The following is a 53,939-nucleotide window of genomic DNA, read 5'->3' on the forward strand; positions in this document are numbered from 1 at the left end:
CCGGGGCGCGGCACGCGCGGACTGTCACTTCCGCCGCCGCCGAAAATGCATCCGGTGAGCAGGAGCGGCAGCAAAAGGGCGAGGACGTGGCGAGTCATCATCGTGCGGCGAGTTTGACGAACCATGGTTACCGGAGAGTTAAGCGCCGGCTGGCACCGTGATTTTTGCAAGTGATTCCAATCCGACTCTGCTCCGATCCCGCTGCGCCGCAGCAAGGACGGTTGACTTCGCTCCGCATGCCGCTAGGCCCGTCGACGGGCCACGCGGTCCCAACGCCGCGCGTGCTCTCTGCAAGGAGAGACTGACATGACCGATACGATTCGTTCCGACGCCACCCGTGCGTCCGCCGCACCCGCCACCAAGCCGGCGCGCCCCCATTTCTCTTCCGGTCCCTGCGCCAAGCCGCCCGGCTGGTCGCCCGACAAGCTCGCGACTGCGGTGCTCGGGCGCTCGCACCGCTCGAAGCTGGGCAAGGCGCGACTGCAGCATGCGATCGACCTGACGCGCGAGCTGCTCAAGGTTCCCGACACGCATCGTATCGGTATCGTTCCCGCGTCCGACACCGGGGCCGTGGAGATGGCGATGTGGTCGATGCTCGGCGCGCGGCCGGTGCAGTTGCTCGCCTGGGAGAGCTTCGGTGAGGGCTGGGTCACCGATGCCGTCAAGCAGCTCAGGATCGATCCCGAAGTGCTCAAGGCGCCGTATGGCGAGATCGTCGACCTGACGCAGGTGAAGCCGAGCCATGACGTGATCTTCACCTGGAACGGCACGACTTCGGGCGTGCGCGTGCCGAACGGCGACTGGATCGCCGAGGACCGCGAGGGGCTGACCTTCGCCGACGCCACCTCGGCCGTGTTCGCCATGGACATGCCGTGGGACAAGCTCGATGTCACCACCTTCAGCTGGCAGAAGGTGATGGGCGGCGAGGGCGGCCATGGCGTGCTGATCCTGGGTCCTCGCGCGGTCGAGCGCCTCGAAAGCTATACCCCCGCCTGGCCGCTGCCCAAGATCTTCCGCATGACCAAGGGCGGCAAGCTGATCGAAGGCATCTTCAAGGGCGAGACGATCAACACGCCGTCGATGCTGGCGGTGGAGGACTATATCTTCGCACTCGAATGGGCGCAGTCGATCGGCGGTCTCGATGCGCTGATCGCGCGCTCGACCGCCAATGCCAGTGCGTTGGGAAGGATCGTCGCCGAACGCGACTGGCTCGATCACTTGCCCGCCGATCCAGCGATCCGATCGAACACGAGCGTGTGCCTCAAGCTCGTCACCGACGCCGACGCCGAGGCGCAGGCCGCGATGGTGAAGAGGATGGCGGCGCTGCTCGAGGCGGAGGATGCGGCGTACGACATCGCCGGCTATCGCGACGCCCCGCCGGGGCTGCGCATCTGGTGCGGCGCGACAGTCGACACCGCCGATATCGAAGCGCTCGGCCCGTGGCTCGACTGGGCCTGGGAGCAGGTTGCGGCCGCGTAACTGCGTCGCCCCTGCGAAGGCAGGGGCCCATGTCTCTCGAATTCCGCGCGGGGCGGACACAGGCCAGAAGCAACGTGCCCGCCGGATTGCAGCACTCAACAGCGATAGGCCCCTGCCTGCGCAGGGGCGACGAAAGGGATAATGATGCCCAAGGTTCTGATTTCCGACAAAATGGATCCCAAGGCCTCCGAGATCTTCCGCGCACGCGGAGTCGAAGTGGACGAAATCACCGGCAAGACTCCCGACGAGCTGAAGGCGATCATCGGACAGTATGACGGGCTTGCGATCCGCAGCTCGACCAAGGTGACCAAAGACATCCTCCAAGCCGCGACCAACCTGAAGGTGATCGGCCGCGCCGGCATCGGCGTCGACAATGTCGATATCCCCGCGGCTTCGGCGCAGGGCGTGGTCGTGATGAACACGCCGTTCGGCAATTCGATCACTACCGCCGAACATGCGATCGCCCTCATGTTCGCGCTCGCCCGCCAGCTGCCCGAGGCCGATGCCTCGACCCAGGCGGGCAAGTGGGAGAAGAACCGGTTCATGGGCGTGGAAGTCACGTCCAAGACGCTGGGCCTGATCGGCGCGGGCAACATCGGCTCGATCGTCGCCGATCGCGCGCTGGGGCTACGGATGAAGGTGATCGCCTATGATCCGTTCCTTACTCCCGAGCGCGCAGTGGAGATGGGTGTCGAGAAGGTCGATCTCGATACGCTGCTCGGCCGTGCCGATTTCATCACGCTGCACACGCCGCTGACCGATCAGACGCGCAACATCCTTTCCGCCGAAAACCTCCGGAAGACGAAGAAGGGTGTGCGCATCGTCAACTGTGCGCGCGGCGGGCTGATCGACGAGGCGGCACTGAAGGAGCTGCTCGACAGCGGCCATATCGCCGGCGCCGCGCTCGACGTGTTCGTCACCGAGCCTGCCAAGGAGCATCCGCTGTTCGGTACGGCGAACTTCATCTCGACGCCGCACCTCGGCGCCTCCACCAGCGAGGCTCAGGTGAATGTGGCGATCCAGGTCGCCGAGCAGATGGCGGATTATCTGGTTTCGGGCGGCGTCACCAATGCGCTCAACATGCCGTCGCTCTCGGCCGAGGAAGCGCCGCGGCTGAAGCCCTATATGGCGCTGGCCGAAAAGCTCGGCTCGCTCGTCGGCCAGCTCGCCCACGGCGCGCTCGACGAGATCGCGATCGAGACCGAGGGCCATGCCGCCGAGTTGAACCAGAAGCCGATCACCGGCGCGGTGCTCGCCGGGCTGATGCGGGTGCATTCGGACACGGTGAACATGGTCAACGCGCCCTTCCTCGCGCGCGAACGCGGGTTGGACGTGCGCGAAGTGCGCCACGATCGCGAGGGCGACTATCACACGCTGGTGCGCGTGACGGTCGGCACCGACGAGGGCGACAAGTCAGTGGCAGGCACGTTGTTCGGCGATTCGGCGCCGCGGCTGGTCGAGCTGTTCGGGATCAAGGTCGAGGCCGATCTGGCGGGCGACATGCTCTACATCGTGAACGAGGACGCGCCGGGATTCATCGGCCGGCTCGGCACCACGCTCGGCGAAGCGGGGGTGAACATCGGCACCTTCCATCTCGGCCGCCGCGAGGCTGGCGGCGAGGCGGTGCTGCTGCTGTCGGTCGACACGACGGTGACGCCCGAGCTGGTATCGCGGCTCCGCGAGCTTCCCGGCGTGAAGACGGCGATGTCGCTGCGATTCTGAGATGCGTGAGGCGGGGTGGCTCTGCCGCTCCGCCTGCCGCTTGTCGCAGCACTATGCATCCTTTAGCGCAGCGGCATGACCGGACTGCTACCCGAAGGATTCCACGACCGCCTGCCGCCGCAGGCCGATGCGGCCGATGCGCTGGAGCACCATGTGCTGCGCACTGCGCGCGCTTACGGCTATGAGCGCGTCGATCCGCCGCTCGCCGAATTCGCCGAAGCGCTGGGATCGCGACTGAAGGCAGGCGGGATGGAGCAGGCGGTGCGCTTCGTCGATCCGGTCTCGCAACGCACGCTGGCGATCCGGCCCGACATCACCGCGCAGATCGGTCGTATCGCCGCGACGCGGATGGCGCACCACCCGCGCCCGGTGCGCCTGTCCTATGCCGGCCCCGTGCTCAAGCTGCGCGCCAGCGAGCTGCGTCCCGAGCGCGCGATGCGCCAGCTGGGCGCCGAGCTGATCGGGCTCGACAGCGTGGCGGCGGCGACCGAGATCGTGCGCGTCGCGGTGGAGGCGCTGCAGGCGGCGGGGATCGAGGGGATCGCGATCGATTTCACGCTCCCCGATCTGGTCGACACGCTGGCGGGCGATGCGCTCGCGCCCGAGGCGCTGGCGCGGCTGCGCGAGCGGCTGGACGGCAAGGACGCCGCGGGCGTGGCCGAGATCGACGCCCGCTACTTGCCGCTGATCGCGGCGGCCGGGCCGTTCAACGCCGCGCTGGAGCGGCTGCGCGGGATCGACGCGGGCAATGCGCTGGCGAGCCGGATCGACGGGCTGGCGGCGATCGCCGCGAGCGTCGAAGGCGATGTTGCGCTGACGCTCGACCCGACCGAGCGGCACGGCTTCGAATATCAGAGCTGGCTCGGCTTTTCGATCTTCGCGCGCGGCGTGCGCGGCGAGATCGGCCGCGGCGGCACGTACATGGTCATGCACGAGACCGGCGCGGAAGAGCCCGCGGTGGGCTTTTCGCTCTACGCCGACCCCGTGCTCGACGCGGGGCTGGGCACGCGCACGCGGCGGCGGCTGTTCCTGCCCTATGGTACCGACCCCGAGCGCGGTCGCGCGCTACGGGCGGAAGGGTGGGTGACGGTGGCGGCGCTGACGGCTGAGGACACGCCTGAGGCGCAGCTGTGCAGCCATCTGCTGGGAGATGAGGGGCCGGAGGCGGTTTGACGCCGAGATTGCTCCGTATCGGAGCCAAAACGGTGTTTGACTTGTAGGAAAATGTTGCTCAAATGTTCTCGCCCTCACGAGTCGGGGGTGATGCATGCAGATATCTTCGGAGCAGCGACGACAGGCATTTTCCGTGTGGCTGCGGACGGGATGGTTGCCGAGTCCGGGCGGGCGTGGCGGGCTCGAACTCAAGTTCAATCCCTGGCACGATCCTGAGAACGGCAGGTTCACCTTTGCCGGTCATGGGCGGTATTACGGGCGCGGCAGGGAGATAGATCCGAAGCGCGCTCCGCAAAATGCGCCAACCATCGTCATTCAGGAAAATCCGCATCTTCCGAAACTGACATCGGCAGAAGAGGTTGAGGCTTTAACCGCGAAGCTATTAGCAGAACACGGTGATAACTCTGCGAATCGCGCCCTGATCGAAGCCCAGCGCCAGCGTCTTCTTGCTGGCCTTTCATCAAGCGCTAACAGCGCCGTCGATCAACAGAGATCGCGGCCTGAAGTCATCAAATTTGCCGAGGGCTTAGGTGAAGCAGTGTATGACGTCGCGTCCGGCACGGTCACCGGCATCTATTCGCTGCTTACTACCAGTCCGTTGACCAGCATTCGCAACATTGAGTTTGGCATCGCTGGAACGATCGATAGCGCGCTTGAGGCTGAAGATACCCCTGCACATGTCCAGTTCAGTCGAGCTTTCGACGCGGTTACGCACGCCTCGGCACATGACATCGGCTACGCAGCTGGGACTTTGATAGGGGATGTGGGGCTGGGATTTGGGTCGCGAGCTCTGGTTTATAAGTTCTCAGCCCTTCGGGGCGTCGACAAAGGTTCAGCAGTAGAACCTGCCTCGCCGCAGGTGACCTGGTTGCAGGAAACGAACACTGCCACAGGATTCGCAAAAGATTATAATGATTCGGCATTGGGGGCATATTCTGATGCGGCTACTCGGAGGAGTAGAGTTCCAGCATTACCGAGGACGATGGAGGATGGATCGATAAGGTTCGTCAAATTCGATGGTTTGGATGCTAATACCCTCATTGATCGGAAGTGGACGGTGGTCACAGCACCAAACGGCAAGGCCCAAGCATTGCGGCAATCGATAGTGCTTAAGCAGCACGGCCTGATTGGCCGCTGGGAGGTTCCGTCGCTACGCGAACGTCGAAAAGCAATGAGGATGTTACATTCGCTTGGTATAACTAACATTGGCGTACTGGTGGTGAAGCATGATCCCTCTTGAAGTCATCAAGGCATTGGCGAACGTCGCCATTATCACGCAATTTTCATCCTGGGCTGAGCTTGACGAAGATGCGGCTGTCCAGATGCTTGAGCAGATGGCAGGCGATCTGCAAATGCTTGGCCCCGATGACCTTGCCAGTCTGTCGGAAGGCTTCCGCAAGGTGTCCGAAAGCTATCGGGAAGCTGAAGTCCGCCAGTTCGTGTGGGAGCTTCCCTCGGCGCTCGGGCTTGAGAATGACGAGGAAGACGCCGACCTCGACTGAAGAAGCCTCAATCCTCGCGCATCGCCTCCGCCGCCAGCGCCTCCGCCTCGATCAGCAGATCGTCGTCGGCACTGCCTTGGACGATGCGCTCGCGGCCGATCATCACCAGAACGGGCACCGCAAGCGGGCTGACTCGCTCCAGGTCGATGTGGAGCATCGTGTCGGCGGCGCGGTCGAGCAGGTCGGCGAGGCGGCCGACGTCGGTCATCCGCGCGCGCGCGTCCTCCCAGGCGGCTTTGAGCAGCAGATGGTCGGGCTCGTATTTGCGCAGCACGTCGTAGATGAGGTCGGTCGAGAAAGTGACCTGCCGCCCGGTCTTCTTCTTGCCCGGATGCTGGCGCTCGACGAGCCCGCCGATGATCGCCACTTCGCGGAACGCGCGCTTTAGCAGCGCCGAGCCCTGTACCCAGTCGACGAATTCGTGCTCGAGAATGTCGGAAGAGAAGAGGCTCGCCGGATCGGCGATCTTCTCGAGCCCATAGACCGCGAGCGCATAATCGTTCGCGACGAAGCCGATGGGCTTCAATCCCTGCGCCTCCATCCGCCGCGTCACCAGCATGCCGAGCGACTGGTGCGCGTTCCAGCCTTCGAAGCTGTAGGCGACGAGATGGTGCCGCCCCTCGTGCGGGAAGGTCTCGACGAGCAGCTGGCCGGGGCGGGGCAGCGCCGAGCGGCGCGCCTGCACCTCAAGCCATTCGCGGACGTCGTCGGGGAAGCGCGCCCATTCCGCCGGCTCGGCAAGGAAATGGCGCACGCGATTGGCGAGGTTCGTCGACATGGGCAGGCGCAGGCCCATATAGCTGGGCACGCGCGCCTGTTTCGCGGTGGCGCGCACGATCAGGTCGGTGTCCTTCACTCCGATCGTTTCGAGCGCGACACCCGCGAAGAAGAAGGTATCGCCCGGGGACAGGCTGGCGGCGAAGCCTTCCTCCACCTTGCCGAGGCTGCGACCATTCTTGAAGCGGACGGTGAGCATCGGCGCTTCGACGATGATCCCGGCGTTGAGGCGATGCTGCGCGATGAATTTCGGATGCGCGACGCGCCAGAGGCCGTCGGGGCCATGCGTGAGGCGCTTGAACTTGTCATAGGCCCGCAGCGCATAGCCGCCGTCGGCGATGAAGTTCAGCACGCGCTCGAACTCCTCGGGCGTCAGCGCCGAATAGGGCAGTGCCGACTGCACCTCGCCGAGCAGTTCGGCGGCGTCGAACGGGCGCGCGCAGGCGAGCGCCATGATGTGCTGCGCGAGCACGTCGAGCGCTCCCGGGCGGAATATGTCGGTGTCGAGCTCGCCCTGTTCGACCGCGTCGAGCGCAGCGCGCGCCTCAAGATATTCGAAGCGGTTGCCGGGGACGAGCACTGCCTCGCTGGGCTCGTCGAGCCGGTGGTTGGCGCGGCCGATGCGCTGGAGCAGCCGCGAGCTGCCCTTGGGCGCGCCCATCTGGATCACGCAGTCGACGTCGCCCCAATCGACGCCGAGGTCGAGGCTGGCGGTGGCGACCAGCGCGCGAAGCCGCCCGTCGGCCATCGCCGCCTCCGCGCGCCGCCTCGCCTCGATGCTGAGGCTGCCGTGGTGGACCGCGATGGGGAGCGACAGATCGTTCACTTTCCAGAGATCCTGGAAGATGAGTTCGGCGAGCCCGCGCGTGTTGCAGAAGACGATCGTCGTCTTGTGCGTCTCGATTTCCGCCATCACCTGTTTGGCGGCGTAGCGGCCGGAGTGGCCCGACCAGGGCACGCGGTCCTCGGGCAGCAGGATCGCGATGTCGGGATCGGCGCCCTTCTCGCCCTGCACCAGCGCGACCGCGTCTATGTCGCCATCCGGTGCGAGCCAGGCGCGATAGCCGTCCGGATCGGCGACGGTGGCGGACAGCGCGACGCGGCGCAGCCCGGGCGAAATCGCCTGCAACCGAGCGAGGCAGAGCGACAGCAGGTCGCCGCGCTTGCCGGTGGCGAAGGCGTGGACCTCGTCGATCACCACCGTCTTCAGATCGGAGAACAGCAGGAAACTGTCCTCGTAGCTCAGCAGCAGGCTGAGGCTTTCGGGCGTGGTGAGCAGAATCTGCGGCGGGCGGACGCGCTGGCGCACCTTGCGGTCGTGCGGCGTGTCGCCGCTGCGCGTCTCGACACGGATGTCGAGCCCCATCTCCGCGACCGGCGTGAGCAGGTTGCGCTGCACGTCGGTGGCGAGCGCCTTCAATGGCGAGATGTAGAGCGTGTGGAGCCGGTCGGTCGGCGCCTCGATCAGCTCGGCGAGGCTGGGGAGGAATCCCGCGAGCGTCTTTCCCGCGCCGGTGGGTGCGACGAGTAGCGCATGGCTGCCTGCTCGCGCGGCGGCGAGCATCTCCAGCTGGTGGCGGCGAGGCGCCCAGCCGCGCTCCCCGAACCAGCCGCGCAGCGGTTCGGGGAGGGATGGTTCGGGAGGGATCACCGGCCGCTGCTCCGGGCCGGCCCTGTTCTGGCTCTGTCGATCACGCAGCCGAAAGGTAGGGAAGGCGCCCCTCGTTCGGCAAGCTCAGCCCCACGCGAAGGGCGAAATCAGCTCCGCTCCTCGCGCAGCTGATCCTCGCGGTTCTGCTCGTCATACATGCGGTGCGTCGCGTCTTCGGTCCGTTCGCGCTGACGACGCGAGCTGCGATTGTGGAGGATGGCCCAGATGATGGCCGCGGCCAGCACGATCGGGCCGAGGATCGTGAGCAAGGCCCATTGGCTTCCAAGATCAATCATCGGTGCACCTCGAATTCAGTTTCAGCGGTTCGTTTCGTCAACGTGTGCGGTGCGCAATTCGATCCCATTGGACGCCGGGCACTGCGTCGCCATATCATCCTCCATGGGACTGGGACGCTGGATCGAGCCGCATCCGCACGGGCTCTATATTCCCGCCGCCGACGCCTGGGTCGATCCGTCGCGCCCGGTGGGGCGCGCGCTGGTGACGCACGGCCACGCCGATCACGCCCGCGGCGGCCATGGCGAGGTTTGGGCCACTGCCGAGACGCTCGCGATCATGGAGGCACGCTACGGGCCGCAGACGGGCCGGCCGGTCGCCTATGGCGAGTCGATGCGACTCGGCGCCGTCGAGATCGGCTTCGTGCCTGCCGGCCATGTGCTCGGCTCGGCGCAGATCGTGCTCGATCACGGCGGCGAGCGGATCGTCGTGTCGGGAGACTATAAGCGGCGCGAGGATCCCACCTGCGCACCGTTCGAGCCGGTGCCGTGCGACGTTTTCATCACCGAGGCGACCTTTGCGCTGCCGGTTTTCCGGCATCCCGAGACGCATGACGAGCTCGACAAGCTGCTGGCGCGGCTCCGCGCAGAGCCGGAACGCTGCGTGGTGATCGGCGCCTATGCGCTGGGCAAGGCGCAGCGGCTGATCGCCGAACTGCGCGTGATGGGCTTTGACGATCCGATCTATATTCATGGCGCCTTGCAGCGGCTGTGCGACTTGTACGTCGAGCACGGCATCGCGCTGGGCGAGCTGCGGCCGGCGACGGGCGTGCCGAAAGCGGAATTGCAGGGCCGGATCATCCTCTGCCCGCCCGGCGCGCTCAACGATCGCTGGTCGCGGCGGCTGCCCGATCCGATCACCGCAATGGCGAGCGGCTGGATGCGCGTGCGCCAGCGGGCGCGGCAGCGGAATGTGGAGCTGCCGATCATCCTGTCCGATCACGCCGATTGGGACGAGCTGACCCGGACGATCCGCGAAGTCGCTCCGCGCGAACTATGGGTGACGCACGGCCGCGAGGATGCGCTCCTCCATTGGTGCCGCCAGCGTCAGATCAAGGCGCGGGCGCTCGACCTCGTCGGTTACGAGGACGAGGACGATTAGCCGGGCGGCGCAGTGGCGGCGGGTGCCGGCGTGTCGAGGAAGCGGCGGGCGAGACCCGAATAGAGCCGCTCGCGCGACACTTGCGCACTGACGAAATCGGCGATCAGCGCGGTAGCGAACATCGGCAGGATCATTCCGCGGCTGGCGGTGATTTCGCTGATGATGATGACCGCCGTGAATGGTGCGCGGATCACCCCGACGAAATAGGCGGTCATGCCGAGCAGCACGACCGCGCCTGCGGGTTCGCCGGGGAAAAGCGTCTTGAGGAGATTGCCCAGCCCCGCGCCGATCGCCAGCGAAGGCGCGAAGATCCCTCCCGGCGCTCCGCTCAGTGTCGTGGCGAGCGTCGCGACGAGCTTGGCCGGGCCGAACCACAGCGACTGATCGCCGCCCTCGACGAGCGCGCGCGTGGCGGCATAGCCGGTTCCCCAGGTCGCACCCGATGTGACGATGCCCAGCACCGCCACGACGAGGCCGCAGCCGGCGGCGAACAGCGCCGGTCGAGCGCGGATCGGCCGCAGCAGCGCGCTCCCCGGCGCGGTGGCGCGCAGAACGATGCGGCTGAACGCGCCGCCCGCGAGCCCGCCGAGCACTCCGGCCAGCGGAGCCAGCAACAACACGGTCGCCAGCGGCAGCGTGGCGTGCATCGCGCCGAAATAGACGTAATCGCCGGCCACTCCCAGGCTGACGAGTCCGGCGATCATCACCGCGCCCATCACCAGCACCGCGACTCGCTGCTCATAGGCGGCGGCGAGTTCCTCGATCGCGAAGGCGACCCCCGCGAGCGGCGTGTTGAACGCGGCGGCGACACCGGCCGCGCCTCCGGCGATCAGTACGCCGGCGGTGATCGGCACGCGCAGCAGGCGATGCATCGCGACCATGATACCGGCGCTCACCTGCACCGTCGGGCCCTCGCGTCCCACCGATCCGCCGACGAGCAGCATCACCACCGTCAGCACCAGCTTCTTGGCGGCGGTGGCGAGCGAGACGAGGTGCAGCGCAACTGCGGAATTCTTGCTGCGTCCGGCGGCGATCACCTGGGGAATGCCCGATCCCGCGGCATCCGGCGCCCAGCGCCGGGTGACCCATACCACCAGGCCGAATACCGCCGGAGTGACGAACAGCGGCGCGAGCGGCCACCGGGCGACAAGGGCAACGAACAGTTCGTGCGCGCCATCGCTGATCGCGGCGAAGGCGAGCGCGACGAGGCCGAGCAGGACGGCGCCGACGACGGTGGCAATGCGCCGCCGCACCAGCGACAGCTGCGCAGTCGCGTGCCGCTGCGCACGGCGGCGCCAGAGAATCCGGAGGCGACGGCGAATTCGGTCGGCAGCGCGCATGGCGCTGCTTAGACTCGCCTCCTGCCGCGAGGAAACCGTTGCGGCGGGATTTTCGTGTGGAGGAGCCGAATTTCGACGGCAGGCGAAGCGCAGGCGCTCAGCCGGCGCGCTGGAGCCCTGCCGAATCGGCAAACAGCCACGCCTGGGCCGCGTCAGGGGTCGAGAAGCAAGCGACGTCGCTGCGGCCGTGCACGGCGCGCTCCAGCTGCATTCGCGCCAGCGTCGGCCCCGTCACGAAGGCGAGTCGCCGCGAGCGATAGGCAGGATCGGCGAGCATCGCGCGAAACGCATCGACCATCTCCTGCGACTGTATCTTCATTCCACGCAGGTCGTTCATCGTGAGATGCTGGTTGCGCCCGCACAGCAGCCGCGCATGCGCCACCCGTCGCGCCTCGAGGAAGCGGGTGAGATCCGCCGGCTCGAAAAACCCAGCCATGACGATGCGCACCAGGCTGCGGGGAACATCGACATCTATCTCGAAATGCGCGCTCATAGGCCAATGCCTATCGCCGCAGCTACTGACAATTCGCTAACGAATGCGGGTGCTTAGCGTCAGTCGGTCGCCTCGAGCGCCTTCTGCCGCCGACGCTGCACCGAGCTGCCGATGCCCAGCGACTCGCGGTATTTCGCGACCGTGCGGCGGGCGATATCGAACCCCTTCTCGCGCAGCAGGTCGACCAGCGTGTCGTCCGAGAGAATCTTCTTGGGATCTTCGGCGGCGATCAGCGCCTTGATCGCGCTCTTCACTGCTTCGGCGGAGACGGCGTCGCCGCCATCGGCCGACTGAATCGCGCTGGTGAAGAAATATTTGAGTTCGAACAGGCCGCGGGCGCAGCTCAGATATTTGTTCGACGTGACTCGGCTGACGGTCGATTCGTGCATTTCGATCGCTTCGGCCACCTGGCGCAGCGTCAATGGCTTCAGATGCGCGACACCCTTCAAAAAGAAGGCTTCCTGCTGCTTCACGATTTCGCTCGACACCTTGATGATCGTGCGCTGGCGCTGATCGAGCGCCTTCACCAGCCAATTCGCGCTGGCAAGGCAATCCGAAAGCCAGGTCTTCGAGGCCTTGTCCTGCTTGCCGCCTGAAAGCTCGACATAATAGGCGCGGTTGACGAGCAGCCGCGGCAGCGTGGCGGAATTGATCTCCACTGCCCAGCCGTCGCCGCGCCGGGCGACGAAGATGTCGGGGACGACGGCGGCGGCCGGCTCGCCGCCGTAACGGCAGCCGGGCTTGGGATCATAGTCGCGCAGTTCGCGGATCATGTCGGTCAGATCTTCGTCGTCGACTCCGCAGATACGCTTCAGCCGCGCGCGATCGCCCTTGGCGACGAGATCGAGATTGTCGATCAGCCGCGCCATCGCCGGATCGTAGCGATCCGCCTCCTTTGCCTGGAGCGCGATGCATTCGGCGAGGTTGCGTGCGCCGACTCCGGTCGGATCGAAGGTCTGGATCGTCGCGAGCACCGCCTCGACTCGGGCGAGCGGCACGCCCAGCCTGTCCGCGACGTCGAGCAGCGGAATGGTGAGATATCCCGTCTCGTCGATCTGATCGATCAGATGCTGCGCGATGAAGAGATCGGGGCCGGCGATCGCGGTGCCCGCCTGGGTGGACAGATGGTCGGCGAGCGGAACGCTGCTCTGCGTGAAATTCTCGAAGTCGGGGCCGTCCTCGGATCCGGTGCCGGCGGCGCCGGTCGCTCCGAGCGCGCCGTCGAGCCCGCCGATCCCGTCGGCCGCGCTGTCGTGGTGGAAGGTCTCGCTCGCGAAATCGACGTCGAGCGCGGCCTCGCCCGAACCGGCGCCGTCCCTGAGCAGTTCGCCGGCGTCGGCCGGTCCGTCGCGGACGGTCTCGACCTCTGGCGGTTCGAGTGGCGCATCGGGCGGCTCCTCGCCGCCGGCATCGAGCAGCGGATTCTTCTCCAGCTCCTCGGCGATGAACGTTTCGATCTCCAGGTTTGAGAGCGCCAGCAGCTTGATCGCCTGCTGGAGCTGCGGCGTCATGACCAGCGACTGCGACTGGCGCAGGTCGAGACGTGGCGCGAGGCTCATGAACCGGCTCCGGCAGCCGTCATTCCGGCACGAACGGAGGGAGCGGAACGCGCCATGGCCTAGAGCGAGAACCCCTCGCCGAGATACAGCCGGCGCACGTTCGCATCCGCCACCAGCTCGGCCGGCGAGCCTGCGAACAGCACGCGCCCGTCGTAGATGATGTAGGCGCGATCGACGATGTCGAGCGTTTCGCGGACATTGTGGTCGGTAATCAACACGCCGATGTCGCGCTGCTTGAGCTGGATGACGAGATCGCGGATGTCCGAGATCGAAATCGGATCGATCCCGGCGAACGGCTCGTCCAGCAGCATGATCTTGGGATTGGCCGCCAGCGCGCGCGCGATCTCGGCGCGGCGCCGCTCGCCGCCCGAAAGCGCCATCGCCGGGGCGTCGCGCAGCCGCGTCAGCCCGAATTCGTCGAGCAGCTGATCGAGCCGCTCCTTGCGTGCCGCCTTGTCCGGTTCGGCCAGTTCGAGCACCGCCAGAATGTTCTTTTCGACAGTGAGGCCGCGGAAGATCGAGGTTTCCTGCGGCAGATAGCCCAGGCCGAGGATCGCCCGCCGATACATCGGCAGCGGCGTGATGTCCTCGTTGTCGAGCATGATCCTGCCCGAATCGGGCTTCACCAGCCCCATCACCGAATAGAAGCAGGTCGTCTTGCCCGCGCCGTTCGGACCGAGCAGCCCGACCACTTCGCCGCGCGCCACCGAGAGCGACACGTCGGTCAACACCGTGCGCTTGTCATAGGCCTTGGCGATCGAGACGACCGCGAGGCCCTGATCAGGCACCGGCGCCGGATCGGCGACGGGCTTCTCGAGAGTGGTGACATCGTTCATGATCAAGCCTCTTGCAGCGATCCGATCGCCGTCGCCCTGTCGGCTACGGCGATTGGCAGGGTTCATGCATGTCCCTGCGGGGACGAGTCCTGCATGACTAAGGCGCCCATGAAAAGGGGCCGTGCGGCGACTCGTCGGAAAAAGCCGCTTACTGGCCGTTGCGCTGCGGCACCGAAAAGCGCCCCGTCACGCGGCCGCCCTCGCGTTGCGTTCCGTCCTGGCGAGTCGATCCGCCTACGCCCGAGCCGTCGATCGTCGCCCGCCCCGTGTCCAGATTGATCGACAGCCGGCCACCCTGCACCGTGTTGCCGTTCTGGTTCAACGTCACCCCGCCGATTAGCGTGATGATGCGGCGGTCGAGATCATAAACGGCATATTGCGCGCGCGCGCTCTGATCGGGTCGACGGACAGTGACGCCCCCCGTGGCGTCGAGTCGTGAGACCTGCGGCGAACCCTGCGCGATCTCGCCGGTGTAGGAAACGACAAGTCGCGACGCAGTGAGCGTCATATTCGCCTGCTGGATGTTGACGTTGCCGGTCAGGATCGCGCGATTGGCGCGATCCTGCAGTTCGATATGCTGCGCGGCAAAATCGATCGGCGCGTTTGAGTCATGGCGAGTCTGTGCCTGGGCAGGGGCGGAAGTGCCGAGCGCCAGCGCAACGCCGAGCGGCAACAGGGAGCGGAGCCGAGTCATCACTGCCTATTTGCGCGCCCCGGCACAATCCGCAAGCGGGCATTGCCCTCAAGCGAGACAGTCCGGTTCTGGAGATCGGCAGTCATCTTGTTGCCGCTGAACGTTCCGAGGGGCGTGGTGCCCGTGACGGCGCCGCCGCTTTCCATGGTGCGTTCGCGCAGGTCCACGGTCGCATCATGGGTGGTGAGATTATAGCCGTCGCTCGTGCGGAAGCGCAGCGGCCCGTCGATCGCGACTTCCTCCTCCGCCATGTCGTAGCGGCCGCGATTGGCGACGAGCTGTGCCACGCCCTCTTCGAGCCGGATGCGCGCTGCTAGATCGCGCAGCTGCACGATCGGCTCCAGCGAGCTTTTCTGAATCGCCGAACCTGCCGTCAGCACAAAGGCGCGGCCGCGCGCATCCTGGCCACGGTACGTCGCGGATTCGATTCGGAGCCGCTCGCCGGCGACATCCACCTTGTTCTTGTCGAGCACGAAGCTCACGTCGCCGCCGACGGTGAGCGGCGCCATCACCAGAAAGGCGCCGAGCACGCCGATTCCGACCGGCAATGCGACGAGCGCCGTCTTGACCACGCGATCATGGCTGCTGCCGGGATGCGCCCATGCGCGCCGCTTGCGGCGTAGGCGGCGGGCTTCCCTAGACATGAAGCGCCCGTGCGGGGAAGCGGCGACTCTCAGACATGCGCAAAGATGTCGATATCCGGCCAGCCGGCGAGGTCCAGTTCGGCGCGGCTGGGCAGGAAGTCGAAACAGGCCTGGGCGAGGGGCATGCGTCCTTCACGCTCGAGCCGGCGGTCGAGTTCCGTCTTGAGCGCATGGAGATGGCGCACGTCGGACGCGGCATAGTCGCGCTGCGCGTCGCTGAGCTCGGGCCCGCCCCAGTCGGACGACTGCTGCACCTTCGACAGTTCCTGGCCGAGCAGCTCGCGCACGAGCTCCTTCAGTCCGTGACGATCGGTGTAGGTGCGCACGAGCCGCGACGCGGTCTTGGTGCAATATACCGGCGCCGCCATCACGCCGAGATAGAAGCGGATCGCGGCAAGATCGAACCGGGCATAATGATAGAGCTTGAGCCGTTCCGAATCGCTCAGCAACGCCCGCAGATTGGGCGCGTCGTACAGGCTGCGTGGACCGAAGCGGACGAGATGCTCGTCGCCGCCGCCATCGGAAAGCTGCACCACGCACAGCCGGTCGCGGGGAGTGACGAGGCCCATCGTCTCGGTGTCGACCGCGATCGATGCGCCGGGCGCGAACAGGCCCTCGGGAAGGTCTTCTTCGTGGAAATGAACTGCCATCCCGCGCGCATAGGCGGGATGGCTCCGCACCTCAATGGGGGGCGGACGGCGCTCCCTCGCCCCGCGCTGCCGCCGCAGCCGCTTCGTTGCGTTCCTTGCTCCGCCGCGACCAGATGTTGAGCATCTCGACTCCGGCCGAGAAGGCCATCGCCGCGTAGATATAGCCCTTAGGAATGTGCGCGCCGAAGCCCTCGGCGATCAGCACCATGCCGATCATCAGCAGGAAGCCGAGCGCCAGCATCACCACCGTGGGATTGGCGTTGATGAAATTGGCGAGGGGAGTAGCGGCGAGCAGCATCACGCTCACCGCCACGATCACGGCGACATACATGATCTCGACATGCTCGGTCATCCCGACGGCGGTGAGGATCGAATCGATCGAGAAGACGATGTCGAGCAGCAGGATCTGGACGATCGCCGAGCCGAAGTTCATCGCCACCGCCTGCTTCTTGTCGAGCAGATCGTCGCTTTCGTGGACGTCCACCGAGTGATGGATTTCCTTCGTGGCCTTCCACACCAGGAACAGGCCACCGGCGATCAGGATCAGGTCGCGCCACGAGAACGCCGTTTCGAACGCCGGTTCGCCATGTTCGCCCAGCGGCCCGGTGATGCCGAGATCGAAGACCGGCGCCACCAGCCCGACGATCCAGGCGATCATCGTCAGCAGCGCAAGCCGCATCACCAGAGCCAGGCCGATGCCGATCTTCCGCGCCTTTTCGCGCTGATTCTCGGGAAGCTTGTTGGAAAGAATCGAAATGAAGATCAGGTTGTCGATGCCGAGCACGACCTCCATCACGATGAGAGTGACAAGCGCGGCCCATGCGGCCGGGCTGGCGAGCAGCTCGAGAATCCCTTCCATGATTCGCCTGTGCCGCGAGACTGCGCGTGGTGCAAGCGCCTGACGCAGCGGGGGCTTGCCCAAATCAAGTCGGAATTCGTTCGCGCCATGTCCGAAAATGGGCTATGGGGACTCCTAAGGCACTTTTGGATTCGGTGCTCGGAGACCTGCGTTTTTCGTCCGGCGCTTGGGTTTTTGTTGGTGCAAGGGACGAAACCGGGAAGACGAACAGGGCAATGAGTTTTGATCGAGGGCGCCGCGGGGATCGCGGCGGGCGCGGCAGGGACAAGCGCGACAGTTTCGGCGACGACGGCGGTTTCGGTGGTGGCTTCGGCGACCGTGGTGATCGCGGCGGCTTCGGAGGCGGCGATCGCTTCGGCGGCGGCGGTGGTGGCTTCGGCGATCGCGGTGGTTTCGGCGGCGGTGGCGGCGGCTTCCGTGGCGGCGGCGGCGGTTTCGGCGGTGGCGGCGGCGGTGGTCGCGGCATGCCGCCCCAAGTCGTCGGCGAAGCCACGGGCGTCGTCAAATTCTTCAATGGCCAGAAGGGCTTCGGCTTCATCGTTCGCGATGACGGCGGCGAGGACGTGTTTGTGCACATCTCGGCGGTCGAACAGGCGGGCCTTACCGGCCTTGCCGAAGGCCAGCCGCTCGGCTTCACGCTGGTCGACCGCGGTGGCCGCATCTCGGCGACCGATCTCAAGATCGACGGCGAACCGATGCCGGTCGAGGATCGCGGTCCTCCGCCCGGCGGCGGCTTCGGCGGCGCGCCCCGTGGCGGCCCCCAGCGGCAGCTGACCGGCGAGAAGGCGACCGGAACGGTCAAGTTCTTCAACGCGATGAAGGGCTTCGGTTTCATCCAGCGCGATGACGGCCAGCCCGATGCGTTCGTCCACATCAGCGCGGTCGAGCGTGCGGGCATGCCGACGCTCAACGAAGGCGACCGGCTCGAGTTCGAGCTCGAAGTGGATCGGCGCGGCAAATATGCCGCGGTGAACCTGCAGCCCAAGCAGGACTGAGCCGAACGGCGGTAATCGAGAAAGGGGCGGTTCTGCGAACGAACCGCCCCTTTTTTGCATGGGCGCTCCCGAAAGTGGATTTAGCTCGGTGTTCGCCGCTCGATCAGCGTCACGATCAGGTGCGAGCACAGCGCGGAGGCGGTGGCGCTCGCGATCACGAGCAGTGCAAGCAGCGCGCCCGTCACTGCGCGATCGGCGATATAGTCTCCCAAGGGGCTGATGCCGAAGAGCCAACCCAGCAGCACGACGCTGGCGACACTTCCCCCCAAGGCGCCCGCAAGCGCCCAGCGCAGGCGCGAACCGCGCGAATCGCGCAGGTACCAGAGCGCCACCGGGCCGCCGACAACGAGCGCGGCCGGAACCGCCCACAGCAGGAACACGCCGAGCAGCCTCGGCAGCCCGACAAGCGAACCGCCGGTCAGCGCGAGCAGCAGCACGGCGATGAAGGGAGCCGCAGCGACCGGCCCCAGTCCCACGGCGGCGAGCAGGGGCAGGCGGCGGTAGCGATGATCGGCGGCTGGTCTCATCGTTTCGCAATAGCATCGCCGCCGCGCAGCGCGAGCGGCATCACGTCACCAGCCGGCGCAATCCTTCCAGCGTCTCCGCCTCGGCGGCCGGCTTGTCGGTGCGGATTCGCGCGATTCGTGGAAAGCGCATCGCCAGTCCCGACTTGTGCCGCTTCGATTCGTGAACCGAATCGAACGCCACCTCGAGCACGAGTGTCTTCTCGACCTCGCGCACGGGGCCGAACCGGTTCAGCGTGTGATTGCGCACGAATCGGTCGAGCCACTTCAGCTCCTCGTCGGTGAAGCCGAAATAGGCCTTGCCGACCGGCAGCAGCGCGCCCTCCTCGCCCCAGGCGCCGAAGGTGTAATCGGAGTAGAAGCTCGATCGCTTGCCGCTACCGCGCTGCGCATACATCAGCACACAGTCGGCGGTCAGCGGATCGCGCTTCCATTTGTACCACAGGCCCGCGCGACGACCCGCGACGTAAGGCGAGTCACGGCGCTTGAGCATCACGCCCTCGATCGCAGCGCTGCGCGCGCCGGCGCGGATGTTCTCCAGCGCGGCGAAATCGGACGCTTCGATGAGTGCCGAGACGTCGAATCGCTCCGGATCGAGCGCCGTGGCGAATGCCTCCAGCCGCGCCCGCCGCGTGGTCCAGGGCTGCTCGCGCAGATCCTCCGCGCCGTCGAAGAGAATGTCGTAGAGGCGGACGAAAGCGGGAAATTCAGCGAGCGTCTTCGCCGGCACCGTCTTTCGCCCCAGCCGCTGCTGCAACGCGTTGAAGCTTGCCGCGCCGCCGCCTTCACCGAGAGTCGCTGCGCCCTGCGCCTCGCCCTTCACCAGCAGCTCGCCGTCGAGCACGCCGGGCGTCACGAAGGCCTGTGCGACCTCCGGGAAGCTGGCGGTGATATCGTCGCCAGCGCGGCTGTAGAGCCGGGTTTCGCCATCGACATGGACGAGCTGGACGCGAATGCCGTCCCATTTCCACTCGGCGGCATAGGCGTCGAGCGACAGCCGATCTGCTTCGAGGGGGTGTGCGAGCATGAACGGGCGGAACACCGGCAGGTGCTCGGCGGTCGGTTGCGCGCCGCGTCCCTCGGCCCAATCGAACAGGGGCGCGTAGGGTGGCGCGAGCCCATGCCACACTTCCTCGACAGCATCGACGTCGAGCCCGAACGCCTGGGCGAGCGCGGTCTTGGCGAGCCGCGCCGAAACGCCGACTCGCAAGGCCCCGGTCGAGAGCTTCAGCAGCGCGAACCGCTCGTCGGCATCGAGCCGGTCGAGCATCGCGGCGAGCACCGCCGGAGCTTCCGCACGGCCGAGCGAAGCCAGCCGCGTCACGGCTTCGCCGAGCGGCAGCGGCGTGCCGCTCCCGTCGCCGCGCACCGGCCCCGGCCACAGCAGGGCGACGGTCTCGGCCGTGTCCCCCACGAAATCCCGGCTCATCGCGAAAAGCACCGGATCGCAGCGTTCCGCGATCAGCGCACGGATCAGCGCGGGTTTGACCGCCGGCAGATCGAGCCCGCCGGTAAGCGCCGCCATCGCCCAGCCGCGATCTGGATCGGGCGTGGCTTTGAGATACTCGGCGATGTGCCGCAGCTTCGCGTTGCGCGAGCGCGTGTAGATCAGGCTGTCGAGCAGGTCGGCGAAGGCACGCATCGCATTTAGATGGGCGCACCCCTCGGCTTTCGCTACGTCCGCTCCGCGCAGGGGGAGGGCGACAGTTCGATGGTGAAGCGAGTCACGCTTGGTGTGTTGCTCCTTGCCGGGGTCGGTGTGGCGGTTCTGCTCTTCGCCTTTATCGAGGCGCGCAGCGATCCAGTGGTTCGCGAAGCGCGCATCGCCATGCGCGACTGGCCCGAAGGCGCCCCGCCGCTACGGCTGGTGCTCGTCTCCGACATTCATCTCGGCAGCCCGGCAATGGATGGCGCGCGGCTGGATCGGATCGTCACACAGATCAATGCGCTGGACCCGGATCTGGTGGTGATCGCCGGCGACTTCATCTTCGGGCACGAACGCGGCAGCGCAGCGATGCTGGGCGCCGGCCTGCCGGCGTCGCTGGCGCGGCTGGATGCGCCGCTCGGCACGGTCGCCGCGCTGGGGAATCACGATCACTGGACCGGGATTGCGGCGGTGCGCGAGCAGCTGGAACGCGCAGGGGTGGCTGTCGTGGAAAATGGCGCGATTCGCCGGGGACCGATCGTTCTCGGCGTAGTGGGGGACGATTTCACTCGGCACGATGATATCCCGGCGACGCTGGCGGCGATGGCGGAGCTCGAGGGTCCGCAGGTCGTGCTCAGTCACTCGCCTGACATCGCGCCCGAACTGCCGCCTGAGGTCGCGTTGGTGCTCGCCGGGCACACCCATTGCGGGCAGGTCGTGCCGCCGCTGATCGGGCCGCTGGTGAGCGTGTCGCGCTATGGCGAGCGCTATCGCTGCGGCGTGCGGCGCGAAGGCGGTCGTTTGGTCGTCGTGACTGCCGGGCTCGGAACGAGCGGGCCGCCGTTGCGGATGGGCGCTCCGCCGGATCTGTGGCTGCTTACGCTTGTGCGGCCTCAGTCGCGGGCGCGGCGATAACGGAACGGCGCCTCGAAGCTGGTTCCGTCCTCGCGCGCGATGCGCACCGTCACCACGAGGCCGTCTTCCCCCTCACGGGCCAGGGTGAGGCCATCGAAATAGGCCGCATCCTGCTCGATCGCGACCAGCCGGAACTGCTCGGCCTTTCCGCTGGCATCCTCCACCCGTCAGGTCCGAATTGAAGTGACGCAGCCTGTAGACGAGCGAGCCGCCCTCGCTCGCGATTTGCAGCAGCTCGTAGAAACGGATGCCGCCTGCGCCGTCTTCCATCAGGAAATGGCCAGCGATCTGGCCGCCGCGCGGGCGCGAATAGACTTCTACGGCGGGCGCGCCGAGACCTTCTCCCACCCACTCGCCGGCGATCCAGGCGAGCGCGCCGATCTCGGCGGGCGGAGAAACGCCGTCCGGAGGCATCGTTCGCGTCGCCTGCGCAAGTGCCGGGGAGCCCGCGACGCTCGAAAACAGCAGCGCCGCCGCCCACCAGATCCGGATCATGCTTCCACTCCAATAAGGAAGCCTGATCTGTACCCCGGCGCGACGGCGGCGCAATTGCCGATCTTGCGCTATTGCGCGTGGTCAGGTCATTTTCTTGCCCGCGATCAGCCCGAGGATCAGGAAGATCACGAACAGCGCCAGCGCGATGAAGAACAGGATCTTCGCGATCTCGACGAACGCACCGCCGATGCCGCCGAAGCCGAGAACGGCGAGTACGAGACCGATCACGAGAAAGATGATTGCCCAACGAAGCATGTAGCGTCTCCCACCTGTGAGGTGGAAGAAGCGCATGGAACAGCACGGGGTTCCGTCTCGCGCGCAGCGGGCTTTGCCGCTACAAGAGCCGGCGCGCGACTGTGGGCGCGGCAGCCGAGCGGCTCCGACGTGGCGTGTACCCTTGCCCGGAAGTTCCGGCATGACGAAAGGTCAGACGATGAAGCTCATGATTTCGGCGGCACTGCTGCTCGCCGCCACGATCTCACCCGCCGTAGCGCAGGATGCTCCGGCGAATGCGAATACCAGCCCGCCCGCGGCCGATACGCTGGCGCAGTTCACGCTCGACACGCCGGTCGAACAGATCGTCGCCGACGAGCGCGCGAAGGCAGTGCTCGACGCGAACATTCCCGGCGTTTCGACTCATGAATCCTACGACATGTTCAAATCCATGTCGCTCCGGCAGCTCCAGCCCTATTCCGGCGGCCAGATCACCGACGAGATGCTGGCGAAGACCGAGGCCGAGTTCGCGGCCATCAACTAAGCCGCCTTCGACGAAAACGGCCGGCCGGAGCGGGACTCCGGCCGGCCCCTGTCGGTTCGGGACAGCGTCTCAGCCTTTCCGGCCGGCCTCGAACAGGAACCAGGCGCGCTCCTCGGCCTGATCGGTCCATTCGTCGATCACGGCACTGGTGGCATTGTCCTTCGCGTCGTCGGCGATGTCCTTGGCCTCTCGCAGCGCCTCGACCAGCTTCAGATTGTCGTCGCGCAGCTCGGCGAGCATGTCGCCTGCGGTGACGAAATCCTTGTCATTGTCCTTGATCGTCTGACGGCGCGCGATGTCGCCGATCGAGCGGAGCGTGGTGTTGCCCGTCTTGCGCACGCGCTCGGCGATCAGATCGGTGGTTCCCAGGATCTGCGCCGCCTGCTCGTCGAGCATCAGGTGATAGTCGCGGAAGTGCGGGCCCGAGACGTGCCAGTGGAAGTTCTTCGTCTTCAGATACAGCGTATAGCTGTCGGCGAGGATGCCGTTCAGCGCCTCCGCGACGGTCTTGGTGGCGTTGCTGCTGAGATCGGTGGGGGTTTTCAGCGCGGGGTTGTCGGCCATCGGGTCCTCCTGAAAAAAACGTGAATTCGATTCGTTCAGGCAACGAACCTCTACGCATTTCGCTCCGACGCGGTACACGGGATTCTCCCGATCACGGCAATCGACTGCACCGCGCTCAAAGGAGCCGCAGCGCACCCAGGCCGACGATGGCCCCTGCTACCAGGAAGAGCAGCCCGGTTAGCACACGGAAGCCGCGGAAGGGTATTCGTCGCCACGCGCGCTCGCCCAGTGCAGCCGCGACGAACGCCACGGCGAGTGCGCCGAATGCGGCACCGACAGCGGCGAACCAGGGCATGCTCCGCGCCCCGATCGCGAAGGTGAGGAATTGCGTCCGCTCGCCGAACGCGAGGATGAAGATGCCGAGGAGCGGCACCAGCAGCGGACCGAGTCGCCACGTGTCGAGCCGCTCGGGGGCGCGCTCCGGAACCAGCGCGAACAGGCCGCCGTAGAGCAGCGCCACTGCAAGCAGCAGCGCGCGCGCCTCGGGCGTGAGCATGGGCGCGATCCACAGCGCGCCAAGCGCAGCGAGCGCATTGCCTGCCGCGTGCCCGAGACCGGCCGCCAGCGCGACCAATAGCGGCCGCCCGAATCGGTCGGCGAGAATCGCAGTGAGCCAGGCAGGGCGATCGCCGAGCTGAGTCAGCACGGCTATGAGGAACGCGGGGACCAATGCTTCCATCTGCCGTCAGCCTGCCGATCGCGGCGGCGGCGCCACTGGCAAGGGGAGGCGGCCGAAGCGGCCATGCACGAAGGAAAGGGCCCGATGCACTGCTGCCATGCCACTCCCTCTGATAGCGCCTCGCGCAGCGTGCGCGAACAGGGTTAACGCCTCGTGAAGCGCACGGAGCCTTGACTTTCGTCCGCAGCTGTCGCATCCGCCCGCGTCTGTCAGCGGCCGCCCGAAGGCGCGCCGCCTTTTTCGTTTCAGTATTCGAGGGTTTCGGGTCATGGCCAAGCCGACCACTGTCAAGATCAAGCTCGTCAGCTCGGCGGACACGGGCTTCTTCTACGTCACCAAGAAGAATCCGCGCACCCAGACCGAGAAGCTCAGCTTCCGCAAATATGATCCCGTCGTGCGCAAGCACGTCGAGTTCAAGGAAGCCAAGATCAAGTAAGCCGGGCGCGGCGCGTTTGCCTGTACAGCGCCGCCGTGGATCCTTGGTCCAGGGCGGCGTTCGCACGCCCGCGATTCGTCTGGACGAGGCTCAGGCGAGCGCGCGCACTTCCTCGATGAAGCGCGCCAGCGAAATCGGCTTCGAGACATAGGCGTCCGCGCCTGCCGCGCGAATCCGCTCCTCGTCCTCGCGGCCGGCATAGGCAGTCACTGCCATCACAGGAATCGTCTTCAGCTTCGCGTCCCGCTTCATCTGCTGGATCAGCTCAAGCCCGCTGACATGCGGCATCTGGATGTCCATGACGACCAGATCGGGCTGAAACTCACGGGCTCGAGCCACGGCCTCACGCCCGTCGCGCACCGGCTCCGCGGCGAAGTCGTGCGCGCGCAGCAGATCACAGAACAGCTTCAGATTGAGTTCGTTGTCCTCGACAACGAGCACTCGTTTTGCCACGCGCTCACCCATGAAGTTCGGGATACCGCTCTAGGCCATGGCCGCGACGCTGACAAATGAGACGGCGGTTGCGCTGGCGCTCGGTGCGCTCGGCTGGACCGTGACTGAGCCGGCGCGCGCGCAGCGGCTGCTCGCTGTCACTGGCCTGGAGCCATCGGATCTGCGCGCGCGCGCGAGCGAGCCGGAGGTGCTTGCCGCCGTGCTCGCCTTTCTTGAGGCGCACGAACCCGATTTGATCGCCTGTGCCGAAGCGATCGAAACCGTGCCTGCGAATCTGGTCGCCGCACGGAGGCTGCTGGAGAGATCATGAAACCGCTGCTGATCTGCGACTGCGACGAAGTGCTGCTGCATATGGTGCGCCATTTCGGCAGCTGGCTCGACGAAGCGCATGCGATCGACTTTTCGATGGCGGGCGGCGATTTCGCCAGTTCGATGCGTCGTCGCGCTGACGGCAGCACGCTGGCGCCCGAGGAGATGCGCACGATGCTCGATGGGTTCTTCCCGGACGAAATGGCGCGACAGACGCTGGTCCCGCATGCGCGCGAAGCCCTGGCGGTGCTCGCCCAAACCGCGGAGATCGTGATCCTCACCAATCTGCGCGACCATTGCCGCGAACATCGAGTCGCGCAGCTCTCCACGCATGGCATCGCGCATCGAGTCGATTGCAATCAGGGAGGTAAGGGCGCGCCCGTCGCGGCGCTGGTGGCGGAGTTCGCGCCGCCGGTGACGGTGTTCGTCGACGATCTGGCGGTCCATCATGCCTCTGTCGCACAGCATGCGCCCGAGGTGTATCGGCTGCACATGGTCGCCGAGCCCGATCTCGCGCGACACGTTCCGGCGGCGGCGGATGCCCATGCCCGGATCGACGACTGGCGCGAGGCGCGAGACTGGATCTCCGATCGCTTCGCGCAAGGGGTGCCCGCCGGGGCTTGACCCGCCCGGCACCGTCATGGTTCAGCAGGATCATGACCGCCGCCATTCACGCGAAGCTGGCCGAGCTCGGCCTCCAACTCCCCGAAGCGGCGGCGCCCGTCGCTGCCTATGTTCCCGCCGTCGAGGCCGGAGGGCTGCTGCATATTTCCGGGCAGCTGCCGTTTCGCGACGGCGCGCTGATGACGGGCCGGCTCGGCGAGGATCGCGACCTCGAGTTCGGGCGCCAGGCGGCCGAGCGGTGCGCGCTGATGCTCCTCGCGCAGATGCAGAAGGCGCTGGGCGATCTTGGTAAGGTCGAGCGGATCGTGAAGCTCGGCGTCTTTGTGAACAGCGCGGGCGCGTTCACTGATCAGCCGAAGGTCGCCAACGGCGCGTCAGAGCTGATGCAGGCGCTGTTCGGCGAAGCCGGGCGCCACGCGCGCAGCGCAGTGGGGGTACCGACACTGCCGCTGGGTGCCGCGGTCGAAGTCGATGCGATCGTGGCGGTGCGCCAGAGCTGAGGCCCGCGTCTGTTGCTGCAGTGCAACAGGTCGCGACAATCCCGAGGCCATCGCGGCGAAGGAAGTTGTGCGCCTCGGCGTTATTCGGCAATCTTATGTCGTCAGCCGAATACTCGCGCCTGCAGAAATGGCGGAGATGCGAGACGCGGCGGCCGCAGGTGGAATGGGCAATCGTCAAGGAAAGGGTTACGATGCGCTATTCTCACCTCACATTCGCTGCACTGATGCTGGCTGGCGCGACTCCGGCCTTCGCTCAGGACGTCACGGATCCGGCCCCGCCGATCACCATTTCGGGCGGCGCGGCGGTCGTCAGCGATTATCGCTTCCGCGGCTTCAGCCAGTCGAATGAGGAAGCGGCGATCCAGGGTTCGATCGGTATCGAGCATGAAAGCGGCTTCTATCTCGGCACCTGGGGCTCGAGCATCGGCTTCGCCAACGGAACCGAAATCGATTTCTTCGGCGGCTATGCGACCGAAGTCGCGCCCGGCATCGGCTTCGACATCGGCGCGACCTATTACGCCTATCCGGGCGGCGGCGCCGATGTGGACATCATCGAGCCCTATGTCGCGCTGACCGGCGAACTCGGCCCCGTGTCGACCAAGCTCGGCCTCGCCTATGCGCCCGCTCAGGAATCGCTGGGCGACGAGAGCAGCGTCTATATCTACACCGATCTCGGCACGGCGCTTCCGGGCACTCCGATCGCGCTGAGCGCGCATCTCGGCTATGCTGAAAGCGACAGCTTCCTTGGCGGACCGGATGGCGACGTATTCGATTATTCGATCGGCGCCTCGGTGACCTATTCGGCGCTGACGCTGGGTGTCGCCTATGTGAACACCGATGTCGACGAAAGCCTCGGCAAGGAAGCACTCGGCGCCGATGGCGGCGTCGTCTTCAGCCTCAGCGCCAGCTTCTGAGCCGCGCGCGCGGGCGGGAAGGGGGAGCCCGTTCCCGCGCGCCGCCTCCGAAGGCCGAGGCATCTGCTGCCTTTAGAGGAATGGGGCTGAACCGCGCGTTTCCGCGCGGCGGCCGATTCCAGCCGACTCCACTCGCGTATCGTGGAAAGGGAGCCAGGCCGCGCGACTTGTGCGGGACGGCGGGCAGCGGCGCTTCGGCGCGGCGGTCGGGAGAAGCGTGGCGAAGCGCATCTTTCCGGCCGCCGCCGTTGCAAGAACGCGCCGTAAGGTCCGGAGCCGGCGGTGGCCGGCCCGACATTCCAGTTCGGACTAGTTCGGAGTGCTGGCGCTCGCGTCCTGACCATCGCCCTCGGGGGCGGCGACGATGTCGCGCGTCGTGCTGCCCTTGTCCAACACCTCGGTTTCCGCGCTGCCCACTTCAGAGCGGACGCCGGGCTGAGATACGTCGCGGCCCGCGGCCTGAAGCGCAGCCTGTTCCGCAGCGCTGCGCGGGGCCGATCCACCGAACATCGCATCGAGCGCCTGATCCGAGGCGGCGGCCGTCTGCGGACGCGGCGCGCCCGGCTGCGGCGGAACCAGCGAATAATCGGGCGGGATCACCAGCGGCGCCTGGCGCGCCACGGCGAATTCATCGGGCCGGTCGCGATTCAGCCCGGTAGCGCCACAGCCGGCGAGAAGGCCCGCGGCGGTAAGCGATGCGGCGATCGGCAGGAACTTACGCATTGACGTTCTTCTCCACTTGGGGCCGCGGCTCGCGGGGCTGGTCGCGCACGAACAGCGCGCGCGCCAGCAGGATCACGACGCCGATGGTAATCGCGGCGTCGGCGACATTGAAGACCAAAAAGGGGCGCCACTCGCCGATATGGAAATCGGCGAAGTCGACGACGAAACCGAGGCGCGAGCGATCGAGGATATTGCCCAGCGCACCGCCGAGCACCAGCCCGAGCGCCAAGATGTCGCCCAGCTTGCGCTCGCGCCACATCCAGACGGCGACGCCGGCGGCGATCGCGGCGGTGAGCGCCACCAGCGCCCAGCGCATCGTATCGCTGCTCGCCTCGAGAAAGCCGAGCGAGACGCCGCGATTCTCGACATAGCGCAGGTCGAAGAAGGGCAGCAGCTCCATCTCCGCGCCGGGATAATAGAGGTTCAGCCCCGACGTGACCCAGATCTTCGTCCCCTGGTCCACCAGGAACACCAGCAGGGCCACCATCAGGCCGATCGAGCGGTTCATCGTCATTCGGCAATCACCTCGGCACAGCGGTGGCACAGCGCACCGTCTTCGGCAACGTCGGGCAGGTGCCGCCAGCACCGGCCGCATTTGTCCCACTCGGTGCGCGAAACGGTCACCGCGTCGCTATCGCCCTTCGTTACCGACGCCACGATGAACAGCTCGGCGAGCTGGTCGGCCGGCAGCGGCAGATCGGGGACGGTGACATCGGCTTCGAGGCTGGACCGGATCGTCTTCTCGCGACGGAGCGGCTCGATCGCTTCGGTGACTCGCTCGCGCAGGATGCGCACTGCCTGCCAATCGGCAGTCAGCAAATCGCCCGTAAGATCGGGCAGCTCCGGCCATTCGAGGAAATGCACCGAGCCGTCTTCGCTGGGGAAACGCGCCTGCCACACTTCCTCCGCCGTGAACGACAGGATCGGCGCGGCATAGCGCACCAGCGCGTGGAACAGGGTGTCCAACACGGTGCGGTATGCCCGCCGCTTGGGATCGTCCGCAGCGTCGCAATAGAGCGAATCCTTGCGGATATCGAAGAAGAAGGCCGACAGGTCCTCGTTGGCGAAATCGATCAGCGCGCGGCTGTAGCGATCGAACTCATAATCGTTCGCCGCCTTGCGCAGCGTTTCGTCGAGCTCGGCGAGCAAGTGGAGGACGTAGCGCTCCAGCTCGGGCATCTCGGCGACCGCCACCTTTTCGGCGTCGCTGAAGCCGTCGAGCGCGCCGAGCAGGTAGCGATAGGTGTTGCGCAGCTTGCGATAGGCGTCCCCGGTGCCCGAGAGCACTTCCTTGCCGATGCGCACGTCCTCGAAATAATCGGTCTGCGCGACCCACAGGCGCAGGATGTCCGCGCCGCTTTCGCCGATGATCTTGAGCGGATCGACGACGTTGCCGAGGCTCTTGGACATCTTGCGGCCATTGCCGTCGAGCGCGAAGCCGTGCGTGAGCACCGCGTCATAGGGCGCGCGACCACGCGTACCCGCCGATTCGAGCAGCGACGACTGGAACCAGCCGCGATGCTGGTCCGACCCTTCGAGATAGAGGTTGGCGCGCACGCCCGCGCCATAGCGCTGCTCGATCACGAAGCTGTGCGTCGATCCGCTGTCGAACCACACGTCGAGGATGTCGGTGACGACTTCATAGTCGGCGAGATCGTAATCGGGGCCGAGCAGCGCCTGATGGTCCGCCTGGAACCACGCGTCCGCCCCGCCTTCGCGGAATGCGGCGAGGATGCGTTCGTTCACCGCCGGATCGCGCAGATACTCACCGGTCGCGCGGTTGAAGTAGAGCGTGATCGGCACGCCCCAGGCGCGCTGGCGGCTGATCACCCAATCGGGGCGCCCCGCGACCATCGAGCGGATGCGGTTCTGGCTGCGCGCGGGCACCCAGCGGGTACGCTCGATCGCGTCGAGCGCGATCTGTCGGAGGGTGGCATCATTCCCCCTCCCGCTTGCGGGAGGGGCTAGGGGTGGGCTTCCGGCCTCCGCAGGCGCCTCGTCCGTGGTGAGCGCGTGCCCACCCCCGGCCCCTCCCGCAAGCGGGAGGGGAGAGGCGCGGTCCATCGGGATGAACCACTGCGGCGTGGCGCGGAAGATGATCTTCGCCTTCGAACGCCAGCTGTGCGGATAGCTGTGGGTGAAATCGTCGCTGGCCGACAGCAGCGCGCCCGCTTCGCGGAGGTCAGTACAGATCGGGCCGTCGGATGCCACGAACTTCTTGTTGATGACGCTGCCCTGGCCGCCGAGCCACGCCCAGTCGTCGCGATATTTGCCGTCGCCCTCGACCGCGAACACCGGATCGATGCCGTTCGCTTTGCACAGCAGGAAATCGTCCTCGCCGTGATCGGGCGCCATATGGACGAGGCCGGTGCCCGCATCGGTGGTGACGAAATGCGAGCCGTCGAGGAACGGGCGGGGCTTGGCGAAGAAGGCGAGCGCCTTCTCATCCACATTGTCGCCCCGGACCTGATCCGGGGCAGGGCTGCCTTCTCCATGCTCGGAAGAAGGAGCCCGACCCCGGCTTTCGCCGGGGTGACGAAGGAAGTTGTAGATCGGGTGGCGCGCCTTCGCGCCGGCAAGACGCGAGCCTTTGATCGCCTTCGAAAAAGTGTCGATGTCGCCCGTTACGCGATCATCAAGAAACAGCTGGCGAAACTGTGGATTGCCGAACTCGGGCATCCCGATTTTGGCCAGCTCTCTTCCGACCCGCTCGCAAAAGGCCGCCTGCAGATGTTGGGCGATCAGAACTGGCGCGTTTAGCAATGGGAAACGCGAACGGAGAAGCTGCCAGAATGCGTCGCTGTCGCCCTCAAACTCCTCAAAAGAGGGGTTTAGGTCATAGAGTCCGTACTCGATCTCCGCCCCGTATGCGAGCGCCTGATTCACCGGGATCGTCCACGGCGTCGTCGTCCAGATCACCGCATGCGCGCCGACCAGTTCGGGTGCGTTCGGGGCTTCGGTGATCTCGAACGCCACGTCGATCTGGGTCGAGACGATGTCCTCATATTCGACCTCGGCCTCGGCCAGCGCGGTCTTTTCGACCGGGGACCACATCACCGGCTTGGCGCCGCGATAAAGCTGGCCGCTCTGCGCGAACTTCAGCAGCTCGCCGGCGATGATCGCCTCGCTGTCGAAATTCATCGTGAGGTAGGGATCGTCCCAATCGCCCATCACGCCCAGCCGCTCGAACTGCGCGCGCTGCACGCCCACCCATTTGGCGGCATAGTCGCGGCATTCCTGGCGGAATTCGGCGGGGGGAACCTCGTCCTTGTTGCGCTTCTTCGCGCGATAGGCTTCCTCGATCTTCCATTCGATCGGCAGGCCGTGGCAGTCCCAGCCCGGCACATAGGGCGCGTCCTTGCCCATCAGCGACTGGCTGCGGGTGACGATGTCCTTCAGGATCTTGTTGAGCGCGTGGCCCATGTGGATGTCGCCATTGGCGTAAGGCGGGCCGTCGTGGAGCAGGAAGCGCTCGCGCCCGGCGCGCTGTTCGCGCAGCCGCTGGTACACGCCGATGCGCTCCCAGCGCTCCAGGATGCCGGGCTCCTTGGCGGCGAGGCCGGCCTTCATCGGAAAATCGGTCTTCGGCAGGAAGACGGTGTCGCGCCAGTCGCGCTTGGTGTCGGATGCGTCAGTCATGGGTGCGCGCCGATTAAAGGATGCGCGCGCGCTTTCAAAGCGGATGTTGCCCGATCAGCCCGCCGCCAGCCGACGGCGAGCCTCGGCGGCATCGGCTTCGATCTGGTCGCGCAGCGCGTCCATCGTCTCGAACTTCGCCTCCGGGCGCAGATAGTCGATCAGCGCCACTTCGATCGTCTGGCCGTAGAGATCGCCCGAGAAATCGAAGAAATGCGGTTCGAGCAGCTCGATCGGCGGCTCGATGCTCGGCCGGATGCCGAGGTTCGCCACGCCGTCGAGCACGCGTCCGTCGGCCAGCCGACCGCGCACGGCGTAGATGCCATAGGCGGGACGCAGATAGTTGCCGAGCACGAGGTTCGCGGTCGGCCAGCCGAGCTCGCGCCCCAGCTTCGCACCGGGCTGCACCGTCGCTTCGATCGCGAAGGGGCGCGTCAGCAGCGCCGCCGCCTCGCGCGGATGCCCCTGGCGCAGCAGCGTGCGGATGCGGCTCGACGAGACCGGCTCGCCGTCTTGGAGCACCGGTGCGACGGTTTCGACGGTGAAGCCGAGTTCCGCGCCGAGCGCCTCGAGCACGCCGACATTGCCGTCGCGCCCCTTGCCGAAAGTGAAATCGCTGCCGGTGACGACTCCGGCCGCGCCGACCGAATCGACCAGCCGCCGGCGCGCGAATTCGGCGGCGGACAGCCCGGCGAGCGCGGCATCGAAACGGAACACCAGCATCGCATCGGCGCCCGCCGCCGCGAACAGCCGCTCGCGCTGATCGAGACTGGTGAGGCGGAAGGGGGGCACGTCAGGCCGGAAGAAGCGCACCGGGTGCGGATCGAAGGTGGCGACGATCGCCGGACGGCCTGCCGCCTCCGCCTGCGCGATCGCGCGGCCCGCGACGGCCTGATGCCCGAGGTGAAATCCGTCGAAATTGCCGAGCGCGACGATTCCGCCGCGAAGCCGGGCCGGAACCGCCGAGCCGCCGTCCAGCCGCTCCATGGGCAGCGGCTATAGCTGGCGCGTGGCTCCTTTCAAATCCTTCGCGCGCCGGTGCGGGCTTCAGCGCATCGGCTGGATGCCGGCACGCAGCACGCGGAGCACATTGCCGCCCATGACCTTGCGGATGTCCGCCTCGCTGAATCCGGCGTTCACCAGCGCCTGGGTGAGCATGGCGAGTTGGCTGGTATCGAAACCGGTCGTGACCGCGCCGTCGAAGTCCGAGCCGAGGCCGACGTGATCGATGCCGACGAGGTCGCGGACATGGACCATTGCGCGGGCGATGTCTTCGGGCCTGGTCGAGCACACCGCGCCGTCCCAATAGCCGATGCCGATCACGCCGCCCGTCGCCGCGACGCCGCGAATCTCCGCATCGGTCAGATTGCGGTTGACGTTGCACGTCGCCTGGACGCCGCCATGGCTGGTAACCACCGGGCGCCGCGCCATCGCGAGGATCTCGGCAACGGCGGCGTGGCTCGAATGGGCGATGTCGACGACCATCCCCATTTCCTCCATCCGCCGCAGCACGTCGCGGCCGAGCGGCGTGAGCCCGCCCTTCGCTTCGCCGTGCATCGATCCGCCGACTTCATTGTCGAAGAAATGAGTGAGCCCCGCCATGCGGAATCCGGCTTCATAGAGTCGGTCGAGGTTGGCGGCGTCGCCTTCGAGATTTTGCAGCCCCTCGATCGAAAGCATGCCTCCGGTGACTTCGGCACCGGCCGCGCGCGCGGCGAGCAGCCGATCGAGATCGGCCGGAGTGCGGATCACCCGCAACCGCCCGCCGCTGTCGGCGGCGGCGCGCTCGAGCTTGGTGGCATGCCACAGCGAACGCTCGAGCAGCGAGCCCCAGGTCCGTGCCGGCTGGAGCTGCGCGATCGCGAGCGGCGTGATGTTGTCGCTCTCGGCGCTGTTCGCGTCGTAATTCTGCCCGGTCGGCGTCTTGGTGACCGAAGAGAAGATCTGGAGCGCGACATTGCCCGCTTCGAGCCGCGGCAGATCGATCTGACCGCGGCCGGCGCGCGAAAGGAGGTTGCGCCGCCAGAGCAGCGTGTCGCCATGCATGTCGGCGATGACGAGGCTTTCGTGCAGCGCGCGGGTTTCGTCGGACACCGCCGGCAGCGGCGTCTTCGCCACACGGTTCATGCTCGATTCGATGAACACCGGGCCGAGCCCGAAGAACAGCAGCGCCCCCACCGCGACGAGCGCGAGCCCGCCCAACAGCCATTTCCTCATCGCACCCGCTCCAGCGTCACGAAGCTGTAGGCCGGTCGCCCCGCTTCCTGCCGGTGATCCTCGCGGAAGGTCTCGCGCCATTCAAGCGGAGAGAAGGGGGGCATGACGGTGTCGCCTTCGGCCGCTGCGTGAACTTCGGTGAGTTCGATGCGATCCGCGTCCGGGAGGTAGAGAGCGAAAATCTCCGCGCCACCGATGACGGCCACTTCGGCGGCGTTGGCCAGCGCCAACGCCTCTGCCCGATCGTGCGCCACTTCGGCGCCCTCCGCTCGCCACTGCCGGTCGCGCGTGAGGACGATGTGGCGGCGGCCGGGGAGCGGGCTGGGGAAGCTCTCGAAGGTCTTGCGGCCCATGATCATCGGCTTGCCCATCGTCTGCGCCTTGAACCGCTTGAGGTCGGCGGGCAGGTGCCACGGCAGTCTCCCTTCGCGACCGATCACGCCATTGTCGGCGCGGGCGAGGTGAAACGTCAGGACCATGCGTCAGACCGCGACCGGTGCCTTGATGTGCGGCTGCGCGACATAGTCGTGGATCGCGAAGTCCTCATAGGCATAGCCATCGATCGACGGCGCCCTGCGGAGGATTCCCAGCGTGGGCAGCGGGCCGGGCTCGCGCGCGAGCTGCTCGCGGGCCTGATCGAGATGGTTCGAGTACAGGTGGCAGTCGCCGCCCGTCCAGATGAAGTCGCCCGGTTCCAGATCGCATTGCTGCGCCAGCAGGTGCGTGAGCAGCGCATAGCTGGCGATGTTGAACGGCACGCCGAGGAAGATGTCGGCCGACCGCTGGTAGAGCTGGAGCGAGAGCCGCCCGTTGGCGACATGAGTCTGGAACAGACAGTGGCACGGGGCCAGCGCCATCGCGTGAAGCTCGCCGGGGTTCCAGGCGCTCACGATCTGACGGCGCGATCCGGGATTGGTGCGGATCATGTCGATCAGTTCGGCGATCTGATCAATCTCGCGCCCGTCGGCGGTTTCCCAGCGACGCCATTGCTTGCCGTAGACCGGGCCGAGATCGCCGGTTTCCGGGTCGGCCCACTCGTCCCAGATGCTCACCTTGCGATCCTGCAGCCATCGCGCGTTGGTGTCGCCACGCAGGAACCAGAGCAGCTCGATGATGATCGAGCGGATGTGCAGCTTCTTGGTCGTGAGCAGCGGAAAGCCTTCGGCCAGATCGAAGCGCATCTGATGGCCGAAGACGCTGCGCGTTCCGGTGCCGGTGCGATCCATCGTTTCGGCGCCGTCGTTGAGCGCGCGGGCCATCAGGTCGAGATATTGGCGCATGGATGCGGCTTAGCGCGTGCCCACGGACAGGCCAAGCGGCACCGACCGCTCCGAAGCGGAGCGAAGCCGGACCGATACGGAGAGGGATGCGCTTCGCCGGCAGCGGGACTCGATGGCAGCTAGGGGCATGACGCTACGCCTGGAGCTGCAACCTGGCTTGCCCGCACCGACGCAGGATTGCGTCCCAGATCGTGTGCGTGACGCCGGCGACGCCTGCGCTCTGTTCGCGACGCTTGTCCGCGAGCGGGAGGAAGTCGCGGCGTTCGCCTATCTGGACTCGGCCGGGAGACTGCTGGGGCTGCGCCATGCCCGTTCGGGTGCACGCGACATGCTCGACATTCCGGTGCGCGACGTGGCGGCGGATGCGCTCGCCTTCGATGCCGCAGCCGTGGTGATGGCGCACAACCACCCGAGCGGAGATCCCACGCCCAGCGCCGCCGATCGCGAGGCGACGCGCCAGCTCGCCCGCGCACTCGGCGCGCTCGGCGTGCGGCTGCTGGATCATCTCGTGCTCAGCGAGCGCGGGCTCACGAGCTTTCGCGCGCTAGGATTGCTGTAGCCGGCGGTCTAGCCGTCGGTCGGCGCGTCGGGCGCAGGGCAGGCCTCGATGTCTTCGGGCTCGGGCCGCTCGCCCTCCGCGCGAAAGATCGCGAGATAGCCGCCGGCCGACGGCATCGGCTCCATCCGCTCGAGCCGGTATCCCACCGCCGCGAATTCGCAGCGCAGCAGTTCGGGCGGGGTGCCATGGTTCTGAGTCGGACGGTCGGCGTCAACCACGATCACTTCGCCGCCGGGACGGAGCGAGGGCCGCATCCGCCACAGGAATTCATAGGGCGATTCGATCTCGTGATACATGTGGACCATGAACACCCGGTCGAAACTGTCCTCGGGAAGCTTGGGGTCGTCGGGGTCGCCCAGCCGCACGCTGACATTGTCGAGCCGCTCGCGTGCGACGCGCGTGGCGAGTGCGTCCCGCACCTCGGGTACGATATCCTCCGCCAGCACGCGGCCGCTTTCGCCGACGCGCTGGGCGAGACGGATCGTGTAATAGCCTTCGCCCGCGCCGATGTCGGCCACGGTCATGCCGGGGTGGATGCCGGCGCGATTCATCACTTCCTCGGCCTCGTTCAGCCGATCCCGTGCCTCTTCGTTCGACCAGCGGCTCGACACGATGCTGGCGACGGGCCGGTCAGGCGCGGGAAAGCCGTCGGGGCCACGCTGGCTCGAATCCGGCGCGCCGTTGCACGCCGCGAGTAGAAGCGCCCCCAGCCACAGCGGTGCCGAGACGCGGCGTGGCGTCAATCGACGTCCTCCACATCGACTGACTCGCCCGTCACGCGCTGTGACAGCGCCGCGGCCATGAACGGGTCGAGATCGCCGTCGAGCACGTCGGACGGCGCAGTGGAGGTGACGCCGGTGCGCAGGTCCTTCACCAGCTGATAGGGCTGAAGGACATAGCTGCGGATCTGGTGGCCCCAGCCGATGTCCGATTTGGCGGCATGCGTCGCCATCGCCTCGGCCTCGCGCTTCTGCAACTCGGCCTCGTACATCCTGGCGCGCAGCATGCTCATGGCTTCGGCACGGTTCTTATGCTGCGAACGCTGCGTCTGGCAGGCAACGATGATGCCGGTCGGCACATGGGTGATGCGCACCGCCGAATCGGTGGTGTTGACGTGCTGCCCGCCCGCACCCGATGCGCGATAGGTATCGATCTTGAGATCGCTCTCGTTGATCTCGATGTCGATGTTGTCGTCGATCACCGGATAGACCCACACCGACGAGAAGCTGGTGTGGCGGCGCGCGGAGCTGTCATAAGGCGAGATGCGCACAAGCCGGTGCACGCCGCTTTCGGTCTTGGCATAGCCATAGGCGTTCTCGCCCTTCAGCAGCAGCGTCGCCGATTTGATGCCGGCCTGTTCGCCCGCGTGATAGTCGATCAGCTCCACCTTCATGCCGCGGCGCTCGGCCCAGCGCGTGTACATGCGCTGGAGCATCTCGGCCCAATCCTGGCTCTCGGTGCCGCCCGCGCCTGCGTTGATCTCGAGATAGGTGTCATTGCCGTCGGCCTCGCCCGAAAGCAGCGCCTGCACCTTGTCGCGCTCGGCGCGCTGCGCGAGCGCGGCGAGCGCGGCGGTGCCCTCGCTCGCCATCTCCTCGTCGCCCTCGGCCTCGGCCATTTCGATCAGCTCGGCGGTGTCACGCAGCTCCTGGTCGATCGCGCGCGTCGCAGTGATCGCGGAGTCGAGCCGCTGGCGCTCGCGCATCACGTCCTGCGCCTGCTTGGGATCATCCCAAAGGCTCTGGTCCTCGACGCGCGCATTCAGCTCGTCGAGCCGCCGCAGCGCACGATCCCAGTCGAGAAAGCGGCGCAGCAGCGCGAGCGCGTCGTTGATCTTGTCGACATATGCCTGCGCTTCGGCGCGCATGGTCTCTTAACTCCGGTCAAATTCCGCGTTCACCGGCGGCTGCGGGATCTCGTTCGGCAAGCCTGTGCTTGGGGAAGAGGAGACCCCGGCGGTCGCCGGACAAACGATATAGTGGTTGGGGGCGCTAGTAGATACCGCCCTCGCGTTGCAAGAACTCGCTGTCGCGTGGCGCCTCGGACGGCCGGGTCGCCTTCCGCTCCGGCGCGCGTCGCTGCTGCTGATCCTCTTCTTCCTCGCGATCGATGCGGCGCGGCTCGCTCTCGGGCTTGAACGCTTCCCAGATCACGCTCGCGAGAGGCTCGTCGCTCGGCCAGGCGCCCTGAACCGGCTTGCCCGTGCGCCGGTCGACTCGCACCATTCGGATACCGGCCGGCGCGCGGAACGGAACCACTTCCATTCCTTCGAACGCCCGCTCCGCGAACTCCTTGAAGATGGGGGCCGCGATCGAGCCGCCCTGCGCATAGCCGCCGAGGTTCGAGGGCGTGTCGTAGCCGAGATAGAGGCCCGCCATCATCTGCGGCGCGCCGCCGACGAACCATACGTCGGTCGGGCCGGAGGTCGTGCCGGTCTTGCCCATAAGCGGCCGCTCAAGGCTGCGCAGCACCGTTGCCGTACCGCGCTGCACCACGCCTTCGGCAATGTGCACCATCTGATAGGCGCTCATCGCGTCGAGCACCTGACGCGCGCGAATCTGCGGCCGGGGCATCGCCCCGCCGTCCCAGTCGGGCGCGTTGCAGCGTTCGCAGGGACGCCAGTTCTCAGGATAGATCACATTGCCGTGGCGATCCTGCACATAGTCGATCAGCGACGGATTGAGCGCGCGGCCGTGGTTCACGAGGATCGAATAGGCATTCACCATCCGCATCACGGTCGTCTCGCCCGCGCCGAGGGCATAAGCGAGATAGGGCTCATAGGGCTGCTGGCTCACGCCGATCCGCTGCATCAGATCGACGATATGCTCCATTCCCACTTCGGATGCGGTGCGCACCGTCATCAGGTTGCGCGACTGCTCGATGCCCCAGCGCATGGTGCGCGGACCCGCGCCGCGGCTGTTGCCGAAATTGCGGAAGCATTTGTTGCCGAGCTGCGCTCCCTGCCAGACGCAGAAGGGGCCATCGACGATGATCGAGGCGGGTGTCATGCCCTGCTCGAGTGCGGCCGAATAGACGATCGGCTTGATCGTGGATCCCGGCTGGCGCTGTGCCTGTGTCGCTCGGTTGAACGCCTGAATCCGCGAATCGAATCCGCCCTGCATGGCGAGGACGCGGCCGGTGCGCGGATCCTCGACCACCATTCCGCCCGAGATGCGCGGAATGCTCCGCAGCGCCCAGCGGCCGCCTTCGGGCGCCACGGCGATGATGTCGCCGCGCTTGAGTGCCGCGAATGCTTCGCCGCCCTGGCCGCGCACCGGCATGCTGGCGTTGCTGCGCGGCAGCGTTCCCGTTTCGCCGTCCTCGAAGCCGATGGTGATCGGTTCGCTGCCGTCCTTTTCGACTACGATCGCCGCGCGCCAATCACTGTAGTCGATGCCGATGTTGGTGTTGAGCAGCGCCTGCTGCCAGCGGTCGTCCTCGAACTCGACTTCGCGGATCGGGCCGGTCCAGCCGCGGCCGCGCTCGAACCGGACGAGGCCGGCACGCAGCGCGTACTGCGCATAGCGCTGGATGTCAGGGTCGAGCGAGGTCCGCACCCAGAGGCCGCCGTTATAGACGCTGTAGGGTCCGTCTTCGTCGGTGGTGCCGAACTTGTCGATCAACTGGCGGCGCACTTCCTCGACGAAATAGCCGCCGACCCGTTCGAAGCTCGGCGTCTGGCGCGGCACCGTGCCGAGCGGCGCATCCACCGCGGCTGCATATTGCGCTTCGGTGATGAAGTCGTTGCGCAGCATCTCGCTGAGCACCCAGTTGCGCCGCTCCAGCGCGCGTTCGCTGTGCCGTTCGGGCGTATAGTTGGCCGGGCCTTTCGGCAGAATCGCGAGGTAGGCGAATTGCGGCAGCGTCAGTTCCTCGAGCGGCTTTCCGAAATAGGCATGCGAAGCCGCCTCGACGCCGCCGGCGTTCCGGCCCAGCTCGATCGAATTGAGATAGAGCTCTAGAATCTGCGGCTTCGTAAGCGTCTCTTCGATTCGCCAGGCGAGGATCGCTTCCTTGAGCTTGCGTGTGTAGCTTACTTCGTTGCCGACCAGCAGGTTCTTGGCGACCTGCTGCGTGATGGTCGATGTGCCGCGCGGCGTCTCGCCACGAGTCAGGCCCTGGAAGGCGGCACGGACCAGGCCCGGATAATCGAGCCCGCTGTGTTCGAAGAAGGTGCGGTCCTCGGCGGCGAGGAACGCCTTCACCAGCAGATCGGGATATTCCTCGAAGCTGAGCTGCACGCGCCGCTCGCGCGCATAGCTGTGAATCGGCTCGCCTTCGATCGAGCGGACATAGGTGGGCAGCGGCGGCTCGTAGTTCCGCAGCGTGTCGACCGAGGGCAGGTTCCGCGCGAACAGGAACCACAGCGCGAGCATGCCGAGCCCGGCCAGCAGCGCCAGCACCGCGAGCACGCGGAACCACCAGCGGTGCCGGATGCGCTCGAACGCGCCTGCGATGCCGCCGATTTCCCGGCGTAGCCGGAGCTTGATGCTGGTAGGTTCGGAATCCGCCATTTCGTGCGCGGTTTAGCAAGTTTCCCGCGCGACGCCAGCCTCGGAGAACTACCGTCAGCGCGCGGCGAGCCGGGTCGCGAAGTGAATCTCGACCGCCTGCCGGACGCTCTGCGCGATGCGTTCCTGCCCCGCTTCGGACGCCAGGAAGCGTGCGTTTTCGGCATTCGAGATATAGCCCGTCTCGAACAGCACGGAGGGCATGTCCGGCGCCTTCAGGACGACGAGCGACGCCATGCGATGGAAATTAGTGCGCGTCGGGATCAGGGGCTCCGCTTCGCGCCCGAGAAGTCTCGCGAATCGCGCGGAAATATTCATCGTTTCGCGCTGCGTGAGATCGATCAGGATCGAGGAAATGTCCGGGTTCTGGTCGCGCAGATCGACTCCGGAGATGATGTCGGCGCGATTCTCGCGCGCCGCCAGCCGCGCCGCCTCGCGATCGGAGGCGACTTCGGAAAGCGTATAGGCCGTCGCTCCGCTCGCATCGTGATTGCCTGCGCTGTCGCAGTGAACGGAGATGAAAAGATCCGCACCCAGCCGTCGCGCGATGCCGTAGCGCTCCTGGAGGATCAGGAACCGGTCGTCCTCGCGCGTCATCGCCACGCGGACCCGGCCCGAAGCGAGCAGCGCGTCCTTGATCGCATGCGCGAGTTCGAGCGTGAGCACCTTTTCCTGATGGGCGCCGTCGGGCGAAATCGCTCCGGGGTCATGGCCGCCGTGACCCGCGTCGATCACCACCAGCGGGCGCGTATCGTCATTTCCGTAGACGCGCGGCAGTTCGGCAGCGGGCCGCGGCGGCGGGACGCGCATCGTCTCCCGATAGCTGCTGCGGCTGTTCGCCTGGACATAGTTGAAGGGCGGCAGGATCTGCATCCGCCCTTCGGCGGCGGCGCGCGCGAAGCGAGAGGCGTCGACCGTGCGCAGTTCGAGCGTCAAGGTTCGTCCGTCGCTGCCGAAACTGCCTTCGGTGACAATCGCGGGACGAGCCAGATCGAGCACGACCCGGGCGCCCGTCTCGTGCCGGCCCTGGCGGACGCCGGCCACTGCACCGCCCGCCGCACTGCGCCCGCCGGGGCGTGCGCCCTGCACGTCGAGTGCGATCCGCTGCGGCCCGCCGAGCAGAAAGGCGCTAGCCTGTCCGGCCGGAGCATCGAAGCGGACAATCACGCGATCGCCCTGTACGCGGACGTCCTCGATCACTTGCGCCCAGCTCGGTGCCCCGGAAAGCCATCCGGAGAGAAAGGCGAGAAAAAGCAGCACCCGCGCGATATGCCGCGCCGGGCCGTGGGGGGTCCAGCCCAAATACATACGTAGATACTCGTGTACGCGTCGATTTACCCTGACATTCGCCAGGCTAGCCGATGGCCCTCAAGCCGCGGTCAACGGGCGCGGTTAACGCCGCATCGACCATGAAGCGCCTCTTGCGGCATTCTCGCGGCGGCGGTTGCCGCCTGCGCACGGCGGTGCTAGGCACGTAACCGGTACCGGAGCATGTTCGTCGTGTTTCGGGAAACCGCCGCAGCCGGCTTTCCGGCGCGGCAATTCAGGTTGACGCTGCATGAGGCAATTTTCCCTTCGTCCCGACCGCAGTGCCGTTACGGCGCCGCGCGCGGCGAAGGTGGAGCATCCGAGCCGCCGGTTCGGACGTGCCCGGGCAGCAACGGCATCTCATTTAACCAGCACCGCCGGGCATCTTCGCCCGGCACGCCTTTTTGACGGCGCGCGACACGGGCCAGGGGGCCGGCGCGCCCGGAGACACGTACATGACCATGCGTATGTTGATCGACGCACGCCACCGGGAAGAGACCCGCGTGGCGGTCGTCAAGGGAAACCGGATCGAGGAGTTTGATTTCGAATCTGCCGAGCGCAAGCAGCTCAAGGGCAATATCTATCTCGCCAAGGTGACACGAGTCGAACCGTCGCTGCAGGCGGCGTTCGTCGATTACGGCGGCAATCGCCACGGCTTTCTGGCGTTCAGCGAAATCCACCCCGATTATTATCAGATTCCGAAGGAGGATCGCGACGCGCTGCTCGCCGAAGAAGCCGAGCATGCCGCCGAGGAAGCCGCGCTCCGCGCCGAGGAAGAGGCCGATGAGGACGCCGCCGCCGATGGTGACGTCGAAGTGGTCGAGCGGCGTTCGGACGACGATGAAGGCGAGGATGCCGAAACCGGCGACGAGGAGTCGCCGCGGCGCAAGCGGCGTGGCGGCAATGGCGAGGACAGCCCGGCCGAGGCGCTTCGCCAGCGTCGCATGAGCCTGCGCAAGCGCTACAAGATCCAGGACGTGATCCGCCGCCGCCAGGTGCTGCTCGTCCAGGTCGTCAAGGAAGAGCGCGGCAACAAGGGCGCGGCGCTCACCACCTATCTGAGCCTCGCCGGCCGCTATTGCGTGCTGATGCCCAACACCGCGCACGGCGGCGGCATCTCGCGCAAGATCTCCAATGCCGGTGACCGCAAGCGTCTGAAGTCGATCATGGCGGACCTCAAGCTGCCGCCGACGATGGGCTGCATCGTCCGCACCGCCGGCCTCCAGCGCACCAAAACCGAGATCAAGCGCGACTTCGACTATCTCGCCCGGCTGTGGGACGAGATCCGCGAGGCCACGCTCAAGTCGACCGCGCCGGCGCTGGTCTATGGCGACAGCGACCTCATCAAGCGCGCGATCCGCGACATCTATAATCGCGACATCGACGAAGTGATCGTCGAGGGCGAGGAGGGCTATCGCCAGGCCAAGGACTTCATGAAGCTCCTGATGCCGAGCCACGCGCGCAAGGTGAAGCAATATGCCGATGCGGTGCCGCTGTATCAGCGCCACCATGTCGAGGATCAGCTGGCGGCGATGTACCATCCGGTCGTCCAGCTGAAATCGGGCGGCTATCTGGTCATCAACCCGACCGAGGCACTGGTGTCGATCGACATCAACTCGGGCCGCTCGACGCGCGAGCACAACATCGAGCAGACCGCGACTCAGACCAACCTCGAAGCAGCGCAGGAAATCGCACGCCAGCTCCGCCTGCGCGACATGGCGGGCCTCGTCGTCATCGACTTCATCGACATGGATCATTCGTCCAACGTCCGGAAGGTCGAGAAGGCGATGAAGGAGGCGCTGAAGAACGATCGCGCCCGCATCCAGGTCGGCCGCATCTCCGCTTTCGGGCTGATGGAGATGAGCCGCCAGCGGCTGCGCACCGGCGTGCTCGAAGCGTCGACCGTCCAGTGCCCGCATTGCGAGGGCACCGGGCTGGTGCGTACCGCTTCGTCGGCGGGTCTGTCCGCGCTGCGCCTGATCGAGGACGAGGCGGCGCGTGGCCGCGGTTCGCAGCTCACGTTGCGTTGCAGCCAGGAAGCCGCCTTCTATGTGCTCAACAAGAAGCGCGCCGACATTGCCGAGATCGAGGACCGCTATGGCGTCTCGGTCGAAGTCGCGTCGGACGGCGAGCTCGAAGGCGCGCGCATGTCGGTCGAGGCCTCCGGCCCGCCGCCGGCCCACGCGCCACGGATCGAGCCGCTGATCGAAGAGCCCGAGGACGATCTGCCGGAAGAGATCGAGGACGAGGAAGACGAGGTCGAAGCCGAGGCCGACGCCGAAGCCGAGCCGCGCGAGCGCAACCGCCAAGAGGGACGCGAGGCGGAAGGCGAGGGCGAAGGCGGGCGCAAGCGCCGCCGCCGCCGCCGTGGGCGCCGTGGGCGCGGTCGCGACGAGGATCGGGAAGAGCAGTCCGGCGAGGAGCGGGACGAATCCGCGACCGATGAAGAGGAAGCTACCGGATCGGAGGAGTCCGAGACGAGCCAAGGCGAGGGCGCGCAGGAAGATCGCGACGAAGGCGAGGGAGGCCGCAAGCGCCGCCGTCGCGGTCGGCGCGGTGGCCGTCGCGGCACGCCGGTCGCTGAAGAGGCTGGCGCGCAGGCGGCTGACGCCGTCGAACCGGAGGAGACGAGCACCGAGACTCCGGTGAGCGACGTCGCCGAGATCGGCGAAGCCGGGCAGCCTGCACCGGTCGAAGCCGCCGAGCCGGCGGCTCCGGCCGAGGAGGCGCCCAAGCCGCGGCGTCGCCCGCGCGCCCGCAAGGCCGACGCCCCCTCCGAGGCTGCCGCGCCGGCAGTCGAGGCCGCTGCGACCGAAGGCGAAGCCGCGGCGGCCGCTGCGAAGCCCAAGCGGACGCGCCGCAAGAAGGCGGCTCCCGAAGGCGATGCGGGCGAAGCGCTGGCAGCTGCCAGCGAGGCGCTCGAGGCGCTGCCCGGCCCGTCTGCCGAGGCTGAGGCGGAATCGAAGCCGCGTCGCCGCGGGGGTCGCCGCAAGGCTGCCGAAGCGGAAGTTCCGGCCGAAGATGCCCCCGCGCCCGAGCCCGTAGCGGCCGAGCCGGAGCCGGTGACCCAGGACGGGGCCTCCGATGCGCAGGAAGCCGACAACTCCGAAGCGGCTGAGCAGCAATCCGAGACCGCGGACGCGGGCGAATCCTCCGCGGGTCCGCGTCGCGGCTGGTGGCAGCGCACCTTCGGCGCATGATGACTCGTGACGGCGCCGCGCTTTTCCCGCGCGGCGCCGCTTCACGCGACATTCAGACCGTTCGGCCGAGAAGGCCGCGCGCGCGAACGTTGCCGAGAGCGGAGTTGAAGACGATATGACAGCCATGAAGCGCTTCGTTGCCCTTCTGGCGCTGGTCTGCCTGATTGGCTTCGCTGCCCGTCCGGCCGCCGCGCAGTCGATCCTGCGCGACGCCGAAACGGAGGCGCTGTTCGCCGACATGTCCCGCCCGATCATCGAGGCGGCGGGGCTGGAGCCTGACAATGTCCGCGTCGTCCTGATCCAGGATCCCTCGATCAACGCGTTCGTGGCGGGCGGCCAGACCGTTTACATCCACAGCGGCCTTCTCGACGCCGCCACCAACGTCAACGAAGTCCAGGGCGTCATCGCGCACGAGCTGGGCCATATCGTCGCCGGCCATGTGCCGCTGCGCAACAGCGGCGGGGCCGGCGCGATCTCGATCCTTTCGATGGTGCTGGGGGTCGTCGCCGTCGCGGCGGGCGCGCCCGAAGCCGGCACCGGAATTCTGATGGCGGGCAGTCGCGCCGCGATCGGCAAGTATCTCGCCTATTCGCGCAGCCAGGAAGCGACCGCCGACGCTGCGGGAGTGCGCTTCCTCAACACCGCGGGCGTCAACGGCCGCGGGATGCTGGAGTTCTTCAAGAAGCTCCAGAACCTCGAATATCGCCTCGCGGTGCCGCAGGAGGACAGCTACGAGCGCAGCCATCCGCTCAGCGGCGAGCGGATTTCCGCGCTGACCGCCGATCTGGAGGGCGCGCCGAGCTGGAACCGGGCGACCGATCCCGAGCTCGAGCAGCGGTTTCAGCGTGTCCAGGCCAAGCTGCGCGGCTATGTGAACGATCCGCAGGCGACGCTGCGGCTCTATCCGACCAGCAACCAGTCGATCCCGGCGCATTATGCGCGCGCCTATGCCTATCACAAGTCCGGCTATCCCAGCCAGGCTGCGGCCGAAGCGGCGGCGTTGGTACAGGCGGCTCCGGACGACGCATATTTTCTCGAGCTGGAGGGGCAGATCCTGCTCGAATCCGGCCATGCCGAGGAAGCGCTCGAGCCGCTCCGAATCGCTGTCGAGAAGACCAGCTATCAGCCGCTGATCGCCACGCTGTTCGGTCATGCGCTGATCGCGACCGAGGACCCGGCGAACCTGCGCGAGGCAGAGCGGGTGCTGCGCCAGGCAGTCGCCCGCGACCGCGAGAATCCCTCGGCCTGGTATAATCTCGCCATCGTCTACGAACGCACCGGGGACCGCGCGCGTACCGCGCTTGCGATGGCCGAGCGCGCCAGCCTGATCGGCGACTCCGCCGTTGCGGCGGCGAGCGCACGCACGGCAATGGCGGGGCTCGAGGAAGGGTCGCCTGACTGGATCCGCGCGCAGGACGTTCTGATGGTTTCGCGCAACGCACTGCAAGAGGAACGCGGCGACCGCAGTCGCACGCCGGAGGACCTGCAATGATCGAGCGACTCACGCGCAGTCCCTGGTTGTTCGCGGCTTCGTTCGTGCTCGCGGCGGTCCTAGGCGCGGGCATTTTCGCGGCGGCGCAGGCAGTGGTTCCGGCCGGGGGCGCCAATGCCGATCGGGCACGGATCGAGTTGGTGGTTCGCGATTATCTGCTCGAGAATCCGGAAATCCTTCCCGAAGCGATGGAGCGGCTGCGCGAGCGCGAGACCGCCGGCGCCGTGGAGGCGAACCGGAACGCGATCGTCGATCCCTATCCCGGCGCGTGGGCGGGGAACCCCGACGGCGACGTCACCGTCGCGGTCTATATGGATTATGCATGCGGCTTCTGCCGCGCGAGTCTGCCCGCGATCGAGGAACTGCTGACGAAGGACCGCAACGTTCGCGTGGTCTATCGCGAATTTCCGATCCTGAGCGAACAGAGCGTCACCGCCGCCCGCTGGGCGCTCGCCGCGGCCGAGCAGGGCAAATATTCCAGCTTCCACGACGCGCTGTTCGCGCAAGGCCAGCTCAGCGAGGCGTCGATCCGCCGCGCCGCGGCGACGGCTGGCCTGAACATCGAGAAGGTGCGCGAGACCGTCGGCACACAGCGCGTCCAGCGCGAACTGGCGACCAACCACACCACTGCCCAGGCGCTCGGCATCAGCGGCACCCCCGCCTGGGTGATCGGCGATCGCGTGCTCCCCGGCGCCGTCTCCTATCGCCAACTCGCCGACGCGGTAGCCGCTGCCCGCCGCTGAGCGCCGCGCCGTCTATAAGTCCTTCAGGGGAGCGCACAGGGACGCTCCGATTGGAGGAATCATGGCGCCGGGAGTTTTCATCGAACCGGATCCCGAGCTGGCGGAGCTTGCGGATCCCAACAGCAAGCTGGGAATCGAGATCTTCAGCGGCCATCGTGCCTGGCTGAAGAGTGATCTTGTCGCCGGTCGCAATCGCTTCTTCGATTCCATCGCAGAGCGTCTGCACGCGACCAAGCTGACCTATGAGGATCAGTGCACCGCGCTTTATTATTTCGACCTCGTCCGAACGCTGCGCGACCTGGCTGGCGAATTCGACCGCGTTGTCGAGGTCGGCGTCTATATGGGTGGCGCTTCCGCCGTTTTCGGCGGCTGCATCGAGCGGTTCGATTTCGATCTCGACCTCGTCGATATCAATGCGCGTTTCCTGCTCTTCTCCTACGAGCGTATCCGCCGCGCATTCCCGGAATCGGCGCATCGCGTTCGCCTCTTCCACGGCGACGTTCCTTCCTATGTGAAAAATGTTCTGACGGTGGAGAATCCCGGCAAGTGCATCGTCCATCACGATGGCGCGCATGATTTCAACCAGGTGGTGAAGGACCTTTCGGCGCTTTCCTTCGTCCGCGAAAAGCTTCACGCGATCATTGCCCAGGACACCCACCTGCGCGGCACGATCAAGCACATGAACTTCGTAGACATGGCGCTCTATGCCGTCTTCGGCACCGAACTCGCCTATGCGCCGATCGGCACCAGCTACGAGGCGGGGGACGGCCGCACGCAGCCAAATGAGTATCAGGGCAATTACTTCCTCCCCGGCGTGCCGGAGGGAATCGTTCTGCCGATCGCCGCCAATGCGTTTCGCTATCCCCATCCGTCGATGACGCTCGACGCCTTTCTCTGAATGCCAAGGGCGGCCGCCGTTACGGTGTGCCGCCCGCCACCCATTGCCGCGCGGCTTCGCGCCTCCCATCTAGCCTCCGTAGAAGGGGGCTTCATGCAGATTCTATCCGTTTCCGGCGTCAGCAAGACCTATGGCTCCGGGCACAAGGCGCTCGACTCGGTCGACCTCGAAATCCGGCGCGGCGAAATTTTCGCGCTGCTGGGGCCGAACGGCGCGGGCAAGACAACGCTCATCAACATCGTCTGCGGCATCGTCGTGCCGAGCTCCGGGACCATCTTGGTCGATGGACATGACGCGCTGCGTGAGCCGCGCGAGGCGCGATCGCGCATCGGTCTCGTCCCGCAGGAGCTGTCGGTCGACATGTTCGAGACGGTGATGGCCACGGTGCGGTTCAGCCGAGGCCTGTTCGGCAAGGCGCCCGACAAGGCCTATTGCGAGCGCGTGCTCAAGGATCTGTCGCTGTGGGACAAGCGCAACGAGAAGATCAAGGATCTCTCGGGCGGCATGAAGCGGCGCGTGCTGATCGCCAAGGCGCTGGCGCACGAGCCGGAGCTGCTGTTCCTCGACGAGCCCACCGCGGGCGTCGACGTCTCGCTGCGGCGCGACATGTGGAAGCTGGTGCTGGGGCTGCGCGAGCGCGGCACGACCATCATTCTGACCACCCACTATATCGAGGAAGCCGAGGAAATGGCCGATCGGGTGGGCGTGATCGACAAGGGCAGGCTGTTGCTTGTTGAGGAAAAGACCGCGCTGATGAAGAAGCTGGGCAAGCGCGAGATGACGCTGGTGCTGATGGAGCCGATGCACGCGATCCCGCCCGAACTCGCCGAATGGGAATTGACGCTCGCCGACGAGGGACATGCGCTGCGCTACGTATTCGATGCGCAGGCGGAGCGGACGGGCATTCCCTCGCTGCTGCGCAGGCTCGGCGATCTCGGGATCGGCTTCAAGGATCTGGACACCTCGAAATCCAGCCTCGAGGACATTTTCGTCGATCTGGTGGAGCAGCGCTGATGCACGGGTTCAACGCACAGGGCGTCTGGTCGATCTATCGCTTCGAAATGGCGCGCGCGCTGCGCACGCTGTGGCAGAGCCTGGCCGCGCCGGTGATCACCACGTCGCTCTACTTCGTCGTGTTCGGCGGCGCGCTCGGCAGCCGGATCGAGAATGTCGACGGCGTGAACTACGGTGCCTTCATCGTTCCGGGGCTCATCATGCTGTCGCTCTTGCAGCAGAGCATCTCGAACGCCTCGATCGGCATCTACTTCCCCAAATTCACCGGCACCGTCTACGAGCTGCTGTCGGCGCCGATCTCGGCGATGGAGATGGTGCTCGGCTATGTCGGCGCCGCCGCCACCAAATCGATCGTGATCGGCCTGATCATCCTGGTCACGGCCAGCTTCTTCGTCGACCTCGATATCCGCCACCCGTTCGCGATGGCGGCGTTCCTGATCCTCACCAGCCTGGCGTTCAGCCTGTTCGGATTCATCATCGGCATCTGGGCAAAGGGCTTCGAGCAGCTCAATTTCGTGCCGGTGCTGCTGGTGACGCCGCTCACCTTCCTCGGCGGTGCCTTTTATTCGATCGACATGCTGCCCGAGCCGTGGCGCACGGTGAGCCTGTTCAACCCGGTGGTCTATCTGGTGAGCGGCTTCCGCTGGAGCTTCTTCGGGGAGGGCGATGTCGATATCTGGGTGAGCCTGGGCTTCACCGGCGGCTTCCTCGCGCTGTGCCTGTTCATCGTGTGGCTGATCTTCAGGACGGGCTGGCGGCTGAAGAGCTGAGCCGCCGACGACGCATCAGCAGCGCGGGCTGGAGCACCAGTCCGTTCAGATCGATCAGCACATGGAGCAGGATCGGCAGCAACAGGCTGCCGGTGACGAGGTAGATCAGCACGAAGACCAGCCCCATCACGCTGGTGCCGATCACGCCGGCGGCGCCCTGATAGAGATGCATCAGCCCGAACACGAGCGCGGCGGCGACGAACGCGAGCACCGCGCCGCCACCCGCGAGCACGATGAGCAGCGGCAGATAGAGGCGGAAGAACAGCTCCTCGGTGATCCCCGCGTTGACCGAGAGCAGCGCGCCATAGGGCAGCTCGGCGCGGTTGCGCGGCAGCAGCGCGCCGATGTCGCCCAGGACGCGCATCTCCACGCCCTCCTTCGGCGGGCGCAGCAAGGCGAGCGCACTGACGAGGATCAGCGCCCGACCAGTCCGAAGAGCATGCCGGTGATGAGGCCGCGAACGTCGTCCAACTCGCCCAACAGGGCAGTCGCGGGCAGGAACTCGACGGGAAAGGCGACGATCTCGCCCAGCCGACCCAGCAGCGCGAGCCCGAGAAGCGCGCCACCGCCGAACAGCAGCATCGCCTGAACGACCCAGCGCCCGAAGATGCGCTTGCGCTCGCGCGTGTCGTCGATCGTCTTGAACCGCGCATAGGAGCGCGCATCGAAAATGGTGAAGACCGCCAGTACGACGAGCGTGACCGCGAGCAGCAGCTGCGCCGCGGTGGCGGTCTCCAGGATCACAGCCGGTGTTCGCCCTTCACCCAGCGGACCGTGCCCGAGCTTGCGCGCATCACCACGCTTTCGGTGTGCATCTTGCGGCCGTAGCGCTTCACTCCGTCGAGCAGCGAACCGTCGGTCACGCCGGTCGCGGCGAAGATGCAGTCGCCCTTCGCGAGATCGGTGAGCGTATAGATGCGATCGAGATCCTCGATCCCCCATTTGGCGGCGCGGCTGCGCTCGTCATCGTTGCGGAAGACGAGGCGCCCCTGGAACTGGCCGCCGACGCAGCGCAGCGCCGCCGCCGCCAGCACGCCCTCCGGCGCGCCGCCCTGGCCCATATAGACGTCGACCGTCGTCTCGGGGTCGGTCGTCGCGATCACGCCTGCGACATCGCCGTCGGGGATCAGCATGATGCCGCAGCCGCAGCTACGCAGCTCGGCGATCAGCTTCTCGTGGCGCGGCCGGTCGAGCACGCAGGCGATGATCTCGTTGGGGGCACAGCCCTTCGCCTTGGCGATCGCCTGGATATTCTCGGTCGGGCTCTTGGCGAGGTCGATCACGCCTTCGGGATAGCCGGGGCCGACCGCCAGCTTGTCCATATAGACGTCAGGCGCATTGAGCAGGCAGCCCTCCTCGGCGATCGCCAGCACCGCCAGCGCGTTGGGACCGGCCTTGGCCGTAATCGTCGTGCCTTCCAGCGGATCGAGCGCGATATCGATCTTCGGGCCGGTGCCCTGCGCCGCGCCGACCTTCTCGCCGATATAGAGCATCGGTGCCTCGTCGCGCTCGCCTTCGCCGATCACCACGGTGCCGTCGAAATCGAGCTGGTTCAGCGCGTCGCGCATCGCCTCCACGGCTGCCTGGTCCGCGGCCTTTTCGTCGCCGCGGCCGACCAAAGTCGAAGCGGCGATCGCCGCGGCTTCGGTGACTCGCACCATTTCGAGTACCAGGACGCGGTCGAGAACTTTGCTTGCAGTCGGCATGGAATCGGGCACCCCTCGAATGTGATTGCCAAGCCGATAGGCGAGCGCCTCTGCCGGGGCAACTGAGGAGCGTCCGGGCGCGTGCCGCGGCAACTTCGTGCCTGCCCCGGCGTTGAGAAAAGCGGGGGGCGCGAAGGAGCACGCCCGATGTTGTCACTTCTCCTGCTGCTGCCGATCGTTCCGATGCAGGATGCACCGGCGCCCGAGCAAATCGACCTTCTTCGCGATGCGCAGACCTGCGCGGCAGGCGAATCCGACTGCACCGAGCGGCGTAGCCGCTTCCGATTGCCGCTCGATCCCGCCGAGACCGAGGATCGCGTTGCGCGGGCGATGGAGCAGGAGCCGATGCGGTGTGGTCTTTCGGGCGCGCCGGTCTGCCCCAGCGACGGCACCGTCATCATCGATACCGGTTCCGACGACTGACCTCAGTCGGAGAGGATCGGCATCCACATCGGCTCGCTCTTGAGGCTCGGCGAGCCCCGCAGTTTTTCGAGCGCCTGAGCGACACAGCGCTCCGGGCCCTCGTGCGTCACGATTGCCACGAGCACGCTTCCATCGGCCATCGCACCGCGCTGCATCAGGCTTTCGATCGAAACGCCTGCATCGCGCATCGCCGCGGCGATCTCGGCGAGCACGCCCACCTTGTCGGCCACGGTGAAGCGCAGATAGTCCCGCCCGCGGCGCTCGCCGCTGTCCGCCGGCGGGAGCGCCGCCAGCGCTTCGACCGGCATCGCATAGGGCGGCCCGAATTCGCCGCGCGCGATGTCGATCAGGTCGGCCACGACAGCGGAGGCGGTCGGACCGTCGCCCGCGCCTGCGCCCTGGAAGAAGAGCCGTCCGACGAAATTGCCTTCGGCGACGACCGCATTGGTCGAATGAAGCACATGCGCGAGCGGATGATCGAGCGGCACCAGCATCGGCTGGACGCGCTGGAACAGGCCCTTGCCGTCGGCGTCGGCCATGCCCAGCAGGCGTACACGATAGCCGAGTGCGGCTGCTTCGGCGATATCGGCGGCGATCACGTTGCGGATGCCCGTGACGACCACGTCGGCGAACGCAGGTTGCGCGCCGAAGGCGAGGCTGGCGAGGATCGACAGCTTGTGTGCTGCGTCGACCCCGTCGATATCGGTCGAGGGATCGGCTTCGGCATAGCCGAGCCGCTGCGCTTCGGCGAGGATCTCGGCGAAGTCGCGGCCCTCGGCTTCCATCTTGGTTAGGACGAAATTGCAGGTGCCGTTGAGGATCCCGTAGACGCGGTCGATCACATTGGCGGCAGCGCCTTCGCGCAGCCCCTTGATCACCGGAATGCCGCCGGCGACCGCAGCCTCGTACTTGAGCGCCACCCCGCCGCTTTCGGCCGCGCGGGCGAGCTCGAGTCCGTGATGTGCAACCATCGCCTTGTTGGCAGTGACGAAGCTCTTGCCGGCGCCCAGCGCGGCGCGAGCCAGCGCGAGCGCGGGTCCGTCGGCACCACCGACCAGCTCGACCACTGCATCCGCCCCGGGGTGCCGTGCCAGCTCGGCGGGGTCATCGACCCAGTCGAAGCGGTCGAGATCGATCCCGCGGTCCTTGCTGCGGTCGCGGGCGGACACGGCGACGACTTCGATCGGGCGGCCCGCGCGCCGCGCAATCAATTCGCCGTTCGCGTCGATGAGCCGAACGACGCCTGCTCCGACGGTGCCGAGTCCGGCAAGGGCGACGCGCAGCGGTTCAGTCATTCGGTGCTCCTGTGGTTCAGCGCGACAGCGCCTAACCCAAGTGACCGGCGGTTGGAACGGCAGCGCTGCTACTGATCGGCAAAGGGATCGTAACTGCCGAAGCTCCAGACATTGCCTTCGGGATCGCGTGCGCCATAGCCGCGCCCGCCATAGGACTGGTCGGCCGGCTCCATGAAGATTTCGGCACCGGCGTGCCGCGCGCGCTCGGCGTGCGCATCGACGTCGGCTACGACGAGGTACAAGGTCGCGGTCGCGGCGCCTGCCTCGGCCGCCGTCTTCATTCCTGCCGCGGCGGCATAGTCGGTTGGTTTCGCCGAGGAAATCATGATCATGCGGTCGTGCCAGAGCAGCTGGGCATGATCGATGATCTGCGGATCCTGTGCGTTTGAATAGACTGCGTGCCGTTCGAATCCGAACGCATCGCAGAGGAACGCGATCGCCGCAGGCGCATCCGCATAGCGCAGATTGGGAATGATCTCGTGTCGCATCCGACTCTCTCCCTGGTGGTTTGCACTCGCTGCCATGCCGCGCGCGGAGACGATTGGACGAAAGGCACCTCAGCGCTCGATCAGCCCTCCGCCACCGGGCACCAGCCGCGCCGCGAACGCGCGCGGCGTGAGACCAGCGAATTCTTGGAACTCGCGAATGAGGTGCGACTGGTCGCAATATCCGCATTCGGCAGCGATGCCCGCCCAGTCGCGATCACCGCTTTCCGCAAGCCCCACCGCGCGTTCGAACCGGCGCAGCCGTCGCCAGCTGCGCGGGCCTACCCCCACCAGATCGGTGATCCGGCTTGCAAGATGCTTGCGGCTCCAGCCGATGTCGCGGGCGATCTCGGCAAGCTCGACGCCGGCGAGCGTTTCGGTCTGGCGCAGGGCATAGAGGTCGACTGCGCGCAGATCGGCGGTGCGCGCCAGTCGTGCCTCAAGCGCGGCTTCGATCAGCCTGACGCGCTCCGCGCGATCCGCCGCCTCGCCCAGCGCCGCGCCCAGCGTGGCAGCGGCAACACCGAACAGCGCCTCCAGCGGCACCGCGCGGTCGCGCAGTTCGTGCATCGGCACGCCGGTCAGCCGCCGCAGCGCCACGGGCGACAGGAAAACATGCACGCCGCGTTGCGCGCCGGTCGATTGCGATAGTGCCGGTCGCAGATGGGTTCCCGCGACGAATGCCTCGCCGGCGCCGAGCCGCAACGTGCCCCCATCGCCGCCCACCAGCGCGATCGGCTCGCCGAGATTGACGAGCAGCACCGCCCGGGTGTTCGGCAGCTCGCGCCGGACGGTGAAGCCGCCGGTGCGCTCTTCATAGTCGCAATAGCCGCCGATCCAGCCGGCGAGCCGCTGCCCCGGCGCGAAATGCGCCATGCTCCAGGCATTGACGCCGTCGTCGTGCGCATCGACGCGCAGCAGGCGCGCCGACGGCCGGGTCACGGCTTGATGAGGCCGATCTCGATCAGCCGTTCGCGCAGATAGTCGTTCGCCGTGATCGGCTGCGGATAGCGGTTCGGATTGTCCTCCGAGATGCAGCTCTCGAGCGTCTCGATCGTGAAATCGGGCGCGAGGTGCAGGAAGAAAGGCATCGAG

The 53,939-nt window shown here is 66.7% G+C and carries 58 protein-coding genes and 1 pseudogene (2 of these 59 running past the window's edge); 22 read left to right on the plus strand and 37 right to left on the minus strand.

Annotated features, from left to right (window positions below; translation table 11 throughout):
* A protein-coding gene (locus tag H7V21_RS11825; RefSeq protein WP_188056525.1) for an extensin family protein crosses the window boundary here: on the minus strand, positions 1 to 98 show its start. The gene continues 595 nt to the left of window position 1, outside the view; the window shows 98 of its 693 coding nt (coding positions 1-98); it begins with the start codon at positions 96 to 98; its stop codon lies off the left edge, out of view.
* A 208-nt stretch (positions 99 to 306) separates the two neighbouring features.
* Between H7V21_RS11825 and H7V21_RS11830 the strand changes: the two genes are divergently transcribed.
* The 5 genes from H7V21_RS11830 to H7V21_RS11850 all read left to right on the plus strand — a co-directional run bounded on the left by H7V21_RS11830 (position 307) and on the right by H7V21_RS11850 (position 5,876).
* Positions 307 to 1,479 carry a phosphoserine transaminase gene (locus H7V21_RS11830; RefSeq protein ID WP_188053944.1) on the plus strand — a complete coding sequence of 391 codons (1,173 nt, stop codon included), beginning with the start codon at positions 307 to 309 and terminating at the stop codon, positions 1,477 to 1,479.
* A gap of 144 nt (positions 1,480 to 1,623) precedes the next feature.
* Entirely contained in the window at positions 1,624 to 3,201 is a 1,578-nt protein-coding gene (serA, locus tag H7V21_RS11835; protein ID WP_188056526.1) for a phosphoglycerate dehydrogenase, read from the plus strand.
* 75 nt (positions 3,202 to 3,276) lie between these two features.
* Positions 3,277 to 4,374 carry an ATP phosphoribosyltransferase regulatory subunit gene (locus H7V21_RS11840; protein ID WP_188053946.1) on the plus strand — a complete coding sequence of 366 codons (1,098 nt, stop codon included), beginning with the start codon at positions 3,277 to 3,279 and terminating at the stop codon, positions 4,372 to 4,374.
* Positions 4,375 to 4,468: 94 nt separating this feature from the next.
* Positions 4,469 to 5,614, plus strand: a complete 1,146-nt coding sequence (locus tag H7V21_RS11845; protein ID WP_188053947.1) for a hypothetical protein — start codon at positions 4,469 to 4,471, stop codon at positions 5,612 to 5,614.
* Positions 5,601 to 5,876, plus strand: a complete 276-nt coding sequence (locus H7V21_RS11850; RefSeq protein WP_188053948.1) for a hypothetical protein — start codon at positions 5,601 to 5,603, stop codon at positions 5,874 to 5,876. The genes H7V21_RS11845 and H7V21_RS11850 overlap by 14 nt, the downstream gene beginning before the upstream one ends.
* 7 nt (positions 5,877 to 5,883) lie before the next feature.
* On the opposite strand, the gene H7V21_RS11855 is transcribed toward H7V21_RS11850, so the two are convergent.
* Entirely contained in the window at positions 5,884 to 8,217 is a 2,334-nt protein-coding gene (locus H7V21_RS11855; protein WP_262504098.1) for a ligase-associated DNA damage response DEXH box helicase, read from the minus strand.
* Positions 8,218 to 8,411: 194 nt separating this feature from the next.
* A complete protein-coding gene (locus tag H7V21_RS11860) occupies positions 8,412 to 8,600 on the minus strand; it encodes a hypothetical protein (protein WP_188053950.1) in 189 nt (62 codons plus the stop codon).
* 103 nt (positions 8,601 to 8,703) lie between these two features.
* Here H7V21_RS11860 and H7V21_RS11865 point away from each other — a divergent pair, with 103 nt between their 5' ends.
* Entirely contained in the window at positions 8,704 to 9,699 is a 996-nt protein-coding gene (locus tag H7V21_RS11865; RefSeq protein WP_188053951.1) for a ligase-associated DNA damage response exonuclease, read from the plus strand.
* On the opposite strand, the gene H7V21_RS11870 is transcribed toward H7V21_RS11865, so the two are convergent.
* From H7V21_RS11870 to H7V21_RS11905, 8 genes are all read right to left on the minus strand, one after another.
* Positions 9,696 to 11,039, minus strand: coding sequence for a chloride channel protein (locus H7V21_RS11870; RefSeq protein WP_188053952.1), 1,344 nt, complete (start codon positions 11,037 to 11,039; stop codon positions 9,696 to 9,698). The two genes, H7V21_RS11865 and H7V21_RS11870, sit on opposite strands and share 4 nt — an antisense overlap.
* 97 nt (positions 11,040 to 11,136) lie before the next feature.
* Positions 11,137 to 11,532, minus strand: a complete 396-nt coding sequence (locus H7V21_RS11875) for an STAS/SEC14 domain-containing protein (RefSeq protein ID WP_188053953.1) — start codon at positions 11,530 to 11,532, stop codon at positions 11,137 to 11,139.
* A 59-nt stretch (positions 11,533 to 11,591) separates the two neighbouring features.
* Positions 11,592 to 13,091 (minus strand): RNA polymerase factor sigma-54, encoded by a 1,500-nt coding sequence (gene rpoN / locus H7V21_RS11880; RefSeq protein ID WP_188053954.1) that lies wholly within the window; start codon positions 13,089 to 13,091, stop codon positions 11,592 to 11,594.
* Between the two features lie 59 nt (positions 13,092 to 13,150).
* Positions 13,151 to 13,927 carry an LPS export ABC transporter ATP-binding protein gene (gene lptB / locus H7V21_RS11885; RefSeq protein WP_188053955.1) on the minus strand — a complete coding sequence of 259 codons (777 nt, stop codon included), beginning with the start codon at positions 13,925 to 13,927 and terminating at the stop codon, positions 13,151 to 13,153.
* Between the two features lie 148 nt (positions 13,928 to 14,075).
* Positions 14,076 to 14,621 (minus strand): LptA/OstA family protein, encoded by a 546-nt coding sequence (locus H7V21_RS11890; protein ID WP_188053956.1) that lies wholly within the window; start codon positions 14,619 to 14,621, stop codon positions 14,076 to 14,078.
* Complete coding sequence (gene lptC, locus H7V21_RS11895) at positions 14,621 to 15,265, minus strand: LPS export ABC transporter periplasmic protein LptC (RefSeq protein WP_188053957.1); 645 nt, start codon at positions 15,263 to 15,265, stop codon at positions 14,621 to 14,623. The genes H7V21_RS11890 and lptC overlap by 1 nt, the downstream gene beginning before the upstream one ends.
* A 29-nt stretch (positions 15,266 to 15,294) precedes the next feature.
* On the minus strand, positions 15,295 to 15,915 hold the full coding sequence (locus H7V21_RS11900; protein WP_188053958.1) for a ribonuclease D: 621 nt from the start codon (positions 15,913 to 15,915) through the stop codon (positions 15,295 to 15,297).
* 31 nt (positions 15,916 to 15,946) lie between these two features.
* Complete coding sequence (locus H7V21_RS11905; RefSeq protein ID WP_188053959.1) at positions 15,947 to 16,774, minus strand: TerC family protein; 828 nt, start codon at positions 16,772 to 16,774, stop codon at positions 15,947 to 15,949.
* Between the two features lie 215 nt (positions 16,775 to 16,989).
* Here H7V21_RS11905 and H7V21_RS15990 point away from each other — a divergent pair, with 215 nt between their 5' ends.
* Positions 16,990 to 17,769, plus strand: coding sequence for a cold-shock protein (locus H7V21_RS15990; RefSeq protein ID WP_188053960.1), 780 nt, complete (start codon positions 16,990 to 16,992; stop codon positions 17,767 to 17,769).
* 80 nt (positions 17,770 to 17,849) lie between these two features.
* Here the strand turns inward: H7V21_RS15990 and H7V21_RS11915 are convergent, their stop codons facing one another.
* The gene (locus H7V21_RS11915) at positions 17,850 to 18,296 is read right to left on the minus strand and encodes a hypothetical protein (protein WP_188053961.1); all 447 of its coding nucleotides are present in this window, start codon (positions 18,294 to 18,296) and stop codon (positions 17,850 to 17,852) included.
* Between the two features lie 40 nt (positions 18,297 to 18,336).
* Positions 18,337 to 19,935, minus strand: coding sequence for a cisplatin damage response ATP-dependent DNA ligase (locus H7V21_RS11920; protein WP_188053962.1), 1,599 nt, complete (start codon positions 19,933 to 19,935; stop codon positions 18,337 to 18,339).
* Between the two features lie 9 nt (positions 19,936 to 19,944).
* Here H7V21_RS11920 and H7V21_RS11925 point away from each other — a divergent pair, with 9 nt between their 5' ends.
* Positions 19,945 to 20,853 carry a metallophosphoesterase gene (locus H7V21_RS11925; protein WP_262503855.1) on the plus strand — a complete coding sequence of 303 codons (909 nt, stop codon included), beginning with the start codon at positions 19,945 to 19,947 and terminating at the stop codon, positions 20,851 to 20,853.
* Here H7V21_RS11925 and H7V21_RS11930 read toward each other — a convergent pair.
* The 3 genes and pseudogenes from H7V21_RS11930 to H7V21_RS11935 form a co-directional block, all read right to left on the minus strand.
* A complete protein-coding gene (locus H7V21_RS11930) occupies positions 20,832 to 21,017 on the minus strand; it encodes a hypothetical protein (protein WP_188053963.1) in 186 nt (61 codons plus the stop codon). The genes H7V21_RS11925 and H7V21_RS11930 overlap by 22 nt on opposite strands.
* A 55-nt stretch (positions 21,018 to 21,072) precedes the next feature.
* Positions 21,073 to 21,348: pseudogene (locus tag H7V21_RS16045) on the minus strand (DUF6265 family protein); the annotation flags it as partial.
* Positions 21,349 to 21,429: 81 nt separating this feature from the next.
* Positions 21,430 to 21,603, minus strand: a complete 174-nt coding sequence (locus H7V21_RS11935) for a DUF1328 domain-containing protein (RefSeq protein WP_188053964.1) — start codon at positions 21,601 to 21,603, stop codon at positions 21,430 to 21,432.
* Positions 21,604 to 21,781: 178 nt separating this feature from the next.
* On the opposite strand from H7V21_RS11935, the gene H7V21_RS11940 reads away from it, so the two are divergent.
* The gene (locus H7V21_RS11940; RefSeq protein ID WP_188053965.1) at positions 21,782 to 22,105 is read left to right on the plus strand and encodes a hypothetical protein; all 324 of its coding nucleotides are present in this window, start codon (positions 21,782 to 21,784) and stop codon (positions 22,103 to 22,105) included.
* A gap of 69 nt (positions 22,106 to 22,174) precedes the next feature.
* Here H7V21_RS11940 and H7V21_RS11945 read toward each other — a convergent pair whose 3' ends face one another.
* Together H7V21_RS11945 and H7V21_RS11950 are read right to left on the minus strand one after the other, a co-directional pair.
* A complete protein-coding gene (locus H7V21_RS11945) occupies positions 22,175 to 22,669 on the minus strand; it encodes a Dps family protein (RefSeq protein ID WP_188053966.1) in 495 nt (164 codons plus the stop codon).
* 115 nt (positions 22,670 to 22,784) lie between these two features.
* Positions 22,785 to 23,348, minus strand: a complete 564-nt coding sequence (locus H7V21_RS11950) for a TMEM165/GDT1 family protein (RefSeq protein ID WP_188053967.1) — start codon at positions 23,346 to 23,348, stop codon at positions 22,785 to 22,787.
* A 268-nt stretch (positions 23,349 to 23,616) separates the two neighbouring features.
* Here H7V21_RS11950 and rpmG point away from each other — a divergent pair, with 268 nt between their 5' ends.
* A complete protein-coding gene (rpmG, locus tag H7V21_RS11955; protein ID WP_066808222.1) occupies positions 23,617 to 23,784 on the plus strand; it encodes a 50S ribosomal protein L33 in 168 nt (55 codons plus the stop codon).
* Between the two features lie 90 nt (positions 23,785 to 23,874).
* Here rpmG and H7V21_RS11960 read toward each other — a convergent pair whose 3' ends face one another.
* The gene (locus tag H7V21_RS11960; RefSeq protein WP_188056528.1) at positions 23,875 to 24,237 is read right to left on the minus strand and encodes a response regulator; all 363 of its coding nucleotides are present in this window, start codon (positions 24,235 to 24,237) and stop codon (positions 23,875 to 23,877) included.
* Positions 24,238 to 24,274: 37 nt separating this feature from the next.
* Between H7V21_RS11960 and H7V21_RS11965 the strand changes: the two genes are divergently transcribed.
* From H7V21_RS11965 to H7V21_RS11980, 4 genes are all read left to right on the plus strand, one after another.
* Positions 24,275 to 24,547, plus strand: a complete 273-nt coding sequence (locus tag H7V21_RS11965; RefSeq protein WP_188053968.1) for a DUF3572 domain-containing protein — start codon at positions 24,275 to 24,277, stop codon at positions 24,545 to 24,547.
* A complete protein-coding gene (locus tag H7V21_RS11970; RefSeq protein ID WP_188053969.1) occupies positions 24,544 to 25,170 on the plus strand; it encodes an HAD family hydrolase in 627 nt (208 codons plus the stop codon). Before H7V21_RS11965 ends, H7V21_RS11970 begins: the two co-directional genes overlap by 4 nt.
* A 32-nt stretch (positions 25,171 to 25,202) precedes the next feature.
* Positions 25,203 to 25,670, plus strand: coding sequence for a RidA family protein (locus H7V21_RS11975; RefSeq protein WP_188053970.1), 468 nt, complete (start codon positions 25,203 to 25,205; stop codon positions 25,668 to 25,670).
* A 191-nt stretch (positions 25,671 to 25,861) separates the two neighbouring features.
* Positions 25,862 to 26,584 carry a TorF family putative porin gene (locus tag H7V21_RS11980; RefSeq protein WP_188053971.1) on the plus strand — a complete coding sequence of 241 codons (723 nt, stop codon included), beginning with the start codon at positions 25,862 to 25,864 and terminating at the stop codon, positions 26,582 to 26,584.
* 309 nt (positions 26,585 to 26,893) lie between these two features.
* Here the strand turns inward: H7V21_RS11980 and H7V21_RS11985 are convergent, their stop codons facing one another.
* Genes H7V21_RS11985 through H7V21_RS12015 form a run of 7 tightly spaced genes read right to left on the minus strand, consistent with a single transcriptional unit; the run spans position 26,894 to position 34,440 of the window.
* On the minus strand, positions 26,894 to 27,307 hold the full coding sequence (locus H7V21_RS11985) for a DUF3035 domain-containing protein (RefSeq protein WP_188053972.1): 414 nt from the start codon (positions 27,305 to 27,307) through the stop codon (positions 26,894 to 26,896).
* The gene (gene lspA / locus H7V21_RS11990) at positions 27,300 to 27,821 is read right to left on the minus strand and encodes a signal peptidase II (RefSeq protein ID WP_188053973.1); all 522 of its coding nucleotides are present in this window, start codon (positions 27,819 to 27,821) and stop codon (positions 27,300 to 27,302) included. The genes H7V21_RS11985 and lspA overlap by 8 nt, the downstream gene beginning before the upstream one ends.
* A complete protein-coding gene (locus H7V21_RS15940; protein ID WP_188053974.1) occupies positions 27,818 to 30,946 on the minus strand; it encodes an isoleucine--tRNA ligase in 3,129 nt (1,042 codons plus the stop codon). The genes lspA and H7V21_RS15940 overlap by 4 nt, the downstream gene beginning before the upstream one ends.
* 54 nt (positions 30,947 to 31,000) lie before the next feature.
* Positions 31,001 to 31,930: a bifunctional riboflavin kinase/FAD synthetase gene (locus H7V21_RS12000; RefSeq protein WP_188053975.1), complete on the minus strand. Its 930-nt coding sequence runs from the start codon at positions 31,928 to 31,930 to the stop codon at positions 31,001 to 31,003.
* 60 nt (positions 31,931 to 31,990) lie between these two features.
* Positions 31,991 to 33,160, minus strand: a complete 1,170-nt coding sequence (locus tag H7V21_RS12005; protein ID WP_188053976.1) for a dipeptidase — start codon at positions 33,158 to 33,160, stop codon at positions 31,991 to 31,993.
* Positions 33,157 to 33,639, minus strand: coding sequence for a dihydrofolate reductase (locus H7V21_RS12010; protein WP_188053977.1), 483 nt, complete (start codon positions 33,637 to 33,639; stop codon positions 33,157 to 33,159). Before H7V21_RS12010 ends, H7V21_RS12005 begins: the two co-directional genes overlap by 4 nt.
* Before the next feature lie 3 nt (positions 33,640 to 33,642).
* A complete protein-coding gene (locus tag H7V21_RS12015) occupies positions 33,643 to 34,440 on the minus strand; it encodes a thymidylate synthase (RefSeq protein WP_188053978.1) in 798 nt (265 codons plus the stop codon).
* Positions 34,441 to 34,633: 193 nt separating this feature from the next.
* Here H7V21_RS12015 and H7V21_RS12020 point away from each other — a divergent pair, with 193 nt between their 5' ends.
* Positions 34,634 to 34,999 (plus strand): JAB domain-containing protein, encoded by a 366-nt coding sequence (locus H7V21_RS12020; RefSeq protein WP_262503856.1) that lies wholly within the window; start codon positions 34,634 to 34,636, stop codon positions 34,997 to 34,999.
* A gap of 8 nt (positions 35,000 to 35,007) precedes the next feature.
* Here the strand turns inward: H7V21_RS12020 and H7V21_RS12025 are convergent, their stop codons facing one another.
* The 4 genes from H7V21_RS12025 to H7V21_RS12040 form a co-directional block, all read right to left on the minus strand.
* Complete coding sequence (locus H7V21_RS12025) at positions 35,008 to 35,742, minus strand: class I SAM-dependent methyltransferase (protein ID WP_188053980.1); 735 nt, start codon at positions 35,740 to 35,742, stop codon at positions 35,008 to 35,010.
* A complete protein-coding gene (gene prfB, locus H7V21_RS12030) occupies positions 35,739 to 36,866 on the minus strand; it encodes a peptide chain release factor 2 (protein ID WP_188053981.1) in 1,128 nt (375 codons plus the stop codon). Before prfB ends, H7V21_RS12025 begins: the two co-directional genes overlap by 4 nt.
* Positions 36,867 to 36,990: 124 nt before the next feature.
* On the minus strand, positions 36,991 to 39,513 hold the full coding sequence (locus H7V21_RS12035) for a penicillin-binding protein 1A (protein ID WP_188053982.1): 2,523 nt from the start codon (positions 39,511 to 39,513) through the stop codon (positions 36,991 to 36,993).
* 54 nt (positions 39,514 to 39,567) lie between these two features.
* Positions 39,568 to 40,818, minus strand: a complete 1,251-nt coding sequence (locus H7V21_RS12040) for an N-acetylmuramoyl-L-alanine amidase (RefSeq protein WP_188053983.1) — start codon at positions 40,816 to 40,818, stop codon at positions 39,568 to 39,570.
* Positions 40,819 to 41,273: 455 nt separating this feature from the next.
* On the opposite strand from H7V21_RS12040, the gene H7V21_RS12045 reads away from it, so the two are divergent.
* The 6 genes from H7V21_RS12045 to H7V21_RS12070 all read left to right on the plus strand — a co-directional run bounded on the left by H7V21_RS12045 (position 41,274) and on the right by H7V21_RS12070 (position 48,935).
* Positions 41,274 to 44,018 (plus strand): ribonuclease E/G, encoded by a 2,745-nt coding sequence (locus tag H7V21_RS12045; RefSeq protein WP_262503857.1) that lies wholly within the window; start codon positions 41,274 to 41,276, stop codon positions 44,016 to 44,018.
* Between the two features lie 124 nt (positions 44,019 to 44,142).
* A complete protein-coding gene (locus H7V21_RS12050) occupies positions 44,143 to 45,510 on the plus strand; it encodes a M48 family metalloprotease (protein ID WP_188053984.1) in 1,368 nt (455 codons plus the stop codon).
* The gene (locus H7V21_RS12055) at positions 45,507 to 46,253 is read left to right on the plus strand and encodes a DsbA family protein (protein ID WP_188053985.1); all 747 of its coding nucleotides are present in this window, start codon (positions 45,507 to 45,509) and stop codon (positions 46,251 to 46,253) included. The genes H7V21_RS12050 and H7V21_RS12055 overlap by 4 nt, the downstream gene beginning before the upstream one ends.
* A 61-nt stretch (positions 46,254 to 46,314) precedes the next feature.
* Positions 46,315 to 47,151, plus strand: coding sequence for a class I SAM-dependent methyltransferase (locus tag H7V21_RS12060; RefSeq protein ID WP_188053986.1), 837 nt, complete (start codon positions 46,315 to 46,317; stop codon positions 47,149 to 47,151).
* Positions 47,152 to 47,244: 93 nt separating this feature from the next.
* Positions 47,245 to 48,165 carry an ABC transporter ATP-binding protein gene (locus H7V21_RS12065; protein ID WP_188053987.1) on the plus strand — a complete coding sequence of 307 codons (921 nt, stop codon included), beginning with the start codon at positions 47,245 to 47,247 and terminating at the stop codon, positions 48,163 to 48,165.
* Positions 48,165 to 48,935 carry an ABC transporter permease gene (locus tag H7V21_RS12070; protein ID WP_188053988.1) on the plus strand — a complete coding sequence of 257 codons (771 nt, stop codon included), beginning with the start codon at positions 48,165 to 48,167 and terminating at the stop codon, positions 48,933 to 48,935. Before H7V21_RS12065 ends, H7V21_RS12070 begins: the two co-directional genes overlap by 1 nt.
* Here H7V21_RS12070 and H7V21_RS12075 read toward each other — a convergent pair.
* The 3 genes from H7V21_RS12075 to glpX are packed head-to-tail and all read right to left on the minus strand — an operon-like array spanning position 48,907 to position 50,641.
* Entirely contained in the window at positions 48,907 to 49,299 is a 393-nt protein-coding gene (locus tag H7V21_RS12075; RefSeq protein WP_262504100.1) for a CPBP family intramembrane glutamic endopeptidase, read from the minus strand. The two genes, H7V21_RS12070 and H7V21_RS12075, sit on opposite strands and share 29 nt — an antisense overlap.
* A 50-nt stretch (positions 49,300 to 49,349) precedes the next feature.
* Complete coding sequence (locus H7V21_RS12080) at positions 49,350 to 49,679, minus strand: hypothetical protein (protein WP_188053990.1); 330 nt, start codon at positions 49,677 to 49,679, stop codon at positions 49,350 to 49,352.
* Positions 49,676 to 50,641 (minus strand): class II fructose-bisphosphatase, encoded by a 966-nt coding sequence (gene glpX / locus H7V21_RS12085; RefSeq protein ID WP_188053991.1) that lies wholly within the window; start codon positions 50,639 to 50,641, stop codon positions 49,676 to 49,678. The genes H7V21_RS12080 and glpX overlap by 4 nt, the downstream gene beginning before the upstream one ends.
* Positions 50,642 to 50,788: 147 nt before the next feature.
* On the opposite strand from glpX, the gene H7V21_RS12090 reads away from it, so the two are divergent.
* Positions 50,789 to 51,064, plus strand: coding sequence for a hypothetical protein (locus tag H7V21_RS12090; RefSeq protein ID WP_188053992.1), 276 nt, complete (start codon positions 50,789 to 50,791; stop codon positions 51,062 to 51,064).
* 2 nt (positions 51,065 to 51,066) lie between these two features.
* Here H7V21_RS12090 and H7V21_RS12095 read toward each other — a convergent pair whose 3' ends face one another.
* From H7V21_RS12095 to H7V21_RS12110, 4 genes are all read right to left on the minus strand, one after another.
* A complete protein-coding gene (locus H7V21_RS12095) occupies positions 51,067 to 52,359 on the minus strand; it encodes a homoserine dehydrogenase (RefSeq protein WP_188053993.1) in 1,293 nt (430 codons plus the stop codon).
* Between the two features lie 68 nt (positions 52,360 to 52,427).
* Entirely contained in the window at positions 52,428 to 52,847 is a 420-nt protein-coding gene (locus tag H7V21_RS12100; protein ID WP_188053994.1) for a VOC family protein, read from the minus strand.
* A 69-nt stretch (positions 52,848 to 52,916) separates the two neighbouring features.
* Entirely contained in the window at positions 52,917 to 53,786 is an 870-nt protein-coding gene (locus tag H7V21_RS12105; protein WP_188053995.1) for a helix-turn-helix domain-containing protein, read from the minus strand.
* Positions 53,783 to 53,939, minus strand: partial view of an isopenicillin N synthase family dioxygenase gene (locus tag H7V21_RS12110; RefSeq protein WP_188053996.1) — the end only. Its footprint extends 797 nt past the window's final position; only the last 157 of its 954 coding nucleotides appear in the window; the start codon falls outside the window, past its right edge; the stop codon is at positions 53,783 to 53,785. Before H7V21_RS12110 ends, H7V21_RS12105 begins: the two co-directional genes overlap by 4 nt.

The organism is Sphingosinithalassobacter sp. CS137 (assembly GCF_014334115.1).
Classification (GTDB): domain Bacteria; phylum Pseudomonadota; class Alphaproteobacteria; order Sphingomonadales; family Sphingomonadaceae; genus Sphingomonas.

Coding starts and splice junctions, on each gene's coding strand:
- H7V21_RS11830 (WP_188053944.1), top strand. CDS start 307: ATGACCGATACGATTCGTTCCGACGCCACCCGTGCGTCCGCCGCACCC.
- serA (WP_188056526.1), top strand. CDS start 1,624: ATGCCCAAGGTTCTGATTTCCGACAAAATGGATCCCAAGGCCTCCGAG.
- H7V21_RS11840 (WP_188053946.1), top strand. CDS start 3,277: ATGACCGGACTGCTACCCGAAGGATTCCACGACCGCCTGCCGCCGCAG.
- H7V21_RS11845 (WP_188053947.1), top strand. CDS start 4,469: ATGCAGATATCTTCGGAGCAGCGACGACAGGCATTTTCCGTGTGGCTG.
- H7V21_RS11850 (WP_188053948.1), top strand. CDS start 5,601: ATGATCCCTCTTGAAGTCATCAAGGCATTGGCGAACGTCGCCATTATC.
- H7V21_RS11855 (WP_262504098.1), bottom strand. CDS start 8,217: ATGCTCGCCGCCGCGCGAGCAGGCAGCCATGCGCTACTCGTCGCACCC.
- H7V21_RS11860 (WP_188053950.1), bottom strand. CDS start 8,600: ATGATTGATCTTGGAAGCCAATGGGCCTTGCTCACGATCCTCGGCCCG.
- H7V21_RS11865 (WP_188053951.1), top strand. CDS start 8,704: ATGGGACTGGGACGCTGGATCGAGCCGCATCCGCACGGGCTCTATATT.
- H7V21_RS11870 (WP_188053952.1), bottom strand. CDS start 11,039: ATGCGCGCTGCCGACCGAATTCGCCGTCGCCTCCGGATTCTCTGGCGC.
- H7V21_RS11875 (WP_188053953.1), bottom strand. CDS start 11,532: ATGAGCGCGCATTTCGAGATAGATGTCGATGTTCCCCGCAGCCTGGTG.
- rpoN (WP_188053954.1), bottom strand. CDS start 13,091: ATGAGCCTCGCGCCACGTCTCGACCTGCGCCAGTCGCAGTCGCTGGTC.
- lptB (WP_188053955.1), bottom strand. CDS start 13,927: ATGAACGATGTCACCACTCTCGAGAAGCCCGTCGCCGATCCGGCGCCG.
- H7V21_RS11890 (WP_188053956.1), bottom strand. CDS start 14,621: ATGACTCGGCTCCGCTCCCTGTTGCCGCTCGGCGTTGCGCTGGCGCTC.
- lptC (WP_188053957.1), bottom strand. CDS start 15,265: ATGTCTAGGGAAGCCCGCCGCCTACGCCGCAAGCGGCGCGCATGGGCG.
- H7V21_RS11900 (WP_188053958.1), bottom strand. CDS start 15,915: ATGGCAGTTCATTTCCACGAAGAAGACCTTCCCGAGGGCCTGTTCGCG.
- H7V21_RS11905 (WP_188053959.1), bottom strand. CDS start 16,774: ATGGAAGGGATTCTCGAGCTGCTCGCCAGCCCGGCCGCATGGGCCGCG.
- H7V21_RS15990 (WP_188053960.1), top strand. CDS start 16,990: ATGAGTTTTGATCGAGGGCGCCGCGGGGATCGCGGCGGGCGCGGCAGG.
- H7V21_RS11915 (WP_188053961.1), bottom strand. CDS start 18,296: ATGAGACCAGCCGCCGATCATCGCTACCGCCGCCTGCCCCTGCTCGCC.
- H7V21_RS11920 (WP_188053962.1), bottom strand. CDS start 19,935: ATGCGTGCCTTCGCCGACCTGCTCGACAGCCTGATCTACACGCGCTCG.
- H7V21_RS11925 (WP_262503855.1), top strand. CDS start 19,945: ATGGGCGCACCCCTCGGCTTTCGCTACGTCCGCTCCGCGCAGGGGGAG.
- H7V21_RS11935 (WP_188053964.1), bottom strand. CDS start 21,603: ATGCTTCGTTGGGCAATCATCTTTCTCGTGATCGGTCTCGTACTCGCC.
- H7V21_RS11940 (WP_188053965.1), top strand. CDS start 21,782: ATGAAGCTCATGATTTCGGCGGCACTGCTGCTCGCCGCCACGATCTCA.
- H7V21_RS11945 (WP_188053966.1), bottom strand. CDS start 22,669: ATGGCCGACAACCCCGCGCTGAAAACCCCCACCGATCTCAGCAGCAAC.
- H7V21_RS11950 (WP_188053967.1), bottom strand. CDS start 23,348: ATGGAAGCATTGGTCCCCGCGTTCCTCATAGCCGTGCTGACTCAGCTC.
- rpmG (WP_066808222.1), top strand. CDS start 23,617: ATGGCCAAGCCGACCACTGTCAAGATCAAGCTCGTCAGCTCGGCGGAC.
- H7V21_RS11965 (WP_188053968.1), top strand. CDS start 24,275: ATGGCCGCGACGCTGACAAATGAGACGGCGGTTGCGCTGGCGCTCGGT.
- H7V21_RS11970 (WP_188053969.1), top strand. CDS start 24,544: ATGAAACCGCTGCTGATCTGCGACTGCGACGAAGTGCTGCTGCATATG.
- H7V21_RS11975 (WP_188053970.1), top strand. CDS start 25,203: ATGACCGCCGCCATTCACGCGAAGCTGGCCGAGCTCGGCCTCCAACTC.
- H7V21_RS11980 (WP_188053971.1), top strand. CDS start 25,862: ATGCGCTATTCTCACCTCACATTCGCTGCACTGATGCTGGCTGGCGCG.
- H7V21_RS11985 (WP_188053972.1), bottom strand. CDS start 27,307: ATGCGTAAGTTCCTGCCGATCGCCGCATCGCTTACCGCCGCGGGCCTT.
- lspA (WP_188053973.1), bottom strand. CDS start 27,821: ATGACGATGAACCGCTCGATCGGCCTGATGGTGGCCCTGCTGGTGTTC.
- H7V21_RS15940 (WP_188053974.1), bottom strand. CDS start 30,946: ATGACTGACGCATCCGACACCAAGCGCGACTGGCGCGACACCGTCTTC.
- H7V21_RS12000 (WP_188053975.1), bottom strand. CDS start 31,930: ATGGAGCGGCTGGACGGCGGCTCGGCGGTTCCGGCCCGGCTTCGCGGC.
- H7V21_RS12005 (WP_188053976.1), bottom strand. CDS start 33,160: ATGAGGAAATGGCTGTTGGGCGGGCTCGCGCTCGTCGCGGTGGGGGCG.
- H7V21_RS12010 (WP_188053977.1), bottom strand. CDS start 33,639: ATGGTCCTGACGTTTCACCTCGCCCGCGCCGACAATGGCGTGATCGGT.
- H7V21_RS12015 (WP_188053978.1), bottom strand. CDS start 34,440: ATGCGCCAATATCTCGACCTGATGGCCCGCGCGCTCAACGACGGCGCC.
- prfB (WP_188053981.1), bottom strand. CDS start 36,866: ATGCGCGCCGAAGCGCAGGCATATGTCGACAAGATCAACGACGCGCTC.
- H7V21_RS12035 (WP_188053982.1), bottom strand. CDS start 39,513: ATGGCGGATTCCGAACCTACCAGCATCAAGCTCCGGCTACGCCGGGAA.
- H7V21_RS12040 (WP_188053983.1), bottom strand. CDS start 40,818: ATGTATTTGGGCTGGACCCCCCACGGCCCGGCGCGGCATATCGCGCGG.
- H7V21_RS12045 (WP_262503857.1), top strand. CDS start 41,274: ATGACCATGCGTATGTTGATCGACGCACGCCACCGGGAAGAGACCCGC.
- H7V21_RS12050 (WP_188053984.1), top strand. CDS start 44,143: ATGAAGCGCTTCGTTGCCCTTCTGGCGCTGGTCTGCCTGATTGGCTTC.
- H7V21_RS12055 (WP_188053985.1), top strand. CDS start 45,507: ATGATCGAGCGACTCACGCGCAGTCCCTGGTTGTTCGCGGCTTCGTTC.
- H7V21_RS12060 (WP_188053986.1), top strand. CDS start 46,315: ATGGCGCCGGGAGTTTTCATCGAACCGGATCCCGAGCTGGCGGAGCTT.
- H7V21_RS12065 (WP_188053987.1), top strand. CDS start 47,245: ATGCAGATTCTATCCGTTTCCGGCGTCAGCAAGACCTATGGCTCCGGG.
- H7V21_RS12070 (WP_188053988.1), top strand. CDS start 48,165: ATGCACGGGTTCAACGCACAGGGCGTCTGGTCGATCTATCGCTTCGAA.
- H7V21_RS12075 (WP_262504100.1), bottom strand. CDS start 49,299: ATGCGCGTCCTGGGCGACATCGGCGCGCTGCTGCCGCGCAACCGCGCC.
- glpX (WP_188053991.1), bottom strand. CDS start 50,641: ATGCCGACTGCAAGCAAAGTTCTCGACCGCGTCCTGGTACTCGAAATG.
- H7V21_RS12090 (WP_188053992.1), top strand. CDS start 50,789: ATGTTGTCACTTCTCCTGCTGCTGCCGATCGTTCCGATGCAGGATGCA.
- H7V21_RS12095 (WP_188053993.1), bottom strand. CDS start 52,359: ATGACTGAACCGCTGCGCGTCGCCCTTGCCGGACTCGGCACCGTCGGA.
- H7V21_RS12100 (WP_188053994.1), bottom strand. CDS start 52,847: ATGCGACACGAGATCATTCCCAATCTGCGCTATGCGGATGCGCCTGCG.